This is a genomic window from Actinomadura nitritigenes, assembly GCF_017573545.1.
Lineage (GTDB): Bacteria > Actinomycetota > Actinomycetes > Streptosporangiales > Streptosporangiaceae > Spirillospora > Spirillospora nitritigenes.
This window is the reverse complement of the sequence record NZ_JAGEOK010000001.1, coordinates 515893-562249: the sequence shown is the minus strand read 5'-3', so window position 1 is coordinate 562249 and position 46357 is coordinate 515893. Positions and strand designations below refer to the sequence as shown.

Here is a 46357-nt window from a genome sequence, read left to right as displayed (position 1 = left end):
CGGGACCACTACGCGGCTCGGTCCACGACCTGACAGCAGCCCGGATCTGGGGTGTCATCCGGGCCCTGGCGGCCACCGGGCTGCCGGTGCTGGCCGATAAGGCCTACCAGGGCGCCGGCACGCACATTCTCACGCCCTACAAGGGACGTGACAAGCCCGAACCGCTCAAGGACGCCAACCGTGCACACGCCAAGCTCCGCGGACCCGGAGAACGCGCGAACGCCCAGCTCAAGTCATGGCGAATCCTACGGAAGCTGCGCTGCTGCCCCCACCGCGCCGGCCGCATCGCCAAGGCCATCCATACCCTGCAACTCCGCGAAACCGCAGCACGCTGAAAAAGGCTCAGTCTCGGCGGTGGTGGTTCTGCTCGCGAGAGGACTGCCTGGCGATCCATCCGGGCTTGGATCGCCTGCTGGTCGCCGTACAAGAGCACGTCGGCATAGCCCGGTGTCTGCAGCAGGCCGTAGATCACGAGCGGTTCGTAGGCGCGCAGGATCTCCGCTTGGCCTTCGTAGTCGGGCCACTCCGCGAAGTACTCGGGGAATGCCGCCGACCGGCCGTCGAAGAGGCCGTCGTGGAGGTGGGCGAGGGCGTCGCGGGTGTCGAGGACGCGGTCGCAGTCCTCGGCGAACCCGCGGTCGCAGCCGGACTCGCCGCGCTCGATCTCTCCGATGGTGGACGGGGCGTAGGGGATCAGTGCGGCGAGTTGCGCGAGGGACAGGTCCGCGAGGGTCCTGTAGCGGCGCACCTCGGAGCCGAAGAGGTCCAGCGGGCCGCGGGACGGTGTGAGGCGCTTCGGGCGTTGCGGCATGTCCGCCTCCAGTGATGACCGTGCGATGACCGGTGATGGACGCGAAGTCACGGCGATGCCTGCCACCTCGCGCTTCTCCTGCCCGCAGCATCGCCGCCGGGAGACGCTCCGGCCACAGGAATCCATGGAGTCTTCCGAGGTGAGCCGGTATGTCCGCTATGGCGTTTGCGGCCGAAGGTCCGCACACGATCGTCCTCGAACCGAACGTGCATGCGCCTCTGCTTGCGCGGCGGTTTCTCGCCGCGTGCTTCGCCGAGTGGGGGATCGAGGACGACCATCTCGGGCGGCTGGTCGTCTGCGAGCTGGTCACCAATGCCTGGCGGCACGGCGAGGGGCCGATCGTCGTCCGGCTCTACCTGGACGCGCGGGACGGGCTGCCGGTGGTCGAGGTGTGGGACTCGGGGGCGGGCCGCCCGGTGGTGCGGCCGCCGGACGACGGGGCGGTGTGCGGGCGGGGGCTGCTGCTGGTCGCCGGGTTCGTGCGGGGGTGCTGGGGCGTCCGGCCGCTGAACGAGGGAGGCAAGGCGGTGTGGGCGAAGCTGCCGCGGGGCGAGGGCGAGTAGCTTGATGTCGAGATAAATTGGATGTATCTTGACATCAAGAAAAAACCTGCGGAAGTTAGGCGGACCCGGTTCTCGGTCAAGGGCTTGACTAGGGCAGGATCAAGGTAGACGAGCACACCCGCCTCGCCGCGCGCCGCGCCGCCCGACCCGCGCCGGCCGCGAGGGCGGGCGCACATTGAACATCACGATGAACGTCGCCGCGCGGTCATGTCCCGGACCGGACGCGCGGCGTGTGACGGAGGAGGAGTCCGTGTCCGCGAACAGCTTCGGCAGCCTGAGCAAGCTGCAGGTGGGCGGCAAGTCGTACGACATCTACCGGCTGGACGCCGTCGAGGGCTCGGCCCGTCTCCCGTACAGCCTGAAGGTGCTGCTGGAGAACCTGCTGCGCACCGAGGACGGCGCGAACGTCACCGCCGAGCACATCCGCGCGCTCGCCCAGTGGGACGCCAAGGCCAAGCCGAGCAAGGAGATCCAGTTCACCCCGGCCCGGGTGATCATGCAGGACTTCACCGGCGTGCCGTGCGTGGTGGACCTGGCGACGATGCGCGAGGCCGTGCGGGACCTGGGCGGCGACCCGACGAAGATCAACCCGCTGGCGCCCGCCGAGATGGTCATCGACCACTCCGTCATCGTGGAGTACTTCGGCTCGCCGCAGGCGTTCGAGCGCAACGTGCAGGTCGAGTACGAGCGCAACAAGGAGCGCTACCAGTTCCTGCGCTGGGGGCAGACGGCGTTCGACGAGTTCAAGGTCGTGCCGCCGGGGACGGGCATCGTCCACCAGGTGAACATCGAGCACCTGGCCCGCGTGGTGTTCGACCGCGACGGCGTCGCCTACCCCGACACCTGCGTGGGCACCGACTCCCACACCACGATGGAGAACGGCATCGGCGTGCTCGGCTGGGGCGTCGGCGGCATCGAGGCCGAGGCCGCGATGCTCGGCCAGCCGATCTCCATGCTGATCCCGCGCGTGGTCGGCTTCAAGCTGACCGGTGAGCTGCCCGCCGGCACCACCGCGACGGACCTGGTGCTCACCATCACCGAGATGCTGCGCGAGCACGGCGTCGTCGGCAAGTTCGTGGAGTTCTACGGCGAGGGCGTGCACGCGCTGCCGCTGGCCAACCGCGCCACGATCGGCAACATGAGCCCCGAGTTCGGCTCCACCTGCGCGATCTTCCCGATCGACGACGAGACGCTGAACTACCTGCGCCTCACCGGCCGCAGCGACGAGCAGGTCGCGCTCGTCGAGGCGTACGCCAAGGAGCAGGGCATGTGGCTCGACCCGTCGGTCGAGCCGGAGTTCTCCGAGTACCTCGAGCTGGACCTGTCGACGGTCGTGCCGTCGCTGGCCGGCCCGAAGCGCCCGCAGGACCGCATCTCGCTGGCGGACGCCAAGCAGACCTGGCGCCGCGACGTGCAGAACTACGTCAAGGTCGCGCTGGGCCCGGCGGACGAGGCGTCCGACGAGTCCTTCCCCGCCTCCGACTCCCCGGCCGTCGGCCGCGACGGCGCCGGCGACAAGCCCCGCCACGTGGACGCGAACGGCTCGGGCCGCCCGCACAAGCCGGTGCCGGTCACGCTGGAGGACGGGACGACGTTCGAGCTCGACCACGGCCACGTCGCGGTCGCCGCCATCACGTCCTGCACCAACACCTCGAACCCGTACGTGATGATCGGCGCGGCGCTGCTGGCGAAGAAGGCCGTCGAGAAGGGCCTGACCCGCAAGCCGTGGGTGAAGACCTCGCTGGCGCCCGGCTCGCAGGTCGTCACCGACTACTACGAGCGCGCCGGCCTCACCCCGTACCTCGACAAGATCGGCTTCAACCTGGTCGGGTACGGCTGCACCACCTGCATCGGCAACACCGGCCCGCTGCAGCCGGAGATCTCCAAGGCCGTCAACGACAACGACCTGGCGGTCACCGCGGTGCTGTCCGGCAACCGCAACTTCGAGGGCCGCATCAGCCCCGACGTGAAGATGAACTACCTGGCGTCCCCGCCGCTGGTCATCGCCTACGCGCTGGCCGGGACGATGGACATCGACATCCTCAACGACCCGATCGCCGAGGGCACCGACGGCCCGGTCTACCTGCGCGACCTCTGGCCCGCCGCCGAGGAGGTCGCCGAGATCGTCGAGTCGTCCATCGGCAAGGAGATGTTCACCAAGGACTACGCCGACGTCTTCAAGGGCGACGAGCGCTGGCGCGGCCTCGACATCCCGACCGGCGACCTGTTCGAGTGGGACGACGCGTCCACCTACGTCCGCAAGGCGCCGTACTTCGACGGCATGGGCGCCGAGCCGGAGCCCGTCTCCGACATCCGCGGCGCCCGCGTGCTGGCCAAGCTCGGCGACTCGGTCACCACCGACCACATCTCGCCCGCCGGGTCCATCAAGGTCGGCACGCCCGCCGCGCAGTACCTGCAGGACAACGGCGTCGCGGTGAAGGACTTCAACTCCTACGGCTCGCGCCGCGGCAACCACGAGGTGATGATCCGCGGCACGTTCGCCAACATCCGGCTGCGCAACCAGCTGCTGGACGACGTGGAGGGCGGCTACACCCGCGACTTCACGCAGGACGGCGCGCCGCAGTCGTTCATCTACGACGCCGCGCAGAACTACGCCGCGCAGGGCACCCCGCTGGTGGTGCTGGCGGGCAAGGAGTACGGCTCCGGCTCGTCCCGCGACTGGGCCGCGAAGGGCACCGCGCTGCTCGGCGTCCGCGCCGTCATCGCGCAGTCCTACGAGCGCATCCACCGCTCGAACCTGATCGGCCTCGGCGTCCTGCCGCTGCAGTTCAAGGAGGGCGACTCCGCCGAGTCCCTCGGCCTGACCGGCACCGAGACGTTCGACATCACCGGCGTCACGGCGCTCAACGAGGGCGGCGTCCCGAGCGAGGTGGCGGTGAAGGCGGACGACAAGGAGTTCACGGTCGACGTCCGCATCGACACCCCCGGTGAGGCGGACTACTACCGCAACGGCGGCATCCTCCAGTACGTCCTGCGGAACCTCATCCGCAAGTAAGGACCGCTGAGGAACGGGCCGCCTCCCCGCAGGGGGAGGCGGCCCGTCGTCATTCGCCGGAGGCGGCGGGGATGCGGGTGCGGGTGGCGGGGGCGCGGCGCCCGACGATGAAGTACAGGACGATCGCGGCGCTGAGCGCCAGCGAGCCGACCGGGCTGACGAGGGCGACCCCCGCGGCGACCGCGTAGCCGACCGGGCCCAGCAGGGACCGGGCGCGGGCGCGCCGCGCCTCGTCGCGCGCCCGCGGATGCATCAGTGCGGGGCGGCGGCACAGGTGGTTCCAGAACAGCGTGAACCACAGTGACGCCGCCGCCATGGACACCCCGTAGAACACCGCCGCGGCGGGCGCGTCGCCCCGGCCGAGGTGGTTGCCGAGGGTGGCCGCCGGCAGGGGCAGGAACGCGATCGTCGCGAGCATCCCGAGGTTGAGGAACAGCAGGCCCCGGTCCACCTTCAGCACCTGGTGGAACAGGTTGTGGTGGTGGATCCAGGCGATCCCGATGATGAGGAACGAGACCGCGTAGGCGTCCAGCGCGGGCCATTCGTGCCGCAGCCCGGACCAGACGCCCTCGCCCGCGCCCGGCGGCTTGACCTCGAGGATCAGCAGGGTCGCCGCAATGGCGAAGACGCCGTCGCTCAGCGCCCGCAGCCGTTCGGGGGAGATGTGCTGCTCGTCGTCCTCCCCCGGAGCGGCGGCGGGCGGTTCGGTGGGGAAGTCGGCGGCCACGGTCGTCTCCTCGCGATGTGATCGGCAGGCGACAGAGTAGGGCAGCCTGGACGAACCGGCGAGCCGGGCGGGCGCCCGGAGCCGGTCAGCGCCCGGTCGGCAGGCTGAGGCCGCCGTTGCACTCGATGACCTGGCCGGTGACGAACCCGTTGGCGGCGGCGAGCAGGACGGCGTGCGCGACGTCCTCGGGCCGCCCCACCCGGCCGACCGGCAGCACGGCGGCGTGCTGGGCGAACATCGCGTCCCGCTGCTCGGCGGGCATCCCGTCCCACCACGGCGTCTCGATGACGCCGGGGGAGACGGCGTTGACGCGCAGCGGCGCCAGCTCGGTCGCGAGCGGCCGCACCATCGCCTCCAGCGCGCCGTTGATCGCGGCGAGGCCGGCGGTGCCGGGCAGCGCCGCGCGGGCGGACGAGGCGGTGATGAAGGTGACCGAGGCGTCCTCGGTGAGCCGCGGCAGCGCCGCCTGGACGATCCGCAGGTGCAGCCAGAACTTCGCCTCGAAGCCGCCGCGGAGGTCGCCGAGGTCCAGCGTCGCGAACGGGCCGGCGCCGGATCCGCCGCTCAGCGCGAGGACGAGGTGGTCGTAGCGGGTGTCCTCGGCGAAGAACGCGGTCACCTCGTCGGGCGAGGAGGCGTCGACGCGGCGGGCGGTGAGGCCGTCCGCGGCGGCCTTGGCGAGGCGCTCCTCGTCCCGGCCGGTGATCACGACGTCGGCGCCCTGGCGGGCGAACAGCTCGGCGGTGGCCGCGCCGATGCCCGAGGTGCCGCCGAACACGAGGGTGCGCTTTCCGGTGAGGACCATGGCCGGCTCCTTTATTGTCGAGACGTTCTGTCTCGGCAAGTATTCATCGAGACCGACGGTCTCGTCAAATGGGTAGGGTGGTGCCATGAGTGACAGCCGACGGCCGCACACCGGCCGGCGCCGCAACGAGGCCGCACGGCGCGCGATCCTCGACGTCGCCGTCGACCTGCTCGCCCGCGACGACGGGACCCCCGTCACGATCGACTCGCTCGCCGCGGCCGCCGGCGTCGGCAAGCAGACGATCTACCGCTGGTGGCCGTCCAAGGGTGCGGTGCTGCTGGAGGCGATGGCCGAACGCGCGGGCACCGACATCCCCGTGCCCGACACCGGTACGCTCCGCGGCGACCTCGAAGGCTTCCTGGCCGCGACGTTCCGCGGCGCCGGCCAGCGGCTCACCGCCACCGTCCTGCGCCACTCGATGGCCGAGGCGCAGCGCGACCCGCACGCGCGCGAGCACATGCGCGCGTTCGTCGAGTCGCGGCGCCGCGTGCTGACCGGGCTGCTGGAGCGGGCGCGCGACCGCGGCGAGATCGCGGCCGGCGCCGACCTCGCCCTGATGGTCGACCAGGTCTACGGCGTGCTCTGGTACCGCGTCCTCGTCGGGCACGAGCCGCTCGGCGACGCGCAGGCCGCCGAGCTGGCCCGCGCCCTGTGCGACCAGGCGGCCGCCCGCCTCGGCGGCGACGCCCGCTGACCCGCGGGACCGCCGCGTCCGGCCCGGTCCCCCGTGCACGAGCCTGCTGTTCGCTCGTGCGGGGGGCCGGGCCGTTTTCGTTTCCGCTCTTGACAGGACGGCAGCGGTACATCGATGGTGTGTGAACGATCACGTGAACGTTAATGTGACGCAGCCGACACCGGAAGGCTCCCGCCAGCATGAGGACCCCCCGTCCCCCCGCCCGCCCGGCCGCCGCGCTCGCCGCGGCCGCCTGCGCCGCCGCGGTGCTCGTCCCCGCGGCGGCCGCGCAGGCCGCCGCGCCGGGCCGGCACCCGCGCGGCTTCGATCTGCGGATCGCCACCTACAACACGTGCGGGCACGGCTGCCTGCCGACCGAGCAGGAGTGCGTCGACACGATCGGGCGCGACTGCGCGACCAAGCTCGCCCCGTGGGCGGACGGACGCGCCGCGCAGGTCGCCGACGACATCGTCCGCGCCCGCGCCGGCGTCGTCGTCACGCAGGAGATCGGCAACAACCCCACCCCGACCCAGCCGGGCGTGGACGTCGAGTCGTTCCGCGCGCCGCTGACCGCGGCGATGCGGGAGCGCGGCTACGCCGAGGCGCCCGCGGACTACGCGGGAACGCGCAACCCCTGGTACGGCTACCCGCTCAAGTCGGGCGCGGGCCGGTTCACCTACTACGACGCCCGCCGGTTCTCCGCCGAGGACGAGCGCGGCCGGGCCCTCCCGCACGACCTGCTGTGGCTGCCCGACTCCACCGAGATCTACGGCAAGACGATGACGTGGAACGTGCTGCGCGAGCGCCGCACCGGCACCCGCTTCGTCGTCGTCGACATGCACCTGGAGTACCGCAAGAACGGCGCGACCGACCCCAACGGCTGGACCAAGAACTGGGACCAGGTCCGCTACGCCGACGCCACCCGCACCGCCCAGTACCTCACCCGCGACAACCCCGCCACGCGGCGGCTGCCGGTCGTGTTCGCGGGCGACATGAACTCCGCCTCGAAGGAGGACGGCGCCAGCGCCTACGACGCGTTCGCCGACCTCGGCTACACCGACTCCTTCGAGGCGGCCCCGGCGAACCGGCGCACCGGCGCCGAGTACGCGTCGTTCAACGGCGGGAAGATCCCGCTGCCGAAGTCGGAGGACAAGATCGACCACATCTTCGTCAAGGCCGGCACGCCCGTCCGGCAGTGGACGCTCGTGCCGCAGACCACCGCGCAGGCGGGCGAGCCGCGCGACCTGCTGCGCTCCGACCACAACCTGGTGGACGCCACCGTGAGGATCGAGGGGGCCGCCCGATGACCACCGCCGCGAGCGGACGCTCCCTGGCCGCCGAGCTCCGCAAGGCCGACCCCGCGCTGTCCCGGTTCGACCCGCTGGACCGGATCCTCGTCCACGACGACTTCAACACCGGCACGCACGGCTGGATCGAGCTGCTCGGCAACTACGACGGGCACGGGAACCTCGACACCGTCGACGACCACATGCGCGACTTCCGGCCGCCGCAGCTCAGCTCGTGCAACTTCTTCGACGTCGGCACGCACGGCGCGATGTCCGGGACGTACGCGCTGAAGGTCGCCACCCGGCCGCTCGCCGGGCACACCGGCGTCGCGATCCGCCGGCTGACGATGGCGGGCCGCGGCCGCGTGCAGTTCGAGGCGTACCTGACCTTCAAGACCGAGGCGGCGTCGGAGGAGAACCAGGCGGCGGCCAAGGCGGGCGCGGGCGAGTGGGACGCGAACCTGCACCCGTCCGAGCAGCAGTTCGGCGCGTTCACCATCGCGACCGACATCTGCGACGGCGTCCGCTACCACTGCGTCGCCCGCTACCTGAACACCGACCTCGACAACAACCTGCGGCGCGAGTGGGTCTACCCGAAGGTGCCGGAGCCGACGCCGCGCGAGCACTTCGAGGGCAAGCTGAAGCTGCCGCCCACGGCCGACTTCACCGCTCCCGACCCGGACGACTGGAAGGCGTTCGGCGGGCCGCAGGAGCTCTGCTACAACGAGGTGCCGACCAAGGTCAACTGGCACTACGTGCGGTGGCTGATCGACACGAGCACGCGCTCCAACGTCGAGCTGCAGGTCAACGACACCGTCTACGACATGCGCGACGTGCCCGTCCCCCCGTACGACGAGGAGTACGGGTCCCTGCAGAACCTGCTCAACTTCTACGTCTCGGTCAGGACGCACACCGACGTGCGCAACTTCCTGTACCTGGACTCGGTACTGATCTCGGTGGACTGGTGAGGAGCCCCGGCAGCATGCGCGAGTCGTTCACGGCCGTCCTGGAACGCAACCGCACCCTGGCGGGCGAGTTCGCGACGGAACCCTACGAGGCGGCCTGGGCCGCGGAGGCGCGCTGGTTCGTCCGGACGCTGAAGCGGACCGGCTCCGGCACCCGGCTGCGGGTGACGACCCAGATCTCGCCCGACGGCCTGCACTGGTGCGACCTCGACGCGGGACGCGAGATCACCGGCGACCTGGCCAGCTGGGAGTCGGCCGGCTTCGGCGGCTGGCTGCGCCTGAAGGGCACCGTCGAGGCGGGGGACGGGCCCGGGACCGGGCCGGACCCCACCGCCACCGTGATGATCTATCTCGCGCTGAAGAGCTGAGGGAGCGCCGTCATGGACCTGCGAAGGCGCGAGTTCCTCGCGCTGGCCGGCCTGGGCGCCTCCGCCGTGGCGCTCGGCGGCTGCGGCGGAGCGGGCGGGGCCGCGCCGCGCGGGTCGCTGCGCGCCGCGTTCGGGCAGCCGGTCACCGACCTCGACCCGTACAACGCGGGCACCGCGGTGGACGAGGCGTCGCTGATCGTCAAGCGGCTGGTCTTCGACACCCTCGTCCGCCGCGACGAGGCGGGCCGGCTGGTGCCCGGCCTGGCCGCGTCGTGGCGGCGCGAGAACGACACCACCTGGGTGTTCCGGCTGCGCCCCGGCGTGCGCTTCCACGACGGGAGCCCGCTGACGGCCCGCGACGTCGTCGCCTGCCTCGACCGGACGAAGGCGGTGAAGTCGGCGCAGAGCGCGCTGTGGGCGACCGTGAAGTCCGCGCGGGCCGACGACGACACCACGGTCACGTTCGTCACGGACGGGCCGATGGGGACGCTGCCGGTGAACCTGACGCTGCTGTTCATCGTCCCGGCGAGGCTCGTCGCCGACCCGGCGCAGAAGCGCCGGCCCATCGGCTCCGGGCCGTTCCGCGTCACCGGGTTCACCCCGTCCACCGCCGTCGAGCTGGCCCGCTTCGACGGGTACTGGGCGGGGCCGGCCCGGCTGCCGGGCATCTCGATGCCGTTCATCGCCGAGACGTCCAGCGCGATCACGGCGCTGCGCAACGGCGACGTGGACCTGCTGTGGCCCGTCCCGTCCGACCAGCTCGGCGAGGTGACGGGCAAGCGTGGCGTGCGGGTCGCGTCGGTGCCGAGCTGGACGTACTACCTGACCTGGTTCAACTGCGGGCGCAGGCCGTTCACCGACCCGCGGGTCCGGCGGGCCATGGTGCAGGCCCTCGACATGGACGAGATCGTCGGGAAGCTGTTCGGCGCGGGCGCGCGGCGGATGGACGCCCCGATCCCCGCCACGGTGTTCGGCCACGCCGCGCAGCGGCCCTACGCCCACGACCCGGGCGCCGCCCGGAAGGCGCTGCGGGACGCGGGCCTCGGCGACGGGTTCACGACCACGATGATGTGGTTCGACGCCACCGGCCCGCTCGCCCGCGAGCTCGCCCAGTCGATGATCTCGGCATGGAAGGACGTCGGGGTGACCGTCCGGCCGCAGAGCATCGAGAAGGCCGAGTGGCTGCAGCGCCTCAACGGCCTCGACTGGGACATGGAGCTCCAGACCAACACGGTGACGACCGGGGACGCGGCCTTCACCCTCGGCCGCCTCTACACCTCCAAGGCGAACCGGATGGGCTACAAGAACCCCGCGCTCGACACGATCCTCGCCGAGGCGGGGCAGGCGGCCGGGTCCGGCGACCGGGCCCGCCTGTACGCCGAGGCGTGCAGGATCGTCTGGGACGACGCGGTCGGGGTCTTCCCCGCCGCGCTCACCACCGCCTACGGCCTCGGATCCGGCATCACCGGGTTCGTCCCGGCCGCGAACAACCAGCCCGACCTGTCCACGGTCACGAGGAGGACGCCATGACGCCGCGCCGCCGGGCCACCCTGCGCGACATCGCCGCCGCGCTCGACCTGTCGGTCAACACCGTGTCCCGCGCCCTCGCAGGCAAGGACGCGGTGAGCGCCGAGACCCGGGAGCGGGTGCGGGCCGAGGCCGACCGGCTCGGGTACGTGCCGAACACGATGGCGCGGTCGCTGGTGCTCCAGAACGCCATGACGATCGGCCTGGTCATCACCAACCCCTCCAACCCGTTCTACGCCCGGCTCATCAGCGCGATCGAGGAGCGCGGCCGGGTGCACGGCTACTCGCTGATGCTGATGGTCACCGAGGACAGCGCCGAGAACGAGCGGCGCGTCGCCGAGGAGCTGATGCGCTGGGGCGTCGACGGGGTCCTCGCCGTCCCCGTGCAGCACGGCATCGACCACTGGGAGCGGCTCGGCAAGTCGGGCACGCCCGTCCTGCTGCTGAACCGCGACCTGCCCGGCCTCGACGCCGACCTCGTCGGCGTCGACTACTACGACAGCGCCCGCCGCGCCACCGAGCACCTGGTGGACGGCGGCGCCCGCGAGCTGTACCTGGTCGAGGAGGACCTCGACATCTCCCCGGTCGCCGAGCGGATCCGCGGCTTCCGCGCCGTGCTGGCCGAGCGCGGCATCGAGATCCGCGACGACCACGTCCTGCGGGTGCCGACCCGCCGCCGGGAGGCCAGCTCGCAGCCCTGGGACCCGATCGACTCCTACGCGGTCGGCCGCCGGCTCGCCGCGCGGATCGAGCCCGGCTCCGCCGTCCTGGCGGGCAACGACTACTTCGCGCTCGGCCTGTACCGGGCGTTCACCGAGCACGGCCTGTCCATCCCCGGAGACGTCGCCGTCGCGGGGCACGGCGACCACCCGTTCGCCGCCTACCTCGCCCCGCCGCTCACCACGGTCCGGCTGCCCGCCGCGCGCGTCGGCACCACCGCCGTCGACCGGCTGCTGGAGCGGATGGCGGGCGCGCCGCCCGCGGACGTCCCCGGCCGGACGCTGCTGACCGCCGACCTCGTCGTCCGCTCCTCCACCCGCGGGCCCGCGCCCTCGGGCGACCGGACCGGGAGGACGTCCTGATGGGCCGCTTCCTGCTCCGCCGCGCCGGCCAGGCCGTCCTCGTCGCCTGGGGCGCCGTCACGCTGGTGTTCGTGGTCGTGCGGGTCGTCCCCGGCGACCCCGCCACCCTCATCCTCGGCCCGGACGCGAGCGCCGACCAGCTCGCCTCCGTCCGCGCCGACTTCGGCCTCGACAAGCCCCTGTGGCGGCAGTATTTCACGCACATGGGCGAGGTGCTGCACGGCGACTTCGGCGACTCCTGGCGGCTCGGCGGCGGCGCGATGAGCGCCACCCTGGACCGCTTCCCCGCCACCCTCGCGCTCGCCGCCCTCGCCCTCCTCATCACCGTCGCCGCCGGGTTCCCCCTCGGCATGCTGTGCGCGCGGCGGCCCGGCCGGATCCTCGACGCGCTCGTGTCCGCCGGCTCCCTCGTCGGGCAGGCGCTGCCGTCGTTCTGGCTCGGCATCGTGCTGATCCTGCTGTTCGCCCGGCAGCTGCACTGGCTGCCCAGCACCGCGGGCGGCGGCCCCGAGGCGGTGATCCTGCCGTCGGTGACGCTCGCGCTGCCGTTCGTCGGCTGGCTCGCCCGGCTCGTCCGCAACGGCGCCCTGGAGGAGATCGGCAAGGACTACGTCCGCACCGCGCGCGCCAAGGGCACCGGCGAGGGCGCCGTGCTGTACGTGCACGTCGCCCGCAACATCGCGCTGCCCGTCGTGACCGTCCTCGGCCTGCTGATGGGCAACTTCATCGCCAACGCCGTCATCGTCGAGGTGGTGTTCTCCTGGCCCGGCCTCGGCTCGCTGATGGTCGACGCCATCACCAACCGCGACTACGCCGTGGTCGAGGCCGCCATCGTGACGATCACGGTCTGCTACATCGCGCTGAACCTGGTCGTCGACGTCCTGTGCGTCGCCCTCGACCCGCGCCTCACCCCGCAGAACGCATGAACGGGAGCACACCATGAGCGCCATCGCCGCCGCGCCCGCGCCGGCCGCCGCCGAGCCCCGAGGGCGCCGCGGGCGCCGGCTGCCGGTGCGGGCGTGGATCGGGCTCGCCGTCGTCGGGCTGTTCGTCCTGGCCGCGCTCCTCGGGCCGGTCCTGACGCCCTACGACCCGGTCGCGACCGACCTGCCGCACCGCCTCCTGCCGCCCGGCTCGCGGCTCGGGGACGGGTCGGTCGCCTGGCTCGGCACCGACCAGCTCGGCCGGGACATGCTCACCACCCTGCTCGCCGGCAGCCGCGTGTCCCTGCTGGTCGCCGCCGCCACCGTCCTCGCCGGCGGCGCCGTCGGGCTCGCCGCCGGGCTCGTCTCCGGCTACTTCGGCGGCTGGGCCGACACCGTCCTGTCCCGCGTCGGGGACGTCCAGCTGGCGTTCCCGTCGATCCTGCTGGCGATCCTCATCGCCGGGGTCCTCGGCCCGAGCGTCACCAACGTCGTCATCACCCTGGCCGTGACCCGCTGGGTGGTGTTCGCCCGGGTCGTGCGGGCGTCCGCGCTCGCCACGCGGGACCTGGAGTTCGTCGACTCCGCCCGCGTCCTCGGCGCCGGCCACCTGCGGATCCTCCTGCGGCACGTGCTGCCGTCGTGCTGGCAGCCGCTGCTGGTCGCCGCGACCGTCCAGATCGGCCTGGTGATGGTCGCGGAGGCGTCGCTGAGCTTCCTCGGCCTCGGCATCCCGCCCGACCAGGCGTCGTGGGGCGCGACCGTCTCGGCGGGCCGCGACTACCTCGGCTCCGCCTGGTGGATCTCCACGATGCCCGCGATCGCGCTGGCCGCCGTGGTCACCGGAGTCGGCCTCGTCGGCGACGCCTTCCGCGACCTGGCCGACCCCCGGGCCCAGCTCTGAGAGGCACCCCCATGACCATGTCAGCCGTCCACCCCGTCCCCACCCCGCCCGGCGAGGACGCCGCCGCGCAGCTGCGCGGCGTCCACATCGGGTTCCGTTCCGGCCGGCACGTCACCCCCGTCGTCCGCGGCGTCTCGCTCCGGCTGCGCCCCGGGCGCGTCCTCGCCCTCGTCGGCGAGTCCGGCAGTGGCAAGAGCCTCACGTCCCTGGCCCTCATCGGGCTGCTGCCGCCCGGCGCCGAGATCACCGCCGGGAGCGTCGTCCTCGGCGGCGACGACACCGCCGCGTTCACCGCGCGGCAGTGGCGGGAGGCGCGCGGCAGCCGGGTCGCCATGGTCTTCCAGGACCCGATGGCCGCGCTCAACCCGGGTTTCGCCGTCGGCCGCCAGATCGCCGAGCCGTTCCGCCGCCGGCTCGGCGCGAGCCGCCGGGAGGCGCGCGAGCGGGCCGTCGCGCTGATGCGCGAGGTCGGCATCGCCGACGCCGGGTCGCGGTACGGCGACCGTCCGCACCAGTTCTCCGGCGGCATGCGGCAGCGCGCCGTGATCGCGATGGCGCTGGCGCTCGGCCCGTCCGTGCTGCTCGCCGACGAGCCCACCACCGCCCTCGACGTGACCGTCCAGGCGCAGATCCTGCGCCTGCTGGCCCGCCGGCAGCGGGAGGCGGGGCTCGCCACGCTGCTGGTCTCGCACGACCTCGGCGTGGTGGCGCGGATGGCCCACGAGGTCGCCGTGATGTACGCCGGGCGGATCGTGGAGCAGGGGCCGCTGGACGCCGTCTACACGCGCCCCGCGCACCCGTACACGCTGGGCCTGCTCCGGGCCGTGCCGGACGGGAGGGAGGGCGGCCGCCTGACCCCCGTCCCGGGGCTGCCGCCGGATCCGCGGCGCCCGCCCGGCGGCTGCGCCTTCCATCCCCGCTGCCCGTTCGCGACGGACGTGTGCCGGACCGAGGACCCGCCGCTCGCCGGGAGCGGCGGGCGGTCCGTCGCCTGCCACCACGCCGACGAGGTGGGCGCCGCCCACGACACCGAGGAGGACCGATGACGGCGACCGCGCACGGCACCGCGGCACCGGCCGGGGACGCCGGCGTCGTCCTGCGGGTCGGCGGCCTGGAGGCCGGCTACCAGCGGCCCGGCCGGCACGGGTTCGGCCGGCGGCGGGTTCCCGTCGTCGCCGGGCTCGACCTGGCGGTCCGGGCGGGCCGGACGCTCGGCGTCGTCGGCGAGTCCGGCTGCGGCAAGTCCACGCTCGCGCGGGCGATCGTGGGGCTGATCCCCGCGTTCGCGGGGACCATCGAGTTCGACGGCGCGGACCTCGCGTCGATGCCGCCCCGGCGGCGCCGCCGCGTGAGCCGCGACGTGCAGATGGTGTTCCAGGACCCCTACACCTCGCTGAACCCGCGCATGACCGTCTCCGCGGTCGTCTCGGAGGGATGGCGGGTGCACTCCGGCATCGTGCCGCGCGACCGCGAGGACGCCGAGGTCGCCCGCCTGCTGGAACTGGTCGGCCTGCGGCCCGAGCACGCCGCCCGGCGCCTGCACGAGCTGTCCGGCGGGCAGTGCCAGCGCGTCGCCATCGCCCGCGCGCTCGCGCTGCGGCCCCGGCTGATCGTCTGCGACGAGGCGGTGTCGGCGCTGGACGTGTCGGTCCGCGCGCAGATCCTCAACCTGCTGGCGGACCTGCAGTCCGAGCTGGGCGTGGCGTACCTGTTCATCTCCCACGACCTCGACGTCGTCCGGCACATCGCGGACGAGGTGGCGGTGATGTACCTCGGCACCGTCGTCGAGCAGGGCCCCGCCGACCAGGTGTTCGGCGATCCCCGGCATCCGTACACGCGGGCGCTGCTGTCGGCGGTCCCCTCGGTGCGCGACCGGCCGGACGACGACGCGCGGGAGATCGTCCTCGAGGGCGAGGTGCCGTCGCCGGCGGCGCCGCCGAGCGGGTGCAGGTTCCGCACCCGCTGCTTCATGGCCGCCGGGACGTGCGCGGAGAAGGTGCCGGAGCTGACCGTCCGGGAGGGGACGGCGCACGCGGTCGCCTGCCACTTCGCGGACGCGGACGCCGGGACGGCGGTCTAGCGCTCGGTGACGAGGCGCAGCCCGAAGCCGATGAAGGCGAGGCCGGTGACCTGCTGGAGGCGCCGCCTGACGGCCGGGCGCGCCAGCGCCCGGCGCGCCGCCCCGGCGGCGCCCACCACGCCTCCGAGCCACAGCAGGCCCTCGACGGTGTGGATCGCCGCGAACGCCATGCTCGTCCCGAACACCGGCGCGCCGTGCGGGACGAACTGCGGCATCAGGCTCATGTAGAACACACCGACCTTCGGGTTCAGCAGGTTGGTGGTGACCCCGGTGCGGAACGCGGCGAGCGCGGAGACCGGCGCGTCCGGCTCGGCGGCGGGCGCGCCGGACCGGCGGCGGGTCCGCCAGAGCGCCTGGGCGCCCAGCCAGAACAGGTAGCAGGCGCCCGCGACGCGCAGCGCGTCGAAGGCGAAGCGGGACGCGGCGAGCAGCGCGGTCAGTCCCGCCGCGCTCGCCACCGCCCAGGTCAGGCACCCGGACGCGACTCCGGCCGCGGCGAGGCAACCGGTGCGGCGGCCGGCGGACACCGTGGTCCGGACGACGAGCATCGTGTCCAGTCCGGGCGTGACGGTGACGACGGCGGCCACCGCGGCGAAGGCAAGACAAGCGGTGAGCATTCAGACATTCTGCCAGGAATGTTCGGGGCCGCCGGGGGAACGGCGGCGGGGCACCCTTTGATTGGATCGGAGCATGGCTGACACCAGGAAGATCGGAGACCTCGACGTCCACCCGCTGTCGCTCGGCGGCAACGTGTTCGGCTGGACGGCGGACCGCGACCACTCGTTCGAGATCCTCGACGCCTACGCGGCGGCCGGCGGCAACTTCGTCGACACCGCCGACTCGTACATGGCGTCCGCGCCCGGGAACGTGGGTGGCGAGTCCGAGACGATCATCGGCGACTGGATGGCGGAGCGCCGCAACCGCGACGGCATCGTGGTGGCCACCAAGGTCGGGCGGCACCCCGACCGGCGCGGCCTCGCGCCCGCGAACATCCGGGCCGCCGCCGACGACTCGCTGCGGCGGCTGCGCACCGACCGCATCGACCTCTACTACACCCACTTCGACGACCCGTCCGTCCCCGTCGGGGACATCATGGGGACGCTGGACGAGCTGGTCCGCGCGGGCAAGGTCCGCGAGATCGCGGTGTCCAACATCGAGCCGGACCGGCTCGAGGCGTCGCTGGAGTTCAGCGAGCGCGAGGGCACGGCCCGCTACGCGGCGATCCAGCCGCACTACAACCTGGTGTCCCGCGACACCTACGAGGGGCCGCGCCGCGACCTCGCCGAGCGGTACGGGCTGGCCTGCGTCCCGTACTACGGCCTGGCGTCGGGGTTCCTGACCGGCAAGTACCGTCCGGGATCCGAGGTGGACAGCCCGCGCGCCGGCCGGGCGGGGGAGTACCTGAGGACCGAGCGGGGGCGCCGGGTGCTGGCCGCCCTCGACCTGGTCGCCGAGGAGCAGGGCGCGCCCGTCGCGACGGTCGCGCTCGCGTGGCTCGCCGCGCAGCCGACGGTCGCCGCGCCGATCGCGAGCGCCCGCACGCTGGAGCAGCTCCAGCCGCTCCTCCGGCTGCCCCGCACCACCCTCACCGACGCCCAGCTCGCCGCGCTCACCGACGCGTCCGCCTGATCAAAGATCGCAGGTCGGAAAAGTCGGGATGTACCGTTCCATGGCGTGCCCTCATCCGAATTCCTGCTGATCGGCGGTCTGGCCGCGCTGCTCGGCGCCGTCGTGCAGAGCAGTGTCGGCCTCGGCGTCGGACTCGTCGCCACCCCCATCGTGACGATGCTGTTCCCGTCCCTGATGCCCGGCGCGATCCTCGTCATCGCGCTCGCCCTGCCGGTCGCGACGCTCGCCCAGGAGGTCCGGCACGCCGAGCTGCGGGGCCTCGGCTGGGCGTTCGGCGGGCGCCTCGCCGGGACCCCCGTCGGGGCGTGGCTGGTTGCGACCGCCCCGGACCGCGTCCTCGGCGTCGTCATCGGCGCCGTCGTCCTCGCCGCGCTCGCCGTGACGACCTGGACGCGGGAGGTGCCGCGCAACCGCCGCACGCTCGCCGTCGCCGGCGTCATCTCCGGCACCACCGCCACCGCGTCCGGCATCGGCGGCCCGCCGATGGCGCTGCTCTACCAGCGCGAGAGCGGCCCCCGCGTCCGCGCCACCCTCGCGGTCTTCTTCATCGCCGGCGCGCTGCTGTCGCTCGGCACCCTCGGCGCCGCCGGCCGCCTCCCGGCCCGGCAGATCACCGCCGGCCTCGAACTGCTCCCGTTCGTCTACGCCGGGTTCTTCGCCGCCGGCCCGCTGCGCCGCTACCTGGACGCCGGACGCCTGCGCCTCGTGCTGCTCGTCGTCGTCGGGACGTCCGCGGCCGTCCTGATCGTCCGTAACCTGATCTGATGCGCCCCACCAAGGCCGACCTGGAAGCCGCCCGCGACCGCCTGATCCCCGACGTCCTGCCCCCGGACGGCGAGCCGCTGCGGGTCCTGTTCAGCGGCATCAACCCGGGCCTGTACTCCGCCGCGACCGGCCACCACTTCGCCCGCCCCGGCAACCGCTTCTGGCCCGCGCTGCACCGCTCCGGCTTCACCGACCGGCTGCTCCACCCGTCCGAGCAGCACCTGCTGCCCGCCTACGGCCTCGGCATCACCAACATCGCGCCCCGCGCCACCGCCCGCGCCGACGAGCTGACCGACGAGGAGCTCCGCGAGGGCGGGCGCCGCCTCACCGCGCTCGTCGAGCGGCACCGCCCCGCCTGCCTCGCCGTCTGCGGCGTCACCGCCTACCGCACCGCGTTCGGCCGTCCCCGGGCCGGGATCGGCCCGCAGGACGAGACGTTCGGCCCCGCGAAACTGTGGATCCTGCCGAACCCCAGCGGCCTGAACGCGAGCTGGCAGCTCGACCGCCTCGCCGCCGAGTTCGCCCGCCTCCGCGAGGCCGCCGACGCCGTCAGGACGAGTGGTCGAGCGCGGCGGTCGCCGCGAACATCGTGCTGATCTCGGTGACCAGCGCCGGCTTCGGCTCCCACAGGCCCGGGCTGCGGCCGAGCGCCACGATGGGCCGGGGGAGGGCGCGGACGCCGCCGAGGTGCCAGTGGTGGGCCCCCGGGTCCGCCCACGGGCCGCAGTCGCAGGAGCCGTCCCGCGCGGCGGCGGAGCAGACCCCCTCGAGCTCGGCGACGGCGATGATGGCGCCGATCGTGGCGAGCGGGTCGCGCGGGTCCCAGCCGGCCGCCTGGACGAGCGGCGAGTCGCACGCCTTCAGGTCGACGCGCATGGACGCGTGGACGAGCAGCGGGCCGCGGTAGGCGGTCGGCAGGTTCTCGTTCGAGACGGTCTTCCCGCCACGCGCGATCGCGAACGCCCACGGCTGCTGAACGCTCAACGCCTGCACGCGGTCACCTCCTGTCGGCCCGAAGAGTGATCGCGCGGGTCCGGCCGGACGGTCGCCGCCGGGGTGCCGCGCGATGATGCCCGAGAGGCTAGGCGCATCTTCGCCCGATTGCCAATGCGGGAGGCGAGCGGCTCGTGCGTGGCCATTCCGATCCCCTTCGATCACTGATGTGACGCCCGAGGACCGTGCCCGGTTGACGTGCCGGCGGGACGGAAGGGACATCCCGGTGGGACGGACGGGGCCTGCGGTGCGGCGGATCGGCGCGCCGCGGGAGACCGGGCCGTGGGAGAGCGGGCCGCAGCGGAGAAGGGGCGCCCCGGCCGATCGCCGGAGCGCCCCGTCCGTCCCGTCTCAGCCCTTCAGGGCGCCCGCCATCAGCCCGCGCATGAAGAACCGCCCGAGCAGCAGGTAGACCAGCAGGGTGGGCAGCGACGCGAGCAGCGCCTCGGCCATCTGCTGGTTGTACTGGACGGCGACCGCGCCCGATCCCGCGGTGTTGTTCAGCATCACCGTGACCGGCCAGCTGTCGGGCGCGCCGAGGAACACCGCGAACAGGAAGTCGTTCCACATCGAGGTGAACTGCCAGATCACCGTCACCGCGAACGCGGGCCCCGACACCGGCACGATGATCGACCAGTACGTGCGGATCAGGCCGGCGCCGTCGACGCGGGCCGCCTCGATCAGCTCGTCCGGGATCGTCACGTAGTAGTTGCGGAAGATCAGCGTGCAGATCGGGATGCCGTAGACGACGTGCGCGAGGACCAGGCCCCGGATCGTCCCGACCAGCCCCATGTTCGTCAGCAGCCCGGCCAGCGGGATCATCACCGCCTGGTACGGGATGAACATCCCGAACAGGAACAGGGTGAAGACCGCGTCGGCGCCGGGGAAGCGCCACTTCGACAGCACGTACCCGTTCAGCGAGCCGAGCACCGCGGAGATCAGCGAACCGGTCACCGCGATCTTGACGCTGTTCTCCAGGCCGGGCTTCAGGGCGTCCCACGCCGAGCTCCACCCGGAGGTGCTCCAGTGGTGCGGCAGGTTCCACGCGCTGCTCGGATCGGCCTCCTGCAGCGGCTTGAAGCTGGTGACGACCAGGACGTACACCGGGATGAGGAACAGGATCACGAACGCCAGCAGCAGCACCGGCCGGGCGATCCGCAGGGTGCGGGCCGCCGCGCCGGCCCCGGCCGGGGGCCGGGCCGCGCCCGCCGCGGTCATCGGGTCCGCTCCGCCCGCACCGACCACACCAGGTACGGGATCACCAGGAGCGCCACCGCGAGGAGCAGGTAGGTGGCGATGGTGGCGCCGTTGGCGGGGTCGTGCCGGTCGAAGATCTCCACGTACGTCGCGATGGCGGGGACGTAGGTGATGATCTGCTTGCCGGCGATGGCCATGATCAGGTCGAACACCTTCAGCGAGATGTGCCCGAGGATGATCAGCGCCGACAGCGTCACCGGGCGCAGCTGCGGGAAGACCACGTACCGGTACACCTTCCACTCGGACGCGCCGTCGACGCGCGCGGCCTCCCGCAGCTCCTCGGGGACGCTGCGGAACCCGGCGAGGTACAGGGCCATGACGTAGCCGGACATCTGCCAGATCGCGGGGAGCGCCATCGCGGCCATGCCCCAGTGCGGGTCCTGCCACCAGTCGTTCGCCAGCGCATTCAGGTGCAGCTTGTCGAACAGCTGGTTGAACCCGACGGCGCGCTGCGGCGGCGCCGGGTTCATCAGCCACCGCCACACCACGCCGCTGGCGATGAACGACACCGCCATGGGGAACAGGTAGACGACCCGGAACGACGCCTCGCCGCGGATCCCCTTGTCCATCAGGAACGCCAGGAACGCGCCGAGCAGGAGGGCGCCGAGCACGAACACGGCCGTGAACAGCAGCGCGTGCTTCACCGCGCCCGGCCAGCTCGGCTGGTGCCACAGGTCGACGAAGTTCCTGCCCTTGTCGAACCCGTACGGCGACACCTCGTCGTGCTTGCCGCTCAGCGCCACCCGCGTGTTCCAGAAGATCAGCCCGTAGACGAACAGGCCGATCGCCACGATGGACGGCGAGACCAGCAGCAGACCCGGCAGCCACCTCCTGCTCCGGCGCAGGTTCCAGCGGCGTCCCGTGCCCCCTCCCGTCACTGACCGCTGTTCTTCGCGGCGGCGACGAGCTGGGACTGGAGCTTCCCGACGTCCTTGCTCTGCAGGAACAGGCCCACCGCCGTGTCGATGTCGGTGTGCTGCTTCTTGCTGGCGTTGACGCCGTGCCAGAAGGAGCCCGCGAGCTTGGTGGCCGGGTTGTTCCACTGCTCGAACGCGTACTTCAGGTAGCCGGTGCTGTACAGGCTCCTGTCGGCGTCCTTGCGGGCGGGGACGGAGCCCTTCTTCGGGTTGAAGAGGTCCTGGCCCTCGCGGCTGGACACCTCCTTCAGCCATGCCAGCGCCCCGGCGCGGTGCGGCGCGCCCTTCGGCAGCGTGAAGCTGTCCGACAGCCACAGGTAGGTGCCGTCGGTGCCGGGCGTCGGCGCGTACTTGAAGTCGGTGTCGAGCTTCTTGCCGAGGCCGTTCGGCGCGCTGCCGACGAAGTAGCCGTACGCCCAGTCGCCCATGATGTTGAACGCGGCCTTGCCGTCCACGACGGCCTTCGCGGCGCCCTGCCAGTCGGTGGACGCGGCTTCGGTGGTCGTGTACTTCAGGATCTCGGCGTAGTCGTTCAGCGCCTTCGTCATCGCCGGGCTGCTCCAGTCGGCGCCCGGCTTCCACAGCGCGTTGTAGGCGTCGGTGCCGAGGTCGCCGAGCAGCACGTTCTCCAGCAGGTGGTCGGCGGTCCACTGGGCGCCGAGCGAGAGCGGCACCTTCTTCGTCTTCTCCTTGACCGCCTTCAGGTCGGCGATGAACTCCGGGATCGACTTCGGCGCGTCGGAGATGCCGGCTTCCTTCAGGATGCCCGGGTTGTACCAGAGCATGTTGGAGCGGTGGATGTTCACCGGCACCGAGTAGATGTGGCCCTTGTAGCTGATCTGCTGGAGGAGCTGCTGCGGGTAGACCGACTTCAGGTTGTTCTGGTCGTAGAAGGAGTCCAGCGGCTCGATCTGCCCGGCCTTGATGTAGTCGAGCAGCTCGGCGCCCGCGTGGCCCTGGAAGGAGTCCGGCGGCTTGCGGTTCTGCAGCCGGCTCGCCAGCACCGCCTGCGCCTGCGTGCCGGACCCGCCGGCGATCGCGGCGTTGACGAACTTCGTGCCGGGATTCTTCTTCTCGAAGTCGGCCTTCATCGCGGCCAGGCCGTCGGCCTCACCCGGACCGGTCCACCACGAGAAGACCTCGACCTGGGACTTGTCGTTGTTGCCCTTGCTGCCGTTTCCGCCGCACGCCGAGAAGGCGAGCGCGCCGGTCATCGCGACGGCCGCGAACGCCGTCCAGCGGTGCCGGGGAGCACGTCCTAGCATCGTCCGTCCCTTCGGTAACCCCCGGGGTAAGCAAGCGTCCGTTCGGGACGAGACTGGGTCAACACCGGGGACGGAAAAGTGATCACTCGGTTACCGGCCGGGGGCCGGGCGCGCGGCGCGCGCCCGGCCCCCGGATTGGTCCTGCGGACGGGGTCGCCCCGCCCCTCCCGGCGGCTACCAGGGAAGGGCGGGCGGCAGCGTCGCGGTGCCGGCGTCGGGCCAGTCGCGCGGCTCGCCCAGCGGGGCCAGCTCTTCGAGCTGCAGCCGGTACCACGGCGAGGACTCCGGCCGGCCGGCGAGGTCGAGGCACTGCCGCCACGTCCACCACTCCGCGTCCTCGACCTCGTCGGGGTTGCGGCGGACGGGCGTGCCGGCCGGGACGTCGGCGCGCACCACCGGGCAGCGCTCGTTCTCGAGGGTGCCGTCCTCGGCGACCGCCCGGTACTGGAACGCCGGGAGGACGGATGTCAGGGACACGCCGGAGATGCCCAGCTCGTCCTGCAATCGCCGCACCACGGCGTCGCGCAGCCCCTCGCCCGGACCGGGGTGGCCGCAGCAGCTGCCCGTCCAAACGCCCGGGAACGTCCGCTTCGACAGGGCGCGGCGAGTGATCAGCACGCGACCCTCCGTGTCCACCACATAGCAGGAAAAGGCCAGGTGGTACGGCGTGTCTCTATGGTGACTCGCGGCCTTGGGGGCGGTTCCGACCGCCTCGTCATCCGCGTTGAGCAGTACGATCTCTTCGACGGCCATGCTCTTTTCCTACCCCATCGGCCCCGCCGGGGTCAGTCGTTTCACACCCCGCGGGGAGGTCCCCTCCGGCGCGTCGCGGGCGAACCGGGATTAAACTCGGAACGGCCCGAGCCAGGGGAACCGGTCCCCGACGGAGGAGTTGACACGCGTGAGCCTGCTGGAGTCGATCAAAGGTCCCGACGACCTCAAACGACTGGACGCCGCGCACCTGTCAAGCCTCGCGGACGAGATCCGCGACTTCCTGATCGACGCGGTCGCCAAGACCGGCGGCCACCTGGGCCCCAACCTCGGTGTGGTCGAGCTCACCATCGCGCTGCACCGGGTGTTCGACTCGCCCAAGGACAAGATCCTCTGGGACACGGGGCACCAGTCCTACGTGCACAAGCTGCTCACCGGCCGGCACGACTTCACCCTGCTGAAGCGGCGCGGCGGCATCTCCGGCTACCCCAGCCGGGCCGAGTCCGAGCACGACGTGATCGAGAACTCGCACGCCTCCACCGCGCTGTCCTACGCCGACGGGCTGGCCAAGGCGTTCGAGCTGCGCGGCGAGAGCGACCGGGTGGTCGTGCCCGTCGTCGGCGACGGCGCGCTCACCGGCGGCATGTGCTGGGAGGCCCTCAACAACATCGCCGAGGGCAAGGACCGCCGGGTCATCATCGTCGTCAACGACAACGGCCGCTCCTACTCGCCCACGATCGGCGGGCTGGCGAGCCACCTGGCCGCCCTGCGCGTCACCCCGACCTACGAGCAGGCCCTCGATCTCGTCAAAAGGACCGTTCCCAGGGCGCCCGTCGTCGGGAACGTCGCCTACGAGGCGCTGCACGGGATCAAGAAGGGCCTCAAGGACATCCTGCAGCCGCAGGCCATGTTCGAGGACCTCGGCCTCAAGTACATCGGCCCCATCGACGGGCACGACGAGCAGGCCGTCGAGCACGCGCTGCGCAAGGCGCACGCGTTCGGCGGGCCGGTGATCGTGCACTGCATCACCCGCAAGGGCCACGGCTACTCGCCCGCGGAGAACGACGAGGAGGAGCAGTTCCACTCGCCGGGCCCGTACGACCGCGAGACCGGCGTGCAGAAGCCGAAGGGCCGCATCTGGACCAACGTGTTCAGCGAGGAGATGGTCAGGATCGGCCGGGAGCGCCGCGACGTGGTGGGGATCACCGCCGCGATGCTGCACCCGGTCGGGCTGGCCGAGTTCGCCGCCGCCTACCCGGACCGGATCTACGACGTCGGCATCGCCGAGCAGCACGCGGTGACGTCCGCCGCCGGGCTCGCCCTCGGCGGCCTGCACCCGGTCGTCGCGGTCTACGCCACGTTCCTGAACCGGGCGTTCGACCAGGTGCTGATGGACGTCGCGCTGCACGGGCAGGCGGTCACGTTCGTCCTGGACCGGGCCGGCGTCACCGGCGACGACGGGCCGTCCCACAACGGCATGTGGGACCTGTCCCTGCTCCAGCTCGTGCCGGGCATGCGGATCGCCGTCCCGCGCGACGGCGCCCGCGTCGCCGAGCTGCTGCGCGAGTGCCTGGCGGTCTCCGACGGGCCGACCGCGCTGCGCTTCCCCAAGGGCGCCGTGGCCGCCGACCTGGACGCCGTCGACCGCATCGGCTCGATGGACGTGCTGGCCCGCCACCAGGGCGCCAACGGCGCCGACGTGCTCATCGTCGCCGTCGGCGCGATGGCGACGGCCGCGGTCGAGGTCGGCGGGCGCCTGGCCGATCAGGGCATCGGCGCCACCGTCGTGGACCCGCGCTTCGTCAAGCCCCTCGACCCGGCCCTGCCGGACGCGGCCGCCGCGCACAGCATGGTCGCCGTCGTCGAGGACAACGGCCGGGTGGGCGCCGTCGGCGACGCCGTGGCCCGCCTGCTGCGCGACGAGGGCGTCGACACCCCGGTCCGCACCTTCGGCATCCCCCAGGAGTTCCTGGACCACGCCAAGCGCGACCTGATCCTCGCCGACTGCGGCCTCACCCCCCAGGACCTGGCCCGCGACATCACCGAGGCCGTCGCCCGCGTCACGGCGGCGGACGCGCCCGAGCCCGCCACCTCCGACTGACGCCTCCGGGAGCGCCGCCGGGGGTGCGTCAGATGCCCTCGGCGGACAGCAGCTGCCAGAAGTGGGTGATGGACGCGGCGCGGGTGCCGAGCTCGCGGCCCGAGTAGGTCCACCGGCCCCGCAGCCGCCACGGCCGTCCGGTGCCGTCCTGCACGTAGACCTGGAGCGGGAAGCACGCGTCGTGCGCGCGGATGACGCCGGCCGGGTCGACGGACGGGGCGAGCCGGGGCTCGCCCTCGCACCGCACGCCCATCACGGACGTGCGCGGGTCCTGGCGCAGCAGCCCCTGTGTCAGGTCGTACACCAGTACGGAGACGTAGTCGGGTCCGAGCCACCTGAGGTCTGGCACCGTCTCGGGCGGGGGGAACCCGTACAGTTCTGGACCGACGGTCACAGGCGCACGGTAGCGCTCCGTGCACGCTTTCGTCACTAGTTTCCCGGCGGGTTCTTCCGTCTCACCGGCCCTGCGCCGCCTCGGCGGCGCAGGGCGGAGGCGGGCCCCGCCGGGCGGCTACTCCGCGTCGCGGCAGGCGGACGTCATCGCCTCCCACCTGGCGAGCTTGACGCGTTCCCCGCGGTCGAGGCTGCGGGCGAGGGCGATCTCGGCGGCGTCGAGGTTGAGCCAGTCGGCGTAGCTGACGACCGGCAGCCCCCGCGCCTCCAGCAGCTCCTCGATGGTGCGCTTGGGCGCCGTGTCGGTGCCCTCCAGGTCCGCCAGGAGGTGACGGACGGTCTCGGCCGCGTCGGACTTGTTGGTGCCGACGACGCCGGACGGCCCGCGCTTGATCCACCCGGCGACGTACTCGCGGGGGACGGGGGAGCCGTCCGCGCCGAGGATCCGGCCGCCGTCGTTCGGCACGGTGAAGGACTGCTCGTCGAACGGGACGCCCTCCAGCGGGACGCTCTGGTACCCGACCGAGCGCAGCACCAGCCCGACCGGCAGCGTCTCGAACTCGCCGGTGCCGACGACGCGGCCCGACTCGTCCGGCGCCGTCCGCTCCAGCCGCAGGCCCTCGACGCGGTCGGTGCCGAGGATCTCGGCGGGCGCGCGCCAGAACCGGACGTCGATGTGGCGGGCGCGGCCGGGGGCGGGCTCGCCCGTCCAGCCGTTCAGCACCTTGACGTTGCCGCGCACGTGCCGGTCGTTCTCGGCGAGCTCGGCGCTGACGGGGTCGAGCTCCATGTCCTCGGGGCTGACGTGGATGCTGGCGTTGTCCAGCTCGCCGAGCTCGCGGGCCTCCTTGGTGGTGAACTTCGCCTGCGCGGGCCCGCGCCGGCCGATCATGTGGACGCGCTTCACCCGGCTCCGGCTCAGCGCCTCGATGACCTGCTCGGGGACGTCGGTGGCGCGCAGCTCCTCCGCCGTCTTGGCCAGGATCCGCACGACGTCGACGGCGACGTTGCCGACGCCGATGACGGCGGCCTCCTCGACCGACAGGTCGAAGGCGTGGTCGGCGGCGTCGGGGTGCCCGCAGTACCAGTTGACGAAGTCGGTGGCGGCGATGCTGCCCGGCAGCTCCTCGCCGGGGATCCGCATCTGCCGGTCGACCATCGCGCCGGTGCAGTAGATGACGGCGTCGTAGCAGTCGAGCAGGTCGGCGCGGGTGAGGTCGCGGCCGAGCTCGACGCAGCCGAAGAACCGCACGGCCGGGTTCTCCAGCACCCGCTGCAGGTACTTGGCGATCGACTTGATCGACGTGTGGTCGGGCGCGACGCCGTAGCGGACCAGGCCGTACGGGGTCGGCAGCCGGTCGAACACGTCCACCCGGACGTTCCCGTCGGTCTGCTTCACGAGGGCCTCGGCGGCGTAGATGCCGGCGGGCCCGGAGCCGATCACCGCGACGAGCACAGGGGAAGCCATGCGCGTATTGTGCCGACCCGCACGCCAAAAGAACACCGTGACTCCGGTCACGGGATCCTTTAACGCGCCTGCGGCGCGGCCGTCAGGAACGGCCGGACGCGGCGGCGATCCCGACGCGGCTGTGGTGGCGGCCGTAGCCGAAGTAGATGATCGAGCCGACCACCATCCAGGCCAGGAACCGGTACCAGGTCTCCAGCGGCAGGTTGATCATGACGAAGAGGCAGCCCAGCACCGACAGGATCGGGATCACCGGCACGAGCGGGGTGCGGAAGGCGCGCGGCAGGTCGGGCCGGGTGCGGCGCAGGATCAGCACGCCGACCGACACCAGCAGGAACGCGAACAGCGTGCCGATGTTGACCAGCTCGGCGAGCTTGGCCAGCGGGATGAACCCGGCCAGCACGGCGACGACGCCGCCCATGATGACCGTCGACAGCCACGGGGTGCCGAACCGCGGGTGGATGGCCGACAGCCACGGCGGCAGCAGCCCGTCCCGGCTCATCGCGAAGAACACCCGGCTCTGCCCGAGCAGCAGGATGAGCACGACGGCGATGAGGCCGATGACGGCGCCGACGTCGATGACCGTGGCGAACGCGGAGTGCCCGACGGCCTTGAACGCGTCCGCGAGCGGCGCGGCGTCGGAGAGCTTCTTGTAGTTCTGCATCCCGGCGACGACCGTCGACACCGCCGCGTAGAGGAGCGCGGTGATGACGAGGGAGCCGATCAGGCCGATCGGCAGGTCGCGCTGCGGGCGGCGGGCCTCCTCGGCGGCGGTGGCGACGATGTCGAAGCCGATGTAGGCGAAGAAGACGATGGCGATCGCGGCGAAGATGCCGAGCCAGCCGTAGCTGACCGGGGTGATCCCGAAGATCACCTGCATCAGCGGCGCCGCCGCGCCCTTCACCGACGGGTTCGGCTCCGAGGGCGGGATGAACGGGTGGTAGTTCTCGCCCTTGACGAAGAAGAGCCCGGCGACGATGACCAGCAGGACGACGGACACCTTCACCACGACGACGACCGCGTTCACCCGCGAGGAGATCTTCACCCCGAGGACGAGCAGCCCCGTCACCACCAGCACCAGCGCGATCGCCGGGACGTTGACGACGCCGCCGCTGCTGCCCGGCGGGTTGGTGATCGCGGCGGGCAGGTGCACGCCCGCGCTGTCCAGCAGCGACGCGAAGTACCCCGACCATCCGACCGACACCACCGCCGCGCCGAGCGCCAGCTCCAGGATGAGGTCCCAGCCGATGATCCAGGCCGGGAACTCGCCGAGGGTGGCGTAGGAGAACGTGTAGGCCGAGCCCGCGACCGGGACGGTGGAGGCGAACTCGGCGTAGCACAGCGCGGCCAGCGCGCACACGACGGCGGCGAGGATGAACGAGATCGCGACCGCCGGGCCCGCCTTCTCCTTCGCGACCTGCCCGGTGAGGACGAAGATGCCCGTGCCGACGATGACGCCGATGCCGAACACGACGAGGTCGAGGGCGGACAGGTCGCGGCGCAGCCGGTGCCCGGGTTCCTCGGTGTCCTTGATGGACTGTTCGACCGACTTGGTGCGCAGCAGGTTCATCGTCGGCTCCTCGGCGTCACGTCGTTGTGACACCCCTATGCCCGGATGCGCGCCGCTTATGATCACCCACCGCCCGCGGATCGCGGGCGGTGGGCGGTCGTCTCAGGCGGGAAGCGAGGCCGTGCCGGGGGCGAGGAAGCGGCGGCCGGTCGTCCTCTCGGCGATGCCCGACCGGTCCAGGTACGGGGTGATGCCGCCGAGGTGGAACGGCCAGCCCGCGCCGAGGATCATGCACAGGTCGATGTCCTCGGGCGCCGCGACGACGCCCTCGTCCAGCATGATCCGGATCTCGTCGGCGAGCGCGGCGAGCGCCCGGTCGAGGACCTGCTCCTCGGTGGACGGGCTCGTGCCGCCGCCGAAGATCGCCACGACCTCGGGGGCGAGGGAGAAGTCCGGCAGGTAGACGCCCCGCTTGCCGGCCGCGACCATCTTCGCCAGGTTGTCCGACAGCGGGAACCGGTCCGGGAACGCGCCGTGCAGGGTCTCGTTGACGTGCAGCGCGATCGCCGGGCCGACCAGCCCCATCAGCACGAACGGCGGCATCGGCAGGCCGAGCGGCGCGGCGGCGCGCTCGGCGACCTCGATCGGGGTGCCCTCGTCGACCGTCTTGACGATCTCGGCGAGCAGCCGCAGCAGGACGCGGTTGACCACGAACGCCGGGGCGTCCTTGACCAGCACGCACGACTTCTTCAGCGCCTTGCCGGTCGCGAACGCGGTGGCGAGGGCCGCGTCGCCGGTCCGCTCGCCCCGGACGATCTCCAGCAGCGGCAGCACCGCGACCGGGTTGAAGAAGTGGAACCCGACGACCCGCTCGGGGTGCCGCAGCCCCGCGGCCATCTCCGTGACCGACAGGGAGGAGGTGTTGGTGGCGAGCACGCAGTCGGCGGAGACGTGCTCCTCGACCTCGGCGAACACCTTCTGCTTGACCGACATCTCCTCGAACACGGCCTCGATGACGAAGTCGGCGTCGGCGAACGCGTCCTTGGTCAGCGAGCCGGTGATCAGCGCCTTCAGCCGGTTGGCCTTGTCGGGCGACAGGCGGCCCTTGCCGAGCAGCTTGTCGATCTCGCCGTGCGCGTAGCCGACGCCCTTGTCCAGCCGGTCCTGGTCGAGGTCGGTCAGCACGACCGGGACCTCCAGGCGGCGCGCGAACAGCAGCGCGAGCTGCGAGGCCATCAGGCCCGCGCCGACGACGCCGACCTTGGTGACCTTGCGGGCGAGGGACGTGTCCGGCGCGCCGGCGGGGCGCTTCGCGCGCTTCTGGGTGAGGTCGAAGGCGTACAGCCCGGCGCGCAGCTCGTCGCTCATGATGAGGTCGGCGAGCGCCTCGTCCTCGGCGGCGAAGCCCTCGTCGCGGCTCCGGTCCTTCGCGGCGGCGACCAGGTCGAGGGCGCGGGTGAACGAGGGCGCCGCGCCGTGCAGCCTGCCTTCGAGGTTCCAGCGGGCCATCGCGATCGCGTCGTCCCACGCCTTGCCCTTGTCGACCTCGGGCCGCGTCACGGTGATCTCGCCGTTGAGGACGCGGGCCGTCCAGGCGAGCGACTCCTCCAGGAAGTCGGCCGAGTCGAAGATCGCGTCCGCGATGCCCAGCTCGTAGGCCTGCCGGCCCTTCAGCATCCGGTTCTGCGCGAGCGGGTTGTCGATGACGACCTTCAGCGCCTTCTCCGCGCCGATCAGGTTCGGCAGCAGGTACGTGCCGCCCCAGCCGGGCACCAGGCCGAGGAACGCCTCCGGCAGCGCGAACGCCGGGACGCCCGACGAGATCGTCCGGTAGGTGCAGTGCAGGCCGATCTCGACGCCGCCGCCCATCGCCGCGCCGTTGTAGTACGCGAACGACGGGACGCCGAGCTCGCCGAGCCGCCGGAACACGTCGTGGCCGAGCCTGCCGATGGCCCGCGCGTCCGCGTGGTCGCTGATCAGCGGCACGCCCTTGAGGTCGGCGCCGACCGCGAAGATGAACGGCTTGCCGGTCACGCCGACGGCGACGATGTCGTCCCGTCCGGCGACGCGGTCGAGGGCCGCGTCCAGCTCGGCGAGCCCGTTCGGGCCGAAGGTGTTCGGCTTGGTGTGGTCGTGGCCGTTGTCGAGCGTGATCAGCGCGAGCGTGCCCGCGCCGTGGGGGAGCGCCACGTCCCGGACGTACGCGTGCGTGACGACCTCGTCCCCGAACACCTCTCCGAGGTTGCTCACCGCGTCGCTCACTTCGCGCCCTCCCACTTCACGTTCTCCCAGAGGACGGTCCCGCCCATGCCCATGCCGACGCACATCGTCGTGAGCCCGTAGCGCACGTCGGTGCGCTGCTCGAACAGCCGGGCCAGCTGGTTCATCAGCCGCACGCCGGACGAGGCGAGCGGGTGGCCGATCGCGATCGCGCCGCCCCACGGGTTCACCCGCGCGTCGTCGTCGGCGATCTTGAAGTGCTCCAGGAACGCCAGCACCTGCACGGCGAACGCCTCGTTGATCTCGATGAGGCCGATGTCGTCCATGGTCAGGGAGTTGCGGGCGAGCAGCTTCTCGGTCGCGGGGACGGGCCCGACGCCCATCACCTCCGGCTCGACGCCGGCGAACGAGAAGTCGACCAGCCGCATCCTCGGCGCGAGGCCGAGGTCGCGGGCGACGTCCTCGGCGGCCAGCAGGCACGCCGTCGCGCCGTCGTTGAGGCCGGCGGCGTTCCCCGCGGTGACGTTGCCGTGCACGCGGAACGGGGTCTTCAGCTTCGCGAGGTCGTCCATCGTCGTGCCGGGGCGCGGCGGCTCGTCCTCGGTCGCGAGCCCCCACCCCTGCTCGGCGGAGCGGATCGCGGTCGGGACCAGGTCCGGCTGGATCTTCCCGGCGGCGTAGGCGGCGGCGACCTTCTGCTGGCTGCGCACGGCGTAGGCGTCCGCGCGCTCCTTGGTGATCTGCGGGAACCGGTCGTGCAGGTTCTCCGCGGTCGAGCCCATGACCAGCGCCGACGGGTCGACGAGCCGGTCGGCGAGGAACCGCGGGTTCGGGTCGACGCCCTCGCCCATCGGGTGCCGGCCCATGTGCTCGACGCCGCCCGCGATGGCGACGTCGTAGGAGCCGAACGAGATGCCGGCGCCGGTCGTGGTGACGGCGGTCATGGCGCCCGCGCACATCCGGTCGATCGCGTAGCCGGGGACGCTCTTCGGCAGCCCGGCGAGCACGGCGGCGGACCGGCCGATGGTGAGGCCCTGGTCGCCGGTCTGGGTGGTGGCGGCGATCGCGACCTCGTCCACCCGCTCCGGCGGGAGGGACGGGTTGCGGCGCATCAGCTCGCGGATCGCGCGGACGACCAGGTCGTCGGCGCGGGTCTGCGCGTACAGGCCCTTGGGGCCGGCCTTGCCGAACGGCGTGCGTACGCCGTCGACGAACACGACGTCGCGTGCGGTGCGAGGCACGGGTCGTCCTCCCTGCGGATGGGCGGTGTGGTGGAAGCGTCGAGCCCCGTGCCGCCCGGCGCGTCTGGAACGGATGGCCGTCGATCGGGCGGCACGAGTGCCCGCACCCGCGATGCTACTCGCAGGTAACCACAAAGGCTACTCGTCAGTAACCACTGACCGGGCGGCGCCCTTGTTCGGCCGGGGGCTCGTGGGTAACGTGGCTCGAAATCACCGGAGGAGGCGCGGTGACGCACGCGAGGCCCGTGTACCGGCCAGGGCTGCGCCGGCGGATCGGGCACGTCCGCGACCTCGCCGCCCTGCTGCTGCGCACGGGACTGCTGCTGTCCGGCGGGCCCCGCCGCGTCGGCCGCCAGCTCGGCGCGCTGCGCCGCTGGGGCACCTCCCTCGCCGGCGTCCTCACCGCCGCCGCCGCGCACTCGCCGTCCCGCCCGGCCCTGGTCGACGACGCGGGCGTGCTGTCCTTCGGCGAGCTCGACGACCGCGCCACCCGCCTCGCCGCCGGGCTGCCGCTGCAGGGCCCCCGCCCGCGCGTCGGCGTGCTGTGCCGCAACCACCGCGGCATGGTCGAGACGCTCGTCGCGTGCAGCAAGCGCGGCGCCGAGGTCGTGCTGCTCAACACCGGCTTCGGAGCGGGCCAGATCCGCGCCGTGCTCGGCGAGCTGCGCCCCGCGCTGATCGTCGCCGACGCCGAGTTCGCACCGCTGCTGGCCGAGGTTCCGATCGCGCTGCGCCGCACCGTGCTGTGGGCCGACCGCCGGCCCGGCCCGCGCGGCGGCTCGCCCGACGGCTCCTCCGCGAGCCCGTCCGGGCCGGGGACCCCACTGGCCGCGCCCGTCGCCGCGCCGCCCGCCGTCGACCCCGCCGGGCCCGTCGCCGGTGCGCCCGGCACCGCCGAGACCGGGCCGAGCATCGACGAGGTCATCGACTCGGTGCCCGCGCCGGAGACCGCGCCGGGCCCGCCGCAGATCCAGAGCCGGACGATCATGCTCAGCTCCGGCACCACCGGCCGTCCCAAGGGCGCCCGCCGCCCGCCCCGCCCGGGGCTGTGGCCGCTGGCCTCGATGACCTCCCGGATCCCGCTGCGCACCCGGCAGACCATGATCATCGAGGCGCCGCTGTTCCACACCTGGGGCTACGCCGCGCTCCAGATGGCGTGGGCGCTGCGCGCCCCGATCGTCCTGCACCGCAGGTTCGACCCCGAGCGGACGCTGCGCTCGATCGCCTCCCACCGCGACACCGTCGTGTTCGCCGTCCCCGTCATGCTCCAGCGCATCCTGGAGCTGGCGCCGCAGCGGCGCGAGCTGTACGACACCTCGTCCCTGCGGATCGTCGCGCTCAGCGGCGCCGCCCTGCCCGGCGACCTCGCCACCCGGTTCATGGACGCGTTCGGCGATCGGCTCTACAACGTCTACGGCTCCACCGAGGCGTCCTGGGTGTCCATCGCCACCCCGCGCGACCTGCGGATCGACCCGCGCACCGCAGGCCGCCCGCCGCGCAACACCTCGCTCGTCATCGTCGGCGCCGACGGCCGCCGCGTCGGCCGCTCCACCATCGGCGAGATCTTCGCCGCGAACGAGCTGCTCTTCGAGGGGTACACCGGCGGCGAGCCGATGCAGGTCCGCGACGGGCTGCTCGCCACCGGCGACCTCGGCCACATCGACCACCGCGGCCTGCTGTTCGTGGACGGCCGCGCCGACGGCATGGTCGTCTCCGGCGGCGAGAACGTCGTGCCGCGCGACGTCGAGGACGCGATCCTGCGGCTCCCCGAGGTCCACGAGGCCGCCGTGATCGGCGTCCCGGACGACGACTGGGGCCAGCGCCTGGCCGCCTTCGTCGTGCTGCGCCCCGGCGCCCGGCTCGACGCCGAGTCCGTCCGCGCGTACGTGCACGCGCAGGTCGCCCGGTACGCGGTGCCGCGCGACGTCCACTTCATCCCCGAACTGCCCCGCAACGCCACCGGCAAGGTCGTGCACCGCTGGCTCACCGCGGGCACCGACCGGCCCCGTCCCGAGGGCCGCGTCGACTGGCCGCAGCCGCCGCCCTGGCCGCTGCCCGCGGAGCACGCCGGCTGACCCGCCCCGGCCCTCACCCCGGGCACGTCTCGCGCGGGCCGCGGCCCTCACGCGGGGGCCAGGGCCTCCCGCCCGACCGCGGGCAGCCGGACCGTGATCGACAGCCCGCCGCCCCGCCGCGGGACCGTCTCGATCGTCCCGCCGTGCGCGCCCACCACCGCCCGCACGATCGACAGGCCCAGCCCCGCGCCGTCCGCCGACCCCACCCGGTCCGCCCGCAGCCGCCGGAACGGCTCGAAGATCCGCGTCGCCTCGTGCGCCGGGACGGGCCGTCCCGTGTTCACCACCTGCAGGAACGCCTCCCCGTCCCGGACCCCCGTGCGCACCCACACCCGGCCGTCGCGCACGTTGTACTTCACCGCGTTCTCCAGCAGGTTCATCGCGCACCGCTCCAGCAGCACCGGGTCGCCCGCCACCTCCGCCGGCGCCAGCCGCGCCTCCACGTCCACCTCGCCGGTGCGCCCGTCCAGGTCGCCGAGCGCGCCGCGCACCACGTCCGGCAGCGGCGTCGGCGTCCGCGACGCCGGCTCCCGCTCCGACCGGGCGAGGAGCAGCAGCCCCTCGATCAGCCGCTCGTGCCGTTCGGTGTTGCCGAGCAGCACGTCCGCGAGCGCCTTGGTCTCCGGCGGGTTCTTCCGGCTGGCGAGGGCGACCTCCAGCACCGTCCGGTTGATCGTCAGCGGCGTGCGCAGCTCGTGCGAGGCGTTCGCGACGAACCGGCGCTGCGCGTCGAACGCCCGGTGCAGCCGGTCGAGCATCCGGTCGAACGTGTCGGCCAGGTCCTTGATCTCGTCCTGCGGGCCGTCCAGCGCGATCCGCTCGTGCAGGGTGCTCTCCGACAGCCGCCGCGCCGTCGCCGTCACCTTGTGCAGCGGGCGCAGCATCCGCCCCGCCACCAGGTAACCGATCACCACCGCGAGGACGCCGAGCGCCACCATCGTCAGCAGCGAGGTCTGCAGCAGCCGCTCCAGCACGTCGTGCTTCTGCTGCGCGAGCTGCCGGTTCGCCTCCGCCTTCAGCGCCAGCACCTGGCTGAGGTCCTTCTTCGCCACGAGTATCCGTAGCTGGGCGCTGACCTGTGGGTCCGCGGCGGTCCGTTCCGGCAGCCGCTGGTCCAGCGTCCGCGCCGTCAGGACGTACATCACCGCGACCAGCACCGCCGACGTCACCAGGAACAGCGACCCGTACACCAGCGTCAGCCGCGTCCGGACGCTCAGCCGCGGCGTCCGGACCCGCCCGCGCACCCTCCCGCGCACGCTCATCGCGCCTCCAGCCGGTACCCGGACCCGGTGACCGTCTCGATCACCGGGGGCTCGCCGAGCTTGCGGCGCAGCGTCGCCATCGTCACCCGGACGATGTTGCTGAACGGGTCGATGTTCTCGTCCCACGCCCGCTCCAGCAGGCGTTCCGCGCTCACCACCCCGCCCTCGGCGCGCAGCAGCTCCTCCAGCACGGCGAACTCCTTGTTCGTCAGCCGCAGCTCCCGGCCGTCCCGCGCCACCCGGCGGCGGTGCGGGTCCAGCCGGATCCCGCGGCGCTCCAGCACCGGCGGCACCGGCGCCCCCGACCGCCGCGCCAGCGCGCGCACCCGCGCCACCAGCTCGCCGAACACGAACGGCTTCGGCAGGTAGTCGTCGGCCCCGAGCGACAGCCCGTCCACCCGGTCCTCGACGTCCCCGGCCGCCGTCAGCATGAGGATCCGCGCGGGGCCGCGCCGCTCCGCGAGCTCCCGGCACACGTCGTCACCGTGCACGGTCGGCAGGTCCCGGTCGAGCACGACGACGTCGTACTCGGTGTAGGACGCCCGCTCCAGCGCGTCGTCCCCGTCGTACACGACGTCGACCGCCATGGCCTCCTCGCGCAGGCCCTCGGCGATCGTGTCCGCGAGCACCCGCTCGTCCTCCACGATCAGCACACGCATGCGGCGAGCATGGCCCAACGGGGGTTAAACGCCTGTAAGGGCGGCGTGGACCCCCGCTCGTCAGGGCTCTCGTCAGGGCTTGCGCGCGACCCCGCCGGCGCAGGCCACCGCGGGAAGCTCCCCGTCCGGGTCCGGGCGCCACCGCGTCACGGGCACGACCCCGGGCGGCAGCACGTCCAGGCCGTCGAGGTACCGGGCGATCTGCTCGGGACTGCGCGGCGTGTACGGGACGGCGCCGCTCCCGGAGTTGAACGCCTCGATGGCCTCCATGTACGCCGGATCGTCGTCGGTGCCGTCGTAGACCGCCAGGTAGCTGCCCGACGTCAGCGGAGCCATCAGCCGCCGGACGACGTCGCGGGCCTGGCCGTAGTCCTCGACGAGACCGAGGATGCCCATCAGCATCAGCGCGACGGGCTCATCGAGGTCCAGCGTCCGCGCGGCCTGGGCCAGGATCGGCTCCGGATCCCGCACGTCGGCCTCGATGTAGTCGGTGGCGCCCTCGGGGCTGCTGGTCAGCAACGCCCTCGCGTGCACGAGCACCAGCGGGTCGTTGTCGACGTACACGACGCGGGCCTCCGGCGCGATCCGCTGCGCGACCTCGTGCGTGTTGTCCATGGTCGGCAGGCCGGTGCCGATGTCGAGGAACTGCCGGATCCCCGCCTCGTCGGTCAGGAAGCGCACCACCCGCGTCAGCATCTGCCGGGACCGGCGGGCCATGTCGACCATCCCGGGGAAGGTCCGGAAGATCTGCTCGCCCGCCCGGCGGTCGACGGGGAAGTTGTCCGTGCCCCCCAGGAGGAAGTTCCAGATCCGCGCCGAATGCGGCACGGTCGTGTCGATCTCGGGCCGTTGGTCCATGCCAGCTCCTCGGTCTCCGGAGGCGGTGCCGACCACCGGAAACCTTCCCCGGACTCGCCCGGATACCCGTCGTGCCGCGCCGGTACGACCGTCCCGGGGCTAGAGTCCCACCTTCCGCCAGCCCCTGCTCACCAGCGGCTCCAGGAAGAGCAGCAGCAGGCCGTAGTAGGAGACCTGGGGGAACGCGACCCCCAGAGCCAGGGCGAGGAGCAGCAGCACCACGGTGGAGAGGCCGCCGCGCATCGCCGCAGCCGTCGGAGGGTCGTCCTCCGACGCCACCCCGGCGGCCCGGTAGGAGATCACGGTGATCAGGGTCTGGCACACCGACGCGGCGAGGACGTTGCCGATGTAGAACCCGATGGTGAAGCGGTCGTGCGCGGAGTAGGAGGCGACCATCTCGGTGGTGAACGGCAGCACGACGATGGCCAGCACCCACCCCGCGTTCCACAGCATCAGAGCGCGCGTGTAGCCGCGGATGTGCTCGAACGTCCGGTGGTGCACCAGCCACAGGCGGATGATCACCACGAAGCTGAGCAGGAAGCTGTAGATCTGCGCCTTGTGCTCGGTGATCACCTCGCTGGACGCCCCGTGCCCGCGCACCGTCTCCGGCACCACGTCGACCAGCGGCAGGACCAGCAGGGTCACGGCGATGGCCACGACGGCGTCGGTGAAGAGGACCAGCCGATCAGGGTCCCGGGAGATCGCTCGCGACATGGAGGGTGATGCTACTAGCGGCGCCAGCAGGTGTAGGAGACGGTGGCGGTGCCGCCCGGCGAGAAGGCGACCGACCCTCCGCCGCCCCCGCCGACGTAGCAGAGCACCGTCGGCCGGACCACCACGGTCACCGTCGTCGAACGCCCCGCCTTGAGCGTCCCCGCGCCGGACGCGCTGACCCGCCCTCCCCACGTGCGCACCGACGTGACCGCCCAGCGGACCGTCCCGCCCATCGCCGTCAGCCGCACCGGGCACGATCTCGGCAGCCCGGCGACGCCGAGCCCGTGGCACCCGCCGTCGCTCACCGCCAGCCGCCCGGACCCGCCCCCGCGCGGTCCGTGCCTCGCCGGCCTCCTCCCGGCGGGCTCGTCCTTCCCGCCTTTCTCCTTCTCGTCCTTCCTCACCTGCCCGTCCTTCCGCGCGGGCGAGACCGTCACCGGCGGCGGGCTCTGCTCCGGCGTCGCCACCGCCGCCGTCGGCCCCGGCCGGGGCGCCCCGTCCCCGCCGCCCGACTCGGACGCCGCCACCACCCCGGCCGCCAGCACCGCCGCGGCCGCCGCCCCGATCACCGCGATCCGCCTGCGCCCCCGTTCCGGCCTGCGGCACTCGTCGCGGACCACCTCGTACAGCCAGTCCCGGAACGTTCCCGCGTCGGGGACGTCCGCCCCGTCGGCCCGCAGCGCGAGCAGCGCCGCCCGCACGGCCCGCACCGCCCGCCCGTGGTCGCCGAGCAGCCCCTCCGCGTACTCGACGAGCGCGGGCCCGTACACGTTGTAGACGTGGCCGACCGCCCCGGGCCGCTGCCTCCGGAGCCCCTCGACCAGCCGGAAGTCCTCGTTCAGCGGGGGCGCGGCATTGCTGGGCACGAACGGATTATGGCCGACCGGGCACGCTCGGTTATGTGCCTGGAGCGCACACCGTCACCCCGCCCTTTGTCACCGAACCCAACACCCCGCCCGCCTCACCCGGATCCCGTGTCCACCGTCCGCAGGAAGGCGGTGATCTCGTTCGCGACGACGTCGGGCATTTCGAGACCGCACAGGTGGCCGAGGTCGCTCAGCAGGACCGCGCGCCCGCCCGGGATGCGCCGCACGTCGTCGAGCTGCTTGGCCTGGTCGACGACGACGTCCTTGCCGCCGATGATGGAGCAGGACGGCACGCGCAGCCCCGGCAGTTCGTCGGCCTGGCTCGTCAGCGCGCCTCCGGCGAGCCAGCCGTGCCACATCCGCTCGGTGACGGTCAGCATGCTGTCCGCCAGAGGCGACGTCTTCGACGGGTCCACGGAGATCGCCGCGACTCCCCGCGCGAGGGCCTCGGCGTCGCCGTACACGGCGTCGAAGCCGGCGATCACCTCGTCCTCGGCGGTCGTCCCCGCGGCGTTCCACGGGACGATGCCGATCAGCGCACGCACCTCGTCCGGGTGGTCGAGCGCCATGCGCAGCGCGATCGCACCGCCGAGAGAACAGCCGGCCAGGCAGTGGGCGCCGACGCCGGCGTCCTTGATCGCCTCGCGCAGGGTCGCGGCCAGCGCGGGCAGCCTCCCGTCCGCCGGCGCGCCGGCGGACCGGCCGTGTCCGGGCAGGTCGAAGACCAGGACGCGGAATCCGCTCAGGTGCCGCGCGATCCCGGCCATCAGCTCGGCCGAGGCGCCGAAGCCCGGCAACAGGACGAGTGTCGCCGGCCCCTGGCCGTGTTCTTCCCAGTACATGCCTGAACCGGTCTGCGGCATCGCATTCCCCTCGGCTCGGTGAGATCCCGTCGGTCACAGGTCACTGTCGCCGCAGAAGGAGGCCGGTGGCTTGTACGAATGTCCGCCGTTTCTCGGCTCGCTTAGCATGGGGCGATGCGGTCCACCGTGCACGGAGCCGGCGACGCGGCGGTGTGGGACGTCGCGTACCCCGATCGGCCCAGCCGGATGGCCGGTGTCGCCTTCGCCGGGTTCTGCCGGGGCGAGACCGCGGCGGACCACCGGCTCGTCCCCCATGCGAGCGTGATCGTCGCCCTCGACTTCGGTGCGGGGCCGTCCATCGTCGAGGACGCCGCCGGCGGGCGGTTCCAGGGAAGCCTCGTCGGCGGGCTCGGATACAGCGGGTCGGTCCGGGTGCGCGGCGAGAACATCGCGTGCGTGCAGGTGCGCCTGTCCCCGGTGGTCGCCCGTGCGGTCCTGGACGTCGGCCCAGCCGACCTGGGCGGTGCCGTGGTCAGGTTGGACGACCTGTGGGGCCGGCGAGCGTCGCTCATCAGCGAGCGATTGAGCGAGACCTCCTCCTGGGACGACCGCTTCGCGCTGGTCGAAACGCTGCTCGCCGACCGGTACGAGGACAGGGCGGCGGCGGACCCGGAGGTGGTCCGGGCCTGGGACCGGATCGTCGCCGCCCGCGGCCGGCTGCGGGTCGAGACGCTGGCGGCCGAACTCGGATGGAGCCGCAAGCGCCTGTGGGCCCGGTTCGCCGCGCAGATCGGCCTGCCGCCCAAGCGTGCTGCGAAGCTGGTCCGCTTCGACCGCGCCGCCCACCGGCTGTCCGCCGGGCAGGACGCGGCGCGGGTCGCGGCCGACGGCGGCTACACCGACCAGTCCCACCTGCATCGGGACGTCATGGCGTTCGCCGGGGTCACCCCGGCGACCCTGGCCGAGGAGAGCCGCCGGACCACGGCGGCGCTCGCGGAACCGGCCGGCCCGCTGCGGCGCCCGGCACGCGGCGGGTCCGCGAGCGGGAACGCCGGGCGTGCGGTGGTGGCGAGGCCGGGCCCCGCCTGGGCCATGTGCGCCCAGTGACCGTCCCGCGAGCCCGGGTGCGGCGGCGTTGACCGCGGGAGCGGACATTTCTCCAAGACGGCCGGCGGTGCGGTTGCGATGGTGGCGGCCATGCCTGGTCATGAAGGAGAACGCTCATGTGGATGAAGCGCTGTGCCGCCCTGGCCGTCGCCGCGGTGATCGGGGTCGCCGCCTCGTCGCCGGCGCACGCGACGAGTGACCCGTCCCGCGATGCCCCCTTGCGGACGGAGATCCGGAATCTCGTCGACGTCGACGGCGTGCCCGGCGTGGCCGCGGTCACGAGCCACGACGGGCGGCCGGTGCGGCGGATGGCCGCCGGCCTCGCGGACATCCCCGCGGGCCGGGCGATGCGACCCGACGACCGGTTCCGGATCGCCTCGATCACCAAGACCTTCGTGGCCGCGGTGGTGGTGCAGCTGGTCGCGGAGCACCGGCTCGCCCTCGACCAGCCGATCGCGGGGCTCCTGCCCGAACCGGTCCCGCACGCCGACCTCATCACCGTGCGGGACCTGCTCGACCACGCCAGCGGACTCTTCGACTACTCGGCCGATCCTCGCTTCGACCCCGGGGCCGCGTACACGCCCGCGCAGCTCATCGCTCTGGGCGCGGGGCATCCGCCCTACTTCACGCCTGGGACCGGCTTCTTCTACTCCAGCACCAACTACATCGTCCTCGGCGAGATCGTTCGCCAGGTCACCGGCCACACGATCCAGGACGAGGTGCGGACTCGCCTGATCCGCGCCCTCCACCTGACGAGCACGTCCTTCCCCACCGCGACGACGGTCGCACCCCGTCAGGCACGCGGCTACGTCTTCGCCGCTCCGCTGCCGCCCCGTTCCGGTCCCGCACTCGACGCGACCACCCGGACGAGCGCCGCCGCGGCCGGGGCGGCGGCCGCGATGGTGTCGACGGGCGACGACGTCGACCGGTTCCTTGGAGCGCTGCTCGGCGGGCGGCTCGTCTCGCGGCACCTGCTCGCAGAGATGAAGCGGCCCACGCCGGGAGCCGATGCGTTCTTCGCCGCCGTCGGAATGCCCGGCGTTGGCTACGGCCTCGGCCTGACGATCATCTCGACTCCGTGCGGAACCGCCTACGGCTCTCTCGGAGACATCGACGGATACACCTCCAGCGTGATGCAGCGCGGCCATCGCCGCGTCGCGCTGCTCATGAACACCAACTCCCTGCAGCCCGCGCTGCGCCGGCAAACGCTCTCCATCGCCGAGCAGGAACTCTGCCGCGTCGGCTAGGGCGTGTTTCGAAATGGGGCGATCGTGTGGGTGAGCAAGGGCGGCGACTACGATCGACGGATGCCCCTAGGCCACCTTGGCGTAAATGTCCGGGACCTTGGCCAAGCCAAGGCGTACTACGACGAGTTAATGCCCCTGGTCGGCTTCGAAACCTTCTTCGCCACCGAGGAGGAGTTCTCCTACCGTCCGGCGGGCGGCAAGCCAGGCACGTATCTGTTCTTCTATCCGGCATTGGAGGACGGCGACTACTCGCGCCACCGTCCGGGTCTCCAGCACCTCGCTTTCATGGTGAAGACTCGAGAGGAGGTCGACCGTCTGCACGAGTGGGCGGTCAAGCGGGGCGCGAACGTGCTCTATGAGCCCCAGGAGTTCCCGCAGTACGGCCCCACCTACTACGCCACCTTCTGGGAAGGTCACGACGGCGTCACTTTGGAGACCGTCTGCCACCATTAGCCGCCCCACCCAAGCCGCGCACCCACCTCGCTTCCCATGCCGCCTAATGCACGTTTAACGCGGGGGTGGGTTTGGTGGGTGCCGCTGGGCCGGGTGGCCCGGCGGAGAGGCGGGCATGGGGATTCGGGTGATCGTGGTGGCCGGGGCCGTTCTGTTCGGGGCGGTGGCGTGCGGGGGCGGCGGGGACGGGGACGGGGTCGCGAGTGCCGGGGGCGCTGCGGCGAAGGCGTCCGCGTCGCCCAGCCGGTCGCTGAGCCCGGAGGACGCGCAGTTGAAGTTCGCGCAGTGCATGCGGCAGAACGGGGTGGACGTCCCGGACCCCGGGAGCGGGCACGCGGAGACGATGCGGATCGGGAAGGGCGCCGGCCGGGAGAAGCTCCAGGCGGCGATGAAGGAATGCCAGTCGTGGCTGCAGGCGGGCGGGAAGATGCCCGATCTGAAGGACCCGAAGGTGCGCGACCAGTACGTGAAGTTCGCGCAATGCATGCGGGAACACGGGATCGACGTGAAGGACCCGGACCCCGACGGGACGATCCAGATCCCGACGGGGAAGGTCGACCCGGAGGCCGTGAAGAAGGCGCGGGAAGCGTGCAAGGCCCTCGTCCCGGGGTCGGGGAAGTGAGGCGCGCCGTGGCGGCGGGCGGGGCCGCGGCCGTCGTGGTGGCGGCCGGCGGGGGAGCGCTCGCCTGGACGTCCGGCGACGGGAGGGGCGCGGAGCCGCCGGCGGCGCGGCTCGGCACGGCGGCCGTGACCAGGGGCGACCTCGTGGACACCGAGAAGGTGGACGGGAAGCTCACCTACGGCGACGAGCGCGAGGTGTGGGCGGGGACGTCCGGGATCGTGACGTGGGCGCCGGAACAGGGCGCGACGGTCCGGAGGGGCGGGACGCTGCTGCGGGTCGCGGGTGATCCGGTCACCCTGATGTACGGGGGCGTGCCGATGTACCGGGTCCTCATGGAGGGCGACTCGGGCAAGGACGTCCGGGAGCTGGAGGAGAACCTGCGGGCCCTCGGGTACGGCGGGATGACCGTGGACGGCGACTTCACCGGCGCGACCGAGGCCGCGGTGGAGGAGTGGCAGGACGACCGGGGCCTCGATCGGACCGGCACGGTCTCGCCCGGTCAGGTGGTCTTCCTCGCGGGCGCCGTGCGGGTGAAGGAGGTGAAGGCGCCGGAGGGGAAGCGGGCCGTGCAGGGGCAGCCGGTGCTGACGGTCGCCGGGACGCGGCGGGTCGTGCACATCGACCTGGACGCCGACAAGCAGGACATGGCGCGCGTGGGGGAGAAGGTGCGGGTCGAGCTGCCCGGCGGGAGGACCGTGGACGGGACGGTCGCGAAGGTCGGGAGCGTCGCCGAGACGACCGGGTCGGGGCAGGACCAGAAGACCACCGTGGGCGTCGACGTGTCGCTGGGCGGCGAGGGGACGGGCCGGCTCGACGAGGCGCCGGTCGGCGTCGAGCTGGAGAGCGAGCGGCGGAAGGACGTGCTGTCGGTGCCGGTGGAGGCGCTGCTGGCGCTCAAGGAGGGCGGCTTCGGGCTGGAGGTCGTGGACGGGGCGCGGCGGCGGCTCGTCCCGGTGCGGACGGGGGCGTTCGGCGGCGGGCGCGTCGAGGTGGCGGGCGACGGCGTCCGCGAGGGCGTCCGGGTGGGGGTGCCGGCCGAATGAGGCTCGGAGACGGTGTGGCCGGCGACGCGATCGTGGAGCTGGCCGGGGTGACGAAGGAGTACGGGAGCGTCGCGGCGCTGCGCGGCGTGGACCTGGTGATCGGGACGGGGGAGCTGGTGGCGATCGTCGGGCCGTCCGGGTCGGGGAAGTCGACGCTGCTGCACATGATCGGGACGCTGGACCGGCCGACGGCGGGCCTGGTGAGGGTGGCCGGCCATGACGTGGCGCGGCTGAGCGACCGGGAGCTGTCGGCGCTGCGGGCGCGGCACATCGGGTTCGTCTTCCAGCAGTTCCATCTCGCGCCGGGCGCCAGCGCCCTCGACAACGTGGCCGACGGGCTGCTCTACAGCGGGGCGAGCCTGAAGGAGCGGCGCAAGCGCGCGCGGGAGGCGCTGGAACGGGTGGGGCTCGGCGAGCGGACGGGGCACCGGCCGCACCAGCTGTCGGGCGGCGAGCAGCAGCGGGTCGCGGTGGCGCGCGCGGTGGCCGGCGGGCCGGACCTGCTGCTGGCCGACGAGCCGACCGGCAACCTCGACACGGCGGCCGGGACCGGGGTGCTGGCGCTGCTGGACGAGCTGAACCGGGCCGGCACCACCGTCGCGATCATCACGCACGACCTGGACGTCGCGGCTCGCGCGCCGCGGCGGGTGCGGGTCCGGGACGGGCTGGTCGTCGAGGACGAGCGGGCGGGGGCGAGGAGCCGATGAGCGGGCTCGCCCCGGCGCGGCTCGGGCCGCGGGACGTCGTGCGGACCGGGCTCGCGGGGCTGCGGACGCGTCCGGCGCGGGCGGTGCTGTCGGCGCTCGGCATCGCGATCGGGATCGCGACGATGGTCGCGGTCGTCGGGATCTCGTCGTCGAGCAGGGAGGACCTGCTGCGGCGCCTGGACCGGCTCGGCACGAACCTGCTGACGGCGAAGCCGGGCAGCACGCTGTTCGGCGACCGGGCGGAACTGCCGGAGACCGCGCCGGAGATGGTGCGGCGGATCGGCCCGGTCACCGGGGTCGGCGCGACCGGGTCGGTGGACGCGACGGTGCGCCGCACCGACCGGATCCCGGCGGAGGTGACGCAGGGCATCGCGGTGCAGGCGGCCTCGCCGGACCTCCTCGCGACGCTCGGCGCCGGCACCGCGAGCGGCCGGTGGCTGAACGCGGCGACCGAGCGGTATCCCGGCATGGTGCTCGGCTCCGAGGCGGCGCGGCGGCTCGGCGTCGACGCGGCGGGCGGCCGGGTCTTCGCCGGCGGCCGCTGGTTCGTCGTGCTGGGCGTGCTGCGGCCCGCGGAACTGGCGCCGGAGATCGACCGGTCCGCGCTCGTCGGCTGGGACGCCGCGGAACGCCACCTCGGCTTCGACGGGCATCCGACGACGATCTACGAGCGGTCCACCGACGCGTCGGTGAACGGTGTGCGGGACGTCCTGGCCCGCACCGTGAACCCGGAGCACCCCGAGGAGGTCGAGGTCGCCCGGCCGTCGGACGCGCTGCGGGCGAAGGCGGAGGCGGCGGGCGCGTTCACCGGGCTGCTGCTCGGGCTCGGCGCGGTGGCGCTGCTGGTCGGCGGCGTCGGGGTGGCGAACACGATGGTGGTGTCGGTGCTGGAGCGGCGCCGCGAGATCGGGCTGCGCCGCTCGCTCGGCGCCACCCGCGGCCAGGTGCGGACGCAGTTCCTCGCCGAGTCGCTGCTGCTGTCGGCGTCCGGCGGAGCGGCGGGCGTGCTGCTCGGCGCCGCGGTGACCGCCGGGTTCGCGGCGGCGAGGGGCTGGCCGTCGGTCCTGCCGGGGTGGGCGCCCGCCGGCGCGCTCGGCGCGACGCTGCTGATCGGCACGGTCGCGGGCCTGTACCCGGCGGTGCGGGCGGCACGGCTGTCGCCGACGGTCGCGCTGGCCGCGGTGTGACGGGGCTCCGATCCGGAATCGGCTCTGGCCTCGATTCGGCGAACCGGTGCATGATGGGGGCGCCGACGACGTCCTCCCGGGAGGTGCCCGCACAGCCATGCCCGTGCCACGTCCGCTGCGCGAGCGTTGCCGCGAGTTCCTCGGTACCGACGGCGAGATCCGCTACATCTTCCCCGCGAGGTCCTACGGCGGCGGGGCGGGGTTCATCTTCGTCGTCACCGACGACCAGGTCGCCGTGATCTCGACCGGTCCGCTGGGGCGCAGCACGCCGAAGAGCATCTGGGGCGCCTACCCGCGCGGCACCCGGATCGGCCCGGTGGAGACCGGCGCGGGCGCGTCCTTCGAGTTCGGCGGCGCCGCGTTCGAGGTGGACGACGAGTACGTCCCGGTCGTCAACGCCGCCGACAGCGAGGTCTTCGCCCGCGACACCCTGCCCCGCGACCCGCTGCCCGACCTCTAGCCGGCGCCGGTCGGGACCTCGGGCCGGTCAGGAGCTGGGGGCGGGCTCGACGGTCTTCTTCGGGGCGGGGGCCGGCCGGGTCGGGCCGGGCTTGCGC

General features: G+C 73.0%; 46 protein-coding genes and 1 pseudogene (1 of these 47 cut by a window edge). 26 read left to right on the top strand and 21 right to left on the bottom strand.

Translation table 11 applies throughout. The features are described 5' to 3' along the window. A partial coding sequence (locus J4557_RS02310) for a transposase family protein (RefSeq protein WP_243775100.1) occupies nucleotides 1-335 on the top strand: 335 nt, incomplete at its 5' end. Between the two features lie 65 nt (nucleotides 336-400). On the opposite strand, the pseudogene J4557_RS52125 reads toward J4557_RS02310, so the two are convergent. Further along, nucleotides 401-811 (bottom strand): annotated as a pseudogene (locus J4557_RS52125) (helix-turn-helix domain-containing protein); the annotation flags it as partial. A gap of 149 nt (nucleotides 812-960) precedes the next feature. On the opposite strand from J4557_RS52125, the gene J4557_RS02300 reads away from it, so the two are divergent. Both J4557_RS02300 and J4557_RS02295 read left to right on the top strand, forming a co-directional pair. Beyond that, complete coding sequence (locus tag J4557_RS02300; protein WP_208264595.1) at nucleotides 961-1374, top strand: ATP-binding protein; 414 nt, start codon at nucleotides 961-963, stop codon at nucleotides 1372-1374. 250 nt (nucleotides 1375-1624) lie between these two features. Further along, on the top strand, nucleotides 1625-4390 hold the full coding sequence (locus J4557_RS02295; RefSeq protein WP_307799305.1) for an aconitate hydratase: 2766 nt from the start codon (nucleotides 1625-1627) through the stop codon (nucleotides 4388-4390). Between the two features lie 49 nt (nucleotides 4391-4439). On the opposite strand, the gene J4557_RS02290 is transcribed toward J4557_RS02295, so the two are convergent. Continuing rightward, a complete protein-coding gene (locus J4557_RS02290; protein ID WP_208264594.1) occupies nucleotides 4440-5117 on the bottom strand; it encodes a TMEM175 family protein in 678 nt (225 codons plus the stop codon). An 85-nt stretch (nucleotides 5118-5202) separates the two neighbouring features. Next, complete coding sequence (locus tag J4557_RS02285) at nucleotides 5203-5922, bottom strand: SDR family oxidoreductase (RefSeq protein ID WP_208264593.1); 720 nt, start codon at nucleotides 5920-5922, stop codon at nucleotides 5203-5205. 85 nt (nucleotides 5923-6007) lie between these two features. On the opposite strand from J4557_RS02285, the gene J4557_RS02280 reads away from it, so the two are divergent. From J4557_RS02280 to J4557_RS02235, 10 genes are all read left to right on the top strand, one after another. After that, nucleotides 6008-6616, top strand: a complete 609-nt coding sequence (locus J4557_RS02280) for a TetR/AcrR family transcriptional regulator (protein ID WP_208264592.1) — start codon at nucleotides 6008-6010, stop codon at nucleotides 6614-6616. 179 nt (nucleotides 6617-6795) lie between these two features. Beyond that, complete coding sequence (locus J4557_RS02275; protein ID WP_208264591.1) at nucleotides 6796-7902, top strand: exonuclease/endonuclease/phosphatase family protein; 1107 nt, start codon at nucleotides 6796-6798, stop codon at nucleotides 7900-7902. Then, entirely contained in the window at nucleotides 7899-8849 is a 951-nt protein-coding gene (locus J4557_RS02270; RefSeq protein ID WP_208264590.1) for a DUF6772 family protein, read from the top strand. The genes J4557_RS02275 and J4557_RS02270 overlap by 4 nt, the downstream gene beginning before the upstream one ends. A 14-nt stretch (nucleotides 8850-8863) precedes the next feature. Continuing rightward, on the top strand, nucleotides 8864-9214 hold the full coding sequence (locus J4557_RS02265; RefSeq protein WP_208264589.1) for a hypothetical protein: 351 nt from the start codon (nucleotides 8864-8866) through the stop codon (nucleotides 9212-9214). Between the two features lie 12 nt (nucleotides 9215-9226). Continuing rightward, nucleotides 9227-10744 carry an ABC transporter substrate-binding protein gene (locus J4557_RS02260; protein WP_208264588.1) on the top strand — a complete coding sequence of 506 codons (1518 nt, stop codon included), beginning with the start codon at nucleotides 9227-9229 and terminating at the stop codon, nucleotides 10742-10744. Further along, on the top strand, nucleotides 10741-11823 hold the full coding sequence (locus tag J4557_RS02255; protein WP_208264587.1) for a LacI family DNA-binding transcriptional regulator: 1083 nt from the start codon (nucleotides 10741-10743) through the stop codon (nucleotides 11821-11823). Before J4557_RS02260 ends, J4557_RS02255 begins: the two co-directional genes overlap by 4 nt. Further along, a complete protein-coding gene (locus J4557_RS02250) occupies nucleotides 11823-12749 on the top strand; it encodes an ABC transporter permease (protein WP_208264586.1) in 927 nt (308 codons plus the stop codon). The genes J4557_RS02255 and J4557_RS02250 overlap by 1 nt, the downstream gene beginning before the upstream one ends. 13 nt (nucleotides 12750-12762) lie before the next feature. Next, a complete protein-coding gene (locus J4557_RS02245) occupies nucleotides 12763-13650 on the top strand; it encodes an ABC transporter permease (RefSeq protein WP_208264585.1) in 888 nt (295 codons plus the stop codon). A gap of 11 nt (nucleotides 13651-13661) precedes the next feature. After that, entirely contained in the window at nucleotides 13662-14696 is a 1035-nt protein-coding gene (locus tag J4557_RS02240; protein ID WP_208264584.1) for an ABC transporter ATP-binding protein, read from the top strand. Further along, complete coding sequence (locus tag J4557_RS02235) at nucleotides 14693-15730, top strand: ABC transporter ATP-binding protein (RefSeq protein WP_208264583.1); 1038 nt, start codon at nucleotides 14693-14695, stop codon at nucleotides 15728-15730. Before J4557_RS02240 ends, J4557_RS02235 begins: the two co-directional genes overlap by 4 nt. Here J4557_RS02235 and J4557_RS02230 read toward each other — a convergent pair. Next, nucleotides 15727-16347, bottom strand: coding sequence for a LysE family translocator (locus J4557_RS02230; protein ID WP_208264582.1), 621 nt, complete (start codon nucleotides 16345-16347; stop codon nucleotides 15727-15729). The genes J4557_RS02235 and J4557_RS02230 overlap by 4 nt on opposite strands. A gap of 73 nt (nucleotides 16348-16420) precedes the next feature. Here J4557_RS02230 and J4557_RS02225 point away from each other — a divergent pair, with 73 nt between their 5' ends. Genes J4557_RS02225 through mug form a run of 3 tightly spaced genes read left to right on the top strand, consistent with a single transcriptional unit; the run spans nucleotide 16421 to nucleotide 18720 of the window. Continuing rightward, nucleotides 16421-17359 carry an aldo/keto reductase gene (locus J4557_RS02225; protein WP_208264581.1) on the top strand — a complete coding sequence of 313 codons (939 nt, stop codon included), beginning with the start codon at nucleotides 16421-16423 and terminating at the stop codon, nucleotides 17357-17359. Between the two features lie 45 nt (nucleotides 17360-17404). Beyond that, nucleotides 17405-18124: a sulfite exporter TauE/SafE family protein gene (locus J4557_RS02220; protein WP_208264580.1), complete on the top strand. Its 720-nt coding sequence runs from the start codon at nucleotides 17405-17407 to the stop codon at nucleotides 18122-18124. Then, the gene (gene mug / locus J4557_RS02215; protein ID WP_208264579.1) at nucleotides 18124-18720 is read left to right on the top strand and encodes a G/U mismatch-specific DNA glycosylase; all 597 of its coding nucleotides are present in this window, start codon (nucleotides 18124-18126) and stop codon (nucleotides 18718-18720) included. Before J4557_RS02220 ends, mug begins: the two co-directional genes overlap by 1 nt. Here the strand turns inward: mug and J4557_RS02210 are convergent. The 5 genes from J4557_RS02210 to idi all read right to left on the bottom strand — a co-directional run bounded on the left by J4557_RS02210 (nucleotide 18674) and on the right by idi (nucleotide 23309). Further along, nucleotides 18674-19117 (bottom strand): ASCH domain-containing protein, encoded by a 444-nt coding sequence (locus tag J4557_RS02210; RefSeq protein WP_208264578.1) that lies wholly within the window; start codon nucleotides 19115-19117, stop codon nucleotides 18674-18676. The genes mug and J4557_RS02210 overlap by 47 nt on opposite strands. A gap of 351 nt (nucleotides 19118-19468) precedes the next feature. Then, complete coding sequence (locus tag J4557_RS02205; protein ID WP_208264577.1) at nucleotides 19469-20335, bottom strand: carbohydrate ABC transporter permease; 867 nt, start codon at nucleotides 20333-20335, stop codon at nucleotides 19469-19471. Continuing rightward, nucleotides 20332-21252 (bottom strand): carbohydrate ABC transporter permease, encoded by a 921-nt coding sequence (locus J4557_RS02200; protein ID WP_307799304.1) that lies wholly within the window; start codon nucleotides 21250-21252, stop codon nucleotides 20332-20334. The genes J4557_RS02205 and J4557_RS02200 overlap by 4 nt, the downstream gene beginning before the upstream one ends. Next, nucleotides 21249-22556, bottom strand: a complete 1308-nt coding sequence (locus J4557_RS02195; protein WP_243775099.1) for an ABC transporter substrate-binding protein — start codon at nucleotides 22554-22556, stop codon at nucleotides 21249-21251. Before J4557_RS02195 ends, J4557_RS02200 begins: the two co-directional genes overlap by 4 nt. A gap of 174 nt (nucleotides 22557-22730) precedes the next feature. Beyond that, nucleotides 22731-23309, bottom strand: a complete 579-nt coding sequence (idi, locus tag J4557_RS02190) for an isopentenyl-diphosphate Delta-isomerase (protein ID WP_208264576.1) — start codon at nucleotides 23307-23309, stop codon at nucleotides 22731-22733. Nucleotides 23310-23457: 148 nt separating this feature from the next. Between idi and dxs the strand changes: the two genes are divergently transcribed. Continuing rightward, nucleotides 23458-25368, top strand: coding sequence for a 1-deoxy-D-xylulose-5-phosphate synthase (dxs, locus tag J4557_RS02185; RefSeq protein WP_208264575.1), 1911 nt, complete (start codon nucleotides 23458-23460; stop codon nucleotides 25366-25368). 28 nt (nucleotides 25369-25396) lie between these two features. Here dxs and J4557_RS02180 read toward each other — a convergent pair whose 3' ends face one another. The 5 genes from J4557_RS02180 to J4557_RS02160 form a co-directional block, all read right to left on the bottom strand. Then, nucleotides 25397-25762, bottom strand: coding sequence for a hypothetical protein (locus tag J4557_RS02180; protein ID WP_151544249.1), 366 nt, complete (start codon nucleotides 25760-25762; stop codon nucleotides 25397-25399). Nucleotides 25763-25879: 117 nt separating this feature from the next. Then, nucleotides 25880-27229, bottom strand: a complete 1350-nt coding sequence (locus J4557_RS02175; RefSeq protein ID WP_208264574.1) for an FAD-dependent oxidoreductase — start codon at nucleotides 27227-27229, stop codon at nucleotides 25880-25882. Between the two features lie 82 nt (nucleotides 27230-27311). Continuing rightward, nucleotides 27312-28796: an amino acid permease gene (locus J4557_RS02170; protein WP_208264573.1), complete on the bottom strand. Its 1485-nt coding sequence runs from the start codon at nucleotides 28794-28796 to the stop codon at nucleotides 27312-27314. A gap of 102 nt (nucleotides 28797-28898) precedes the next feature. Next, the gene (locus J4557_RS02165; protein ID WP_307799302.1) at nucleotides 28899-30998 is read right to left on the bottom strand and encodes a 3-hydroxyacyl-CoA dehydrogenase NAD-binding domain-containing protein; all 2100 of its coding nucleotides are present in this window, start codon (nucleotides 30996-30998) and stop codon (nucleotides 28899-28901) included. Continuing rightward, nucleotides 30995-32197, bottom strand: coding sequence for a thiolase family protein (locus tag J4557_RS02160; protein WP_208264572.1), 1203 nt, complete (start codon nucleotides 32195-32197; stop codon nucleotides 30995-30997). Before J4557_RS02160 ends, J4557_RS02165 begins: the two co-directional genes overlap by 4 nt. A gap of 227 nt (nucleotides 32198-32424) precedes the next feature. Here J4557_RS02160 and J4557_RS49200 point away from each other — a divergent pair, with 227 nt between their 5' ends. Continuing rightward, nucleotides 32425-34272 (top strand): AMP-binding protein, encoded by a 1848-nt coding sequence (locus J4557_RS49200; RefSeq protein ID WP_307799301.1) that lies wholly within the window; start codon nucleotides 32425-32427, stop codon nucleotides 34270-34272. A gap of 47 nt (nucleotides 34273-34319) precedes the next feature. Here J4557_RS49200 and J4557_RS02150 read toward each other — a convergent pair whose 3' ends face one another. The 6 genes from J4557_RS02150 to J4557_RS02125 form a co-directional block, all read right to left on the bottom strand. Continuing rightward, a complete protein-coding gene (locus tag J4557_RS02150; RefSeq protein ID WP_243775098.1) occupies nucleotides 34320-35534 on the bottom strand; it encodes a sensor histidine kinase in 1215 nt (404 codons plus the stop codon). Continuing rightward, entirely contained in the window at nucleotides 35531-36193 is a 663-nt protein-coding gene (locus J4557_RS02145; protein WP_208264571.1) for a response regulator transcription factor, read from the bottom strand. The genes J4557_RS02150 and J4557_RS02145 overlap by 4 nt, the downstream gene beginning before the upstream one ends. A gap of 72 nt (nucleotides 36194-36265) precedes the next feature. Further along, nucleotides 36266-37051, bottom strand: a complete 786-nt coding sequence (locus J4557_RS02140) for an SAM-dependent methyltransferase (RefSeq protein WP_208264570.1) — start codon at nucleotides 37049-37051, stop codon at nucleotides 36266-36268. Nucleotides 37052-37150: 99 nt separating this feature from the next. Continuing rightward, nucleotides 37151-37765, bottom strand: a complete 615-nt coding sequence (locus J4557_RS02135; RefSeq protein WP_208264569.1) for a TMEM175 family protein — start codon at nucleotides 37763-37765, stop codon at nucleotides 37151-37153. 14 nt (nucleotides 37766-37779) lie between these two features. Next, nucleotides 37780-38631, bottom strand: a complete 852-nt coding sequence (locus J4557_RS02130) for an RNA polymerase sigma factor (protein WP_208264568.1) — start codon at nucleotides 38629-38631, stop codon at nucleotides 37780-37782. Between the two features lie 95 nt (nucleotides 38632-38726). Beyond that, nucleotides 38727-39494, bottom strand: coding sequence for an alpha/beta fold hydrolase (locus J4557_RS02125; protein ID WP_208264567.1), 768 nt, complete (start codon nucleotides 39492-39494; stop codon nucleotides 38727-38729). Between the two features lie 114 nt (nucleotides 39495-39608). On the opposite strand from J4557_RS02125, the gene J4557_RS02120 reads away from it, so the two are divergent. The 8 genes from J4557_RS02120 (at nucleotide 39609) to J4557_RS02090 (ending at nucleotide 46260) form a co-directional block, all read left to right on the top strand. Then, the gene (locus tag J4557_RS02120) at nucleotides 39609-40541 is read left to right on the top strand and encodes a helix-turn-helix domain-containing protein (protein WP_208264566.1); all 933 of its coding nucleotides are present in this window, start codon (nucleotides 39609-39611) and stop codon (nucleotides 40539-40541) included. A 116-nt stretch (nucleotides 40542-40657) separates the two neighbouring features. Next, on the top strand, nucleotides 40658-41788 hold the full coding sequence (locus J4557_RS02115) for a serine hydrolase domain-containing protein (protein WP_208264565.1): 1131 nt from the start codon (nucleotides 40658-40660) through the stop codon (nucleotides 41786-41788). A gap of 24 nt (nucleotides 41789-41812) precedes the next feature. After that, on the top strand, nucleotides 41813-42241 hold the full coding sequence (locus J4557_RS02110; protein WP_208264564.1) for a VOC family protein: 429 nt from the start codon (nucleotides 41813-41815) through the stop codon (nucleotides 42239-42241). Between the two features lie 115 nt (nucleotides 42242-42356). Next, on the top strand, nucleotides 42357-42863 hold the full coding sequence (locus tag J4557_RS49195) for a hypothetical protein (RefSeq protein ID WP_243775097.1): 507 nt from the start codon (nucleotides 42357-42359) through the stop codon (nucleotides 42861-42863). After that, nucleotides 42860-43906: a peptidoglycan-binding protein gene (locus tag J4557_RS49190; protein WP_307799300.1), complete on the top strand. Its 1047-nt coding sequence runs from the start codon at nucleotides 42860-42862 to the stop codon at nucleotides 43904-43906. Before J4557_RS49195 ends, J4557_RS49190 begins: the two co-directional genes overlap by 4 nt. Further along, nucleotides 43903-44613: an ABC transporter ATP-binding protein gene (locus J4557_RS02100; RefSeq protein WP_208264562.1), complete on the top strand. Its 711-nt coding sequence runs from the start codon at nucleotides 43903-43905 to the stop codon at nucleotides 44611-44613. The genes J4557_RS49190 and J4557_RS02100 overlap by 4 nt, the downstream gene beginning before the upstream one ends. Further along, nucleotides 44610-45800 (top strand): ABC transporter permease, encoded by a 1191-nt coding sequence (locus J4557_RS02095; RefSeq protein WP_208264561.1) that lies wholly within the window; start codon nucleotides 44610-44612, stop codon nucleotides 45798-45800. The genes J4557_RS02100 and J4557_RS02095 overlap by 4 nt, the downstream gene beginning before the upstream one ends. 97 nt (nucleotides 45801-45897) lie before the next feature. Next, nucleotides 45898-46260, top strand: coding sequence for a hypothetical protein (locus J4557_RS02090; protein ID WP_208264560.1), 363 nt, complete (start codon nucleotides 45898-45900; stop codon nucleotides 46258-46260). Nucleotides 46261-46287: 27 nt separating this feature from the next. Here the strand turns inward: J4557_RS02090 and efeU are convergent, their stop codons facing one another. Beyond that, nucleotides 46288-46357: the final stretch of an iron uptake transporter permease EfeU gene (gene efeU / locus J4557_RS02085; RefSeq protein WP_208264559.1), read on the bottom strand. The gene runs 800 nt beyond the window's last position; only the last 70 of its 870 coding nucleotides appear in the window; its start codon lies off the right edge, out of view; its stop codon occupies nucleotides 46288-46290.

What these genes read in the sequence shown, in the direction of transcription:
- J4557_RS02300 (WP_208264595.1), top strand. Translation starts at nt 961, where the DNA reads ATGTCCGCTATGGCGTTTGCGGCCGAAGGTCCGCACACGATCGTCCTC.
- J4557_RS02285 (WP_208264593.1), bottom strand. Translation starts at nt 5,922, where the DNA reads ATGGTCCTCACCGGAAAGCGCACCCTCGTGTTCGGCGGCACCTCGGGC.
- J4557_RS02280 (WP_208264592.1), top strand. Translation starts at nt 6,008, where the DNA reads ATGAGTGACAGCCGACGGCCGCACACCGGCCGGCGCCGCAACGAGGCC.
- J4557_RS02275 (WP_208264591.1), top strand. Translation starts at nt 6,796, where the DNA reads ATGAGGACCCCCCGTCCCCCCGCCCGCCCGGCCGCCGCGCTCGCCGCG.
- J4557_RS02270 (WP_208264590.1), top strand. Translation starts at nt 7,899, where the DNA reads ATGACCACCGCCGCGAGCGGACGCTCCCTGGCCGCCGAGCTCCGCAAG.
- J4557_RS02265 (WP_208264589.1), top strand. Translation starts at nt 8,864, where the DNA reads ATGCGCGAGTCGTTCACGGCCGTCCTGGAACGCAACCGCACCCTGGCG.
- J4557_RS02260 (WP_208264588.1), top strand. Translation starts at nt 9,227, where the DNA reads ATGGACCTGCGAAGGCGCGAGTTCCTCGCGCTGGCCGGCCTGGGCGCC.
- J4557_RS02255 (WP_208264587.1), top strand. Translation starts at nt 10,741, where the DNA reads ATGACGCCGCGCCGCCGGGCCACCCTGCGCGACATCGCCGCCGCGCTC.
- J4557_RS02250 (WP_208264586.1), top strand. Translation starts at nt 11,823, where the DNA reads ATGGGCCGCTTCCTGCTCCGCCGCGCCGGCCAGGCCGTCCTCGTCGCC.
- J4557_RS02245 (WP_208264585.1), top strand. Translation starts at nt 12,763, where the DNA reads ATGAGCGCCATCGCCGCCGCGCCCGCGCCGGCCGCCGCCGAGCCCCGA.
- J4557_RS02240 (WP_208264584.1), top strand. Translation starts at nt 13,662, where the DNA reads ATGACCATGTCAGCCGTCCACCCCGTCCCCACCCCGCCCGGCGAGGAC.
- J4557_RS02235 (WP_208264583.1), top strand. Translation starts at nt 14,693, where the DNA reads ATGACGGCGACCGCGCACGGCACCGCGGCACCGGCCGGGGACGCCGGC.
- J4557_RS02230 (WP_208264582.1), bottom strand. Translation starts at nt 16,347, where the DNA reads ATGCTCACCGCTTGTCTTGCCTTCGCCGCGGTGGCCGCCGTCGTCACC.
- J4557_RS02225 (WP_208264581.1), top strand. Translation starts at nt 16,421, where the DNA reads ATGGCTGACACCAGGAAGATCGGAGACCTCGACGTCCACCCGCTGTCG.
- mug (WP_208264579.1), top strand. Translation starts at nt 18,124, where the DNA reads ATGCGCCCCACCAAGGCCGACCTGGAAGCCGCCCGCGACCGCCTGATC.
- J4557_RS02205 (WP_208264577.1), bottom strand. Translation starts at nt 20,335, where the DNA reads ATGACCGCGGCGGGCGCGGCCCGGCCCCCGGCCGGGGCCGGCGCGGCG.
- J4557_RS02195 (WP_243775099.1), bottom strand. Translation starts at nt 22,556, where the DNA reads ATGCTAGGACGTGCTCCCCGGCACCGCTGGACGGCGTTCGCGGCCGTC.
- idi (WP_208264576.1), bottom strand. Translation starts at nt 23,309, where the DNA reads ATGGCCGTCGAAGAGATCGTACTGCTCAACGCGGATGACGAGGCGGTC.
- J4557_RS02175 (WP_208264574.1), bottom strand. Translation starts at nt 27,229, where the DNA reads ATGGCTTCCCCTGTGCTCGTCGCGGTGATCGGCTCCGGGCCCGCCGGC.
- J4557_RS02170 (WP_208264573.1), bottom strand. Translation starts at nt 28,796, where the DNA reads ATGAACCTGCTGCGCACCAAGTCGGTCGAACAGTCCATCAAGGACACC.
- J4557_RS02150 (WP_243775098.1), bottom strand. Translation starts at nt 35,534, where the DNA reads ATGAGCGTGCGCGGGAGGGTGCGCGGGCGGGTCCGGACGCCGCGGCTG.
- J4557_RS02145 (WP_208264571.1), bottom strand. Translation starts at nt 36,193, where the DNA reads ATGCGTGTGCTGATCGTGGAGGACGAGCGGGTGCTCGCGGACACGATC.
- J4557_RS02140 (WP_208264570.1), bottom strand. Translation starts at nt 37,051, where the DNA reads ATGGACCAACGGCCCGAGATCGACACGACCGTGCCGCATTCGGCGCGG.
- J4557_RS02135 (WP_208264569.1), bottom strand. Translation starts at nt 37,765, where the DNA reads ATGTCGCGAGCGATCTCCCGGGACCCTGATCGGCTGGTCCTCTTCACC.
- J4557_RS02125 (WP_208264567.1), bottom strand. Translation starts at nt 39,494, where the DNA reads ATGCCGCAGACCGGTTCAGGCATGTACTGGGAAGAACACGGCCAGGGG.
- J4557_RS02120 (WP_208264566.1), top strand. Translation starts at nt 39,609, where the DNA reads ATGCGGTCCACCGTGCACGGAGCCGGCGACGCGGCGGTGTGGGACGTC.
- J4557_RS02115 (WP_208264565.1), top strand. Translation starts at nt 40,658, where the DNA reads ATGTGGATGAAGCGCTGTGCCGCCCTGGCCGTCGCCGCGGTGATCGGG.
- J4557_RS49195 (WP_243775097.1), top strand. Translation starts at nt 42,357, where the DNA reads ATGGGGATTCGGGTGATCGTGGTGGCCGGGGCCGTTCTGTTCGGGGCG.
- J4557_RS02100 (WP_208264562.1), top strand. Translation starts at nt 43,903, where the DNA reads ATGAGGCTCGGAGACGGTGTGGCCGGCGACGCGATCGTGGAGCTGGCC.
- J4557_RS02095 (WP_208264561.1), top strand. Translation starts at nt 44,610, where the DNA reads ATGAGCGGGCTCGCCCCGGCGCGGCTCGGGCCGCGGGACGTCGTGCGG.
- J4557_RS02090 (WP_208264560.1), top strand. Translation starts at nt 45,898, where the DNA reads ATGCCCGTGCCACGTCCGCTGCGCGAGCGTTGCCGCGAGTTCCTCGGT.